This is a genomic window from Paenisporosarcina quisquiliarum, from assembly GCF_027563315.1.
In the GTDB taxonomy this organism is placed as follows: domain Bacteria; phylum Bacillota; class Bacilli; order Bacillales_A; family Planococcaceae; genus Paenisporosarcina; species Paenisporosarcina quisquiliarum.
Genome location: NZ_JAMKBJ010000002.1, coordinates 288,357 through 346,027 on the forward strand (window position 1 = coordinate 288,357; position 57,671 = coordinate 346,027).

The window sequence follows — 57,671 nt, forward strand, 5'->3', positions numbered from 1 at the left end:
ACCTGGTGAGTTTACTTGCAAAACCACCGCTTTGATTGAATCGTCTTCTTTAATCATTTCAAGTTGATCCATAAAAAACTGGTGATCGTAACCGGCCGCTCCAAATAGTGAAGTTGCGCCGCCTGTATCCTGGATCACGCCGTCCACTGTTAATACAGCGATACGTTCAGACAGATCGCCTGCTTCCAATACGCTTTCAGTATATTCACTTTCTGGCACAGCCAGCATGTTTTCAAAATTAGATGTCCAATCATTACTAAAAGCAAATGACGCAATATTAATGATGATAGACAAGCCGAATAATAGTGCAGCAGCACCTAAAGCAATCCAACGTTTTGCATTCAATTCAATAATCCCCCTTTTTCTACTCTTAACGTAATACGAATAAAATGTCGAAATGTTTCAGAACATGCTAAAATAACGACAAGTATCCACGGAAAGGTCGTGACAGTATTGTCCGAACGTACACATATTTTTATTTATTCCAAACATGATGAAAGCTCCCTACAAAAAAAATCAATTCTGACAGAGATGATTTCGAAACAAGGATTCAATACGGTAGATGATGCTGATAGCGCAAATATCATTGTCAGCTTAGGTGGAGATGGTTCTTTCCTTCAAGCCGTCCGCAAAACCGGTTTCCGTCAAGATTGTCTGTATGCAGGAATCTCTACTACTGGGTCGCTGGGTATGTATTGTGATTTTCATTTCCACGACATGGAGACAGTGATTCAGGCAGTTCAACATGCAGAAATTGAAGTACGTCGTTACCCTATTTTACAAGTTATAGTGGATGACAATCCACCTTTTTATTGCTTGAATGAATTTAGTATCCGTTCCAATATTATTAAGACATTTGTTCTTGATGTCGAGATTGATGGACTACATTTCGAAACATTCCGGGGTGACGGCATGATCATTGCAACACCGACTGGTAGCACAGCTTATAATAAGTCTGTAAATGGTGCAGTCGTGGACCCTCTCCTTCCTTGTTTCCAAGTCTCTGAACTTGCATCCGTAAACAGTAACAAATACCGCACACTCGGTTCTTCATTCATTTTAAGCGGTCAACGTCAATTAACATTACGCTTGCAGCAAGATGGCAATGACTACCCTACCATGGGGATGGACAATGAATCATTAAGTATTCAACATGTGGAATCAGTTAAAATTGAATTAAGTGACCGTATCGTTAAGACCGTCAAGCTAAAAAACAATTCATTCTGGGAAAAAGTGAAACGCACGTATCTTTAATTTTTAAAAATGCAATAAAAATGTGAGTGGACGGAAATTGGCGCGACTAGACGGAAACTCACCCTGACTGATCAAAAACTCATGACGAGTGGACAGAAACCTCATATAACTGGACATAACAAAAATTGATGCCAAGAAAAAACAGACGAGATTCCCCATCTCGTCTGTTTTATATTTTAGCCAATTTAATTTTTCTCGCTCGTGCTTCCATTACCTTCGAAACTGTAAAGAGAATCAGCGCAAGCCAGATCAGGGAAAATGACAGTAAATCAATGGCATTGAACGTTTCTCCATAAATAATGACTCCAAGAAACAACATACAAGTCGGTGCAATGTATTGTAAAAATCCGATCATGTATAAAGGAATTTGTTGAGCTCCTTTTGCGAATAGAACTAATGGTACTGCAGTAGCGGCACCTGTCAGAATCAACAACAAATCCGTTTGGAATGAATCATGAAAAAGGACAGCCTGGTCAGTAAAAAATAAATAAAGGTAATAAATAAACGCGAATGGCACTATAAACATAGTTTCGATTGTCAGCCCGCGAACAGCATCTAACGGGATTGTTTTTTTCATCAATCCGTAAATGGCGAAACTGATAGCCAGAGCAAAAGCAAGCCATGGGAAACGCCCATAGGATATGGTCAGGATTAGTACACCAATGGAAGCAATGACAAAGGCAAGTTTTTGCGCTGTCGTCAAACGTTCCTTCAAGAAAATGATCCCCAGTAAAACAGAAATCAATGGATTAATATAGTAACCTAAACTCGTTTCTACAAGATGGTTACTGTTAACGGCCCAAATATATAAAAACCAGTTTCCTGAGATTAATACCGACGCAAGAAACAGGCTCCAAAATGCTTTCTGATTCAGCCACAATGTTTTTAAATCTTCAATCAGCAGTCTGCTGTTTCTCATCATTGCAACGAATAACAATGTAAATATAAATGCCCAAAGGACACGGCTTGTTAAGATTTCATCACTCGGCACATGGTTCAGCCACTTCCAATAGATTGGAAGAACTCCCCAAACAAGATACGCGCCGATCGCCCAGATGACACCTTGACGTTCTTTGTCTAACATCGCTTCACCTCATTAGTTTGACTCTCGAAATATATCTCATTATAGAATCCTTTTGAGGGAAAGTAAACGACAAAAAACTATTCTTATAAACCTTTTACACAAAGGCTATAAGAATAGTTTTTGAAGTACTTATTTAGATAGTTCTTGATTTCTTAGTTCTATACGTCGTATTTTACCAGAAGCAGTTTTAGGCAACTCTTCGATAAATGTTATATCACGAGGATACTTATACGGCGCAGTTAATGTTTTTACATGGTCCTGCAAATCTTTTACCAGCTCTGACGATGCCTGTTCTGAATCTACCAATACGACATATGCTTTGACGATATGACCACGAATTTCATCTGGACTTCCCACAACAGCACATTCTTTAACCATCGGATGCTTAACTAAAGCGTCTTCCACTTCAAACGGTCCAATCGTGTATCCCGAACTGATGATAATATCATCTCCACGACCTTCAAACCAGAAGTACCCGTCCTCATCCTTAGAAGCCTTGTCTCCTGTAATATAATAAGTTCCCCTGAATTGCATTTTTGTGCGCTCAGGATCTTTTAAATAAGATTTAAATAATGCTGGTGTATCGACATGAACTGCAATATCCCCGACTTCTCCAGGTGCACAAACCTCTCCAAATTCATTAATGATGTCAACTTGGTTACCAGGTGTTGGTTTCCCCATTGACCCTGGACGCGCTTCCATGCCTTTCATTGTTCCAACCAATAATGTGTTTTCCGTCTGTCCATAGCCGTCCCGCACTTCTAAACCGAATTCCCGATTGAATGTATCAATGACTTCACGATTTAACGGTTCGCCGGCAGACACTGCACTATGCAGTGAAGATAGATTATACGCAGATAATCCCTCCACTTTCGCCATAATTCTGTATTCGGTTGGTGTACAGCAGAGAACATTTACTTGATATTCCTCAAGTAAAGTTAAATACGTTTTCGGTTCAAATTTTCCATGATAAACAAATCCAGTTGCACCACTGCCGAGAGTTGCGACAAAAGGACTCCAGATCCACTTTTGCCACCCTGGACTTGCTGTTGCCCAAACAACATCGCCTTCGTGAATTCCCAGCCAATTTTCAGCAGATGTACGTAAATGTGCAAATGCCCAACCGTGAGTATGCACAACACCTTTAGGATTCCCTGTCGTCCCACTTGTGTATGACAAAAATGCCATATCTGAGTTTTTAGTGGCAGCTCCCTTAAATTCAGAAGAAGCTTTTTGAAGTTCTTCCGTCAAAGATACCCAGTTTCCGGTTCCTTCTCCAATGACAAATTGAGTCAGTCCATTTAAATTTTCTACTTGTTCAAATTGGCTGATGAAAGGCTCGTATGCCACAATCGCTTTTGCTTCGCTATGTACTAAACGGTAATCAATATCTTTTGCTCTCAGCATTTCGGAACTTGGGATAACAACCAGTCCAGCTTTTAAAGCACCTATATAAGTTACATACGCTTCAATTAATCTTGGTACCATGACCAAAACGACATCACCTTGCGTCAACCCACTATTCGTAAAGACATTGGCAGCTTGATTTGCCAGTTGCATCAATTCTTTGTATGTAATTTCTTTCGTTTCGCCAGTCTCACTTTTCCATATCAAGGCTAAACGATTTTCATCCGTTGCATATTTTTCAAATTCCTGTACCAAGTTATAACTTGAAGGTGCCAATAAGTTTTCACGATTCACTTTAGTTCCCCCTTGTTGAGTGATCCATCCTTCTTCATTATAGCTATATAATACTGATTTTTCAAAAAGAACATTATAATCAGTTAATTTATTATTTACTTATCACCTTTATGTCTTGGGAGTGTTGTTTTCAGACGTCGCTGCTCTTTTCTCAGACGTGAAGCATCATTTTTCAGACGTCACCAGCAATTTTTCAGACGTCACAGCCAGAAACTCAGACTGAGCATGACCTATCCTTTTAAAACAACAAAAAACCGGCAGCTTTCGCTACCGGTTCGAAACTTTAATTATTTTTTGTAACCGCCGTTTAATTGTTGCTCTGCCATTTGCACTAAACGCTTAGTAATTTCTCCGCCAACGGAACCGTTAGCACGCGCTGTAGCATCTGGTCCAAGCTGTACACCGAACTCTTGTGCAATTTCATATTTCATTTGGTCTAAAGCTTGTTTTACACCTGGAACGACTAGTTGATTTGAACTTTGATTTGCCATGTCTGTGTCACCTCCTTGTTGAATATAGAATGTGCCGGATGGACGAATTCATGCATTCACAAGAAGTAGTAATTTATGGGTATTATCATTGTTCAATAACAGCCGAACACATCGTTTAAATTTCTATGGTCTTTATGGCTTTTTAGAGAAGGTCGGAGAATTTATCTTGTTTCTTTTTAGGGAACATGATGATTTCACGTTCACTTACCGCTTCTGCAATCATTTCATCAAATGTTTTAAAGCTTTCATAATACTCCACTTTTTCAAGCTTTGGTTTTGTTTTTGGGCTGGCAGGAGTGAAAATTGTACAACAATCTTCATACGGTCTGATTGAAACATCGTACGTATCGATTTGTTGAGCAATTTCAATAATATCTTGCTTGTCATATGAAATAAGTGGACGTAATACAGGTGTGTTCGTCACTGCATTGATTGCCGTTAAGCTCTCAAGTGTCTGACTTGCCACTTGTCCAAGGCTTTCACCTGTAATAATTGCTAAAGCATTCGTTTCTTCACGCACTAAATCCGTAATCTTTAACATCATTCTCCTAGTCGTTGTCATTGAAACATTGTCTGGGATTTGTTTTTGAATTTCTTGCTGAATCGCAGTAAACGGAATGATATGCAGTTTTACTGACGCACCAAAACGACTTAGTTTATCAGCTAATTCCATTACTTTTTCCTTAGACTGTTCACTTGTAAACGGAGGGCTATGAAAATGAATAGCATCCAGGCGAACTCCACGTTTTAACATTTGGTAACCAGCAACTGGACTATCAATACCACCAGAAAGCATCAGTATGGATTTTCCATTAGATCCAATCGGCAATCCACCTGCACCTGGAATGACTTCCGCCATCATATAAACTGCATCTCTTCGTACTTCTACACGCAGTTCGATATCTGGTTTCTTCATTTGAACCTGAATTTCAGGGAATGTACGCAGCACATTGGAACCAACAAACTGTTGCAGTTCATTTGTTTCCATTTCAAACGGTTTGTAAGAACGTTTTACGGTTACTTTAAACGTTTTATTTGTGCGGTCGATTGATTCCACAATTTTTATGGCTGTTTGTTTGATATCTTCCAGATCATGGCTGCAAGATGCAACAGGACTGAAAGACTGGATGCCAAAAATGCGCGGTAGTCGCTCGATGATTTGATTCATGGTTTCCTGTTCATTAGCTCGAATAAACATACGATCGCGTTCTGTCACAATTTGAATTTTTGGCAAATCAGCAAATGCGTAACGGACATTATCACGTAGTCTTCCCGTAAACGAACTTCTATTTCTTCCCTTTGTAGATAATTCACCATATCTGATTAATATTTCTTTCCATTCCAACATGTTTTAATCTCCTTTAACTTGCTTGATAATTGCAGTGAAATTTTCGATAAAATAATCAATTTGTTCATCGCTATTGCTCGTACCCAGACTAATGCGAATCACGCCTTTTGTGTAACCATCTGGTAAACCGATCGCTTTAATTACATGACTGATTTTTGTTTGTTTTGAAGAACAAGCACTTGATGTCGACACAATGATTCCCCTTGCCTGCAACGCATTCACCAAAACTTCTCCTTTTATATTTCGGACGCTAACGGTTAAGATGTGTGCTGCGCCATCTTCTGGGGATAATATTCGTATATCCTTAAAATTACGAATGAAGTTTCTTAACTTTTCGTTCCATTGAATATATTTTGTTTGCATGGCTTCTTGATTTTCGAATGCAATTCGCATCGCTTTCGCAAAAGCTACAGCTTGAGGAACGGGTACAGTCCCACTTCTTAAGCCAAACTCTTGTCCTCCACCTACAATAATCGGTTCAAACGATACATGACCTGTCCAGGCCACAATCCCCGTTCCTTTTAAACCATTGAATTTATGTCCTGACAGTGTCAGTACATCCGCTCCAATTAAGGGAAAAGTGATAGGATATTTGCCAAAACTTTGTACCGCGTCTACATGAAATATTGCACGGCTGTGTTGATGAATGACTTCTGCAAGTTGTTTAATTGGTTGAATGCTGCCCAACTCGTTATTGATATGCATAACACTAACCAAAATTGTATCTTTTCGCAATCGCTCTTTCACATCATCAATTGATATGACGCCTTTTTCATTTACTGGCAAAATGTCTATTTCAAAGCCTTTATTCGCCAACTGTTTCATTGATTCAAGTACAGAAGGATGTTCAATGCTTGAAGTGATGATATGTCTTCCTCGACCTTGAAGAGTTCTAGCAAGTCCGTTAATGGCGAAATGGTTGGATTCTGTACCACCTGATGTGAAAATGACTTTACTTTCTTCCGTTTTCAGCATGTCGGCAACTTGCTTTCGAGCACGCGAAAGTAGCGAATTCGAATCGACCCCCATTTCATGCAAGGATGCGGGGTTTGCATAGAACGTCTCATTTACCTTTACAAATGTATCCAACACTTCTTTATTTGGTTTAGTCGTTGCACTATGATCGAAATAATACACGGTTGTACTCCTTTTCATTAGAAAACCACCAGCACAAGTTGTGCGGTGGTTTCAATTGCCTTATTATCTAGCTTCAATCACAACACTTGAATTTTAGCTAGAGTGGCACGATAGCTTTTTTATTATTAACGCCAAGCGTCCTCTTTGACAAGTACTTCGATTCGTTTCATCGCACCAGGTTCCACTTCTTCTACAGCAGTAGCTGCCTCTTCAAGAGCCTTGGAATATCGAAGCTGACGGAATGCCGCTTCTGCCTCCAAAAGTCGCTGATTCATTCGTGGATGACTTGCACGATAACGGTTACCATATTGAATAATCCGTTCAATCAACAAAACATTTTCAAGCATTTCTTTCGCTTTAGCATGTACTTCATGGATACATTTATCCGCTTTTGCCAGATAATTATCCACCAATTTCATATTAAGTGGTACTTCCTGCAAGCTTTGCATGACGAGGTAAATATGTTCTTCCGCTTCTTCCAAACGAACATCCATTTCTTCTGGAATCCCAGGCATATTCGCTTTATGTACCATACGATCGGTTTCATGCAACAAACGCTTCAGTTCATCTAAATTTTTACGAGCACGGTTCTCATCAATACGTAGGTTTTTCAAGCTACTAGAGAAACGATCTTGTTCTTCATATAGACTTTCCAAATCCGTAGAAATCAGCGTAAGTTCGTCTTGAAGACTTGAATACGCCAATTGATCCTCGCTTGCACGTTGTTCGAGTAAATCATAACGCTTCTGCAACGTTTCAATTTGTTTCAAACATACAAGAGGAATTTCAGCTTCTTTCTCAGGTAAGCGATAACTTTGTTGAACATAAGCCGCTTCATCACTTGTTTGTCTAGTAATGGTCGTTACTTCAGCCAATCGACGTTCAGTCGGTTGACGATGTTTATCAACATAGCGTTTTGCCATTACTTCTTTTTCTAGCATGTCATAGAAAGCTTCGATTTCATCTTTCATTTGCTCGACACGAATTTTTACATCTTCAATTTCAAGTTGAATAATTGATTCTTTCATTAGAACCAGTTCTTCATCAAGCTTATCCAAATGAGCCGTCATTTCAAGATGCTCTAAATAATAGGATTGCTCTTCCATTTCACGTTGTCCACTACGGAGATCATGAATACTTGAGGGAATCTTATTTTGTACTTCCGTTAATAGCGAAGGAATCTCTTGCAGCAAGTCAAATAAGTGCTGTGCTTCCTGATCAAGTCCAATTACAATTTCACGGGCCTGTAAATAGTTCCCGTTTTCCGTCAGTCGATCGTATTCTTCAAATTGAGGACCGAATTGTTCCAGCTTTTTCTCAAGTGGAACGGCCGCTGCTCCGAAAGAATGTTGATGAGCAAGTAAAGTTTTACGAGCAACGCGATACTGTTCTTTTAAGCTGTCCATTTCCACGCGGTTTTTCTCTTCACTGCCAATCAATTGCTCAAGCTCTTTCAAAATCCGTGACATTTGTTCATCACTTTGCTTAATGCGTTCTGCGATTTCTTGTTCAATCGCTGTGGCACGCTTAAAACGGAATTTATCAATGCTTTCCTCTGCATCAAATAGTAGTGAATCGATTTTCGGCATATGGACATCCATTACTTGCGTCCAACTGTTGCGCCAGCTTTCAAACATTTCTTCTGTCTGCCCATTCATATTCAATTGTTTAACTTTCGTCATTTCTTCCAATATCGGTTTGTTTTGTATTTGATGTTTTTCATGTTCAAGTCTTTCAATTTCACTGTTATGTTTACGACGGATGATAAATCCGACTACGAGTAATGCAATTAGTACGATGATTGCAATGATGATATACTTAGTCATCGTAAGCCCCCTGTTCCAAAATCACGGTCTATGCCAGTTTATATATGTAATACTACCATGAAACAAACGAATATGTTGACGAAAATAGAAGAATTTTGCCGAATTTATGTAAAATGTCCGATTTACACGTAGGAGGTGCTTGTATTAATGAAAAGAGATGCTCATATTCACAGTCCTTTTTGTCCTCACGGAACGACGGATGCTTTTGAATTATATATTGAAAAAGCGATAAAAAATGGCTTTAGCGATATTTCATTTACAGAGCACGCACCTGCTCCTGAAGGGTTTATCGACACGGTTCCTACTAAGGATAGTTTTCTGAATAAGAATTTACTGGAACCTTACTTAGTCAAACTCCAACAATTAAAAAAACAATACACTTCCGATATATCAATTCACATAGGACTGGAATTTGATTATATTGAAGGCTACGAAAAAGAAACTGCCCATTTGCTTAATGAAATTGGTCCTACCTTAGATGATTCTATTTTATCTGTCCATTTCCTGCTTTTTGAAAAAAAATATACTTGTATAGATTTTTCAGTTGAATCGTTTCTACATTTTTCTGAGCAAGTTGGTTCTGTTGAAAATGCCTATGATCTTTATTATAAAACTCTCCAAAAATCAATTTTAGCTGATTTAGGTCCATATAAACCAAAACGCATTGGTCATCCCACGTTAATTCATAAGTTTCAACATGCACATCAAATGAAAGTCGATGACCATGCTTTCATTATGAGCACCCTGCAATTAATGAAAGAACGTCGGTATGAACTTGACGTTAACAGTGCAGGTTTAGCCAAGGAATATTGCCGAGAACCCTATCCCCCAGAGCGCTATATTTTTGCGGCAAAGGAATTAGACATCCCTCTCGTATTTGGTTCCGATGCACACAGGGTCCATGATTTGCATCAATATTACGAGAAAGTTTATACTGATTCTTAAGTTTCTAATTTTAAGAGGTGATTTTGATGTTTGAAAAAGCAGCATATGCTGGAAATACAGAACAACAATACAACATGCTAGGTAAACAGCTGGACGCTTTATTAAGCGGTGAATCCAATGTGATGGCCAACTTGAGTAATGCTTCTGCCTTACTGAACCAATTTTTCGATCGAATCAACTGGGTTGGGTTTTATATGATGGACGGCGGTGAACTGGTTTTAGGACCATTCCAAGGATTGCCTGCGTGTGTCAGAATTCCTGTTGGACGAGGAGTTTGTGGAACAACTGTTGCGAAAAAAGAAACGATGGTTGTACCAGATGTACATGCTTTTCCAGGTCATATCGCTTGTGACGCTGCTTCCCAATCGGAAATCGTTGTGCCAATGATTAAAAATGGTGAAGTCATCGGTGTTCTTGACATTGACAGTCCCGAAAAAGACCGTTTTCATGAAGAAGATCGACAAGGACTTGAACAATTTGTCTCTATATTAATGAAACATATTTAAAAGGACGAGGTGATTTTAATCACCTCGCCCTTTTTATTTTTGAACCGATTGTGCAAAGTGTGTTTCCACTTTTGCAAATGCCTGCTGCAAGTCTCCCATAATATCGTCCGAATGCTCTAGTCCTACAGACAAGCGTAACAATGAATGAGTAATCCCCATTTTTTCACGTTCCATTTCAGGAATGACCGAGTGAGTCATGGTTGCAGGGTGCTGAATCAGCGTTTCTGCGTCACCAAGGCTGACAGCAATTTTAATGAGCTCCAAGGCATTCATTAAATATTGAGCAACTTCTTTTCCCCCGTGGATTGTAAATGAAATTAATCCACTACCGGCTTTCATTTGCTTCTTGGCAATCTCATATTGTGGATGGTCCGGATCAAAAGGATAGTAAATTTTATTTACAATAGGTGAAGACTTTAAAAATGAAACCAGTTTAGCCGCATTTTCCGAATGGCGGTCCATTCTCACATGAAGCGTTTTTAACCCTCTAATAATTAACCACGCATCAAATGGTGAGATTATCCCGCCCACGTCTTTCTGAACTGTCATGCGAAGGTTCATCATATCCTCTGCATCATTGCCTACCAGTAATCCCGCAATTACATCGCCATGACCATTGATATATTTGGTCGCACTGTGCAACACATAGTCCGCTCCGAAATCGATTGGATTCTGTAGATAGGGCGATGAGAAGGTATTATCAACAATCACTTTTAGACCATGTTTTCGTGCAACTTTACAAACTAGTTCCAAATCTACAATTTCCATTGTAGGATTAATCGGTGTTTCTACATATAAACATACCGTTTCTGGACGAATCGCTGCTTCAATTTCCTGTTCAGTCGACATCGCACTGAAACTATGCGATATATTATATTTTTCATCCATCATTTCGAGTAAGCCAAATGTACAGCCGTAAATTCCTCTCGAGCAAAGAACATGATCTCCTGTTTTCGTAACATGAATCAATACTGCACTGACTGCGGCCATCCCCGACCCAAATGCCAATGCGCTTTGACCATTTTCCAATTCCGCCATACGTTCTTCAAGAACGCGTACAGTGGGATTCCCTAAACGTGAATAAATATTTCCCCCTTCTTCTCCTGCGAACCGTTTTTCTCCTTGTTCGGCATTTGAAAAAGCAAAGGTAGATGTTTGATATAAAGGCACGGATAAACTGTCGTGATGAACTGATGAGTCGTATCCTTTATGAACGACTGCCGTTTCTTTTTTTATCTGTTTATTTTTCATGATAGCACCCCTTTTATGTAAACGCTTTCATCCCATTCAATTCTATCTTACTCGATTCGATCTTTTTTGAAAAGGTCAACTTCCCTAGTTATATTCGTCAAATGTCAAGGTAACGTCTTGACATGGGCAAAGCAAATCGATACAATGGAGGATGTGTAAAATAAAAGCAGCAGTTGTATGGTCTTATTCGTTTCATTTTATTCCTCCAATCTTTTGTATTGGATGGGGTATCGTGTAACCCTTGGCTGCGAGGGCGAGGATACATGAAAATAAAATGGCAGTTTGATTGATACATCTGGTCTTATTTTACAACAAAATAAAACCACTTAAAGGAGGAGTCTCTCATGGCTCGTTATACAGGTCCAGCATGGAAACTGTCTCGTCGTCTTGGTTTATCACTAAGCGGCACAGGTAAAGAATTAGAAAAACGCCCTTACGCACCAGGACAACACGGTCCTAACCAACGCAAAAAAATCTCGGAATACGGTTTACAATTACAAGAGAAGCAAAAGCTTCGTCACATGTATGGTGTAAACGAACGTCAATTCCGTACACTATTCGATAAAGCTGCTAAAATGCCTGGTAAATCTGGTGAAAACTTCATGATTCTTCTTGAAACTCGCCTTGATAACGTAGTATACCGTTTAGGTCTTGCACGCACTCGTCGTGGAGCTCGTCAATTAGTTAACCACGGTCACGTAATGGTTGATGGAAAACGCGTTGATATTCCTTCATTCCGTCTAAAAGCAGGTCAAGAGATTTCACTTCGTGAAAAATCTCAAAACCTTGATATCGTTAATGAGTCTATGGAAGTTAACAATTTCGTTCCAGAATACTTATCTTTCGATGCAGACAAAAAAGTTGGTCAATTTGTTCGCCTTCCAGAGCGTAGCGAATTATCAGCTGAAATCAACGAATCATTAATCGTTGAGTTCTACTCTCGTTAATCGAGATACTCTGCAAATAATTGTTTTAAAAGCCTTCAAAACCTTGTTATTACAGGGTTTTGGGGCTTTTTTTTTATAATGAAGGTAGCCGCCATTTATATCTTTCTTAACCCCAACCAGATGATCGAATTCTCATTATGCAGCTGGCTGGATGCTTCTACTCAGCTCTTTTCAAAACTACATTTCTCTCAAATTCGGTACACTTCCCTTATCTACGCTAAAAACATCCGTAACATGGTGCTTACGGATGTTTTTTTCATAGAGTTAATCTATTGGTTTAAGATTTACTTTCTATCTTTATAGGTTCCAGACCAAGACGCTTGTAAAAAATCTCATATATTAATAATAAAATGAAAGGAGGTTGTGTATTTTTGGAAAAGCATAAAGACCCGGATTGTAATTGTCATAGTCGCGATTTCGCTCTTGACTTCAGAAATTGCTCCTATTGGCCATGTTGTTCTTCAAGATGTGGATGTCAATGTGATTATGGCTGCAATTGCTGCAGGAAGCGATGCCGCAGAAAATTGTGTGACGATGATTTCAGTATTCGATTAGCAGGTTTGACGGAAGGCCTAAACTACCGCTTGTATCAACTTCTTTGGTTCAACGTTAAGTTAGAACTAGAGAATGGCCAGTCAGTGTTTGGGGAAATCATATATGTAGGGTCCAATTTTGTTGAATTGCTTCTGCCGTTAGTTGACGGTGAAGCAGTAGATGATCTGGAAGAAGAAAGCGAAGATTTAACTCAAGAAGAATTTGCGACAATAATGGAACACCGTGAACATAGGGAACATATGAAAGGCCGAACACTGATATTTTCCATTGATAGAATAGTAAGTGTTGAAACTACCAATACTAGGACTGAATAAAGAGTTCTAAATAGTACCTATCATTTAAAAATAAGTCAGCTATTATGAAGGGTTCCTTCAGTAAGCTGACTTTTTTTATTTAATTGTTTAAAATAAACAATTTGATTTTATCTATTGAAATGGTTGTCAGTTGTCCATCCACTTCTAGACTAATTGATTCTTTATCTACTTTTTTCAATTGCCCTTTAATTGTTTGTCCTTCCATTTGTATTTGTATATTTTTTTCTTCAAATACAAGCAAATAGATGTTGAGCCTCATTCTGAAAAACAAATGGATTAACTCTGGCGAAGAAGAAACGACATCCCCGAAGTTAAAGGTTAACTCCCTGCGAAAGCAAGAATCGATTTCCCTTAGTTCAGGGTCATCGTAAGGATCTGCAAATCGGCCAAACGGCTTAACGACATCAATTTCGCTGTATGGGTAAATGAATACCGTTTCTTCATTGCGGAGCACAACAAAATCATAGCCTGAAAGGGAGACTTTCCCCTCACAGTGTTCTCCTGATAGAGAGGTAATCTCAACTCGCAGTCCAATTAAGCCGTCAAAAACTTTCTGGTAAGTTTCATCCGGCAGCCTCTCATCACCCAGTGCCAGATCTAAAAGTAATTCATTTGCAGCTCGTATTTTTTCAATCACTTTTTCTAAAGTTTCTTGGGGAAGGCAGCTCGTTGGGGATGGCAATTTTGGGGATGGGTACCGCTCGGGACAGCATTGCTGAGGGATATGGAAATCATTTTCTTTTTCATTTTTTTGATTGTCATCCTCTCTTGGTTTCGTATACTTTTCTTTTCTCATTTTCTCACCCCCTTCCCGAACGTAATTCTATGTAGAAAAAGAGAAGAAATTTTTCTTCTCTTTTGTTCTATCTAATGCTCTAATGGAGGCAAGTGCTCTTGAATGTTATCGTGAATTCTCAATATCCCCCACATGCCTTGCTCTATGTCCCAAAGAATGTTTCCTGAACGGTACATATAATCACCTGGGAATCCCATATAAGCACCAGCGCCGCCGAGCAATTCCAAATTGCGTGCAGCTCCTGCTACGTTAAATCCCGCGAATGATTCCGTACGGGAATTCAAATTTTTCTCTTCAAATCGAAAACGATGTCCATGAAGATGGAACGTATGCGTTCTGCGCCTTTCAGCAGGTGTGACCAAACGGATCGTCACCGGGTCTCCCACGTAACTTTCAAATAAAGGAGTAGCCGGATCACCGAATACCCGTGAACTGAATAAGTCATGCAGCACTGGATGTTTGCGGTAGCGATTGACTAGACGTTCACTTCGATAATTGAACCCTCTGGAACCTTGATCATACGTATCGACTTCGTCTTCATCAACGTCTGGAGGTGGCAAGATCATCCCTGCAAGCGGATCGACTATGAGGTGTTTGTCTTTATCAAGCAGCCTTACACCGTCATGCATGATAGTGACGAATTCCCTTATACTTGGAAGAAACGGATTGCGTAAAACCACATTCGTTCCCGTTTTGACCGGCTTTAGCGTATAGGGATCCAAATGCTCCGTTCCTCTTGGTTCGGCAATAAATGCTCCAAATGCTCCCTGGGATTTATGGTTGCGGATATCCGCCATATCCCACATGCCGCATGCACCCATTGGAGCGTCAACATACCAGCGATATTTCCTGCTTTCACCAGGTCCTACCGTTTGGTCTCCATTGAAACCGACTGTTTCCCCTCCAGATGTTTTCACATCATACTGGATTAATTGAGGGTGTAAGGAGATTCTCAAAGACGGCGGATAGAAAGCCTGTTCCTTTACTTCCGGATAAGGGTAAATGCCATCTTGGAATGGGAACAAATTCAGTTTCAAAAGGCTGGTGAGAGTCACTTCTATTGTATCTCCAACATTTCCGCGAATAACCAGCGGTTCCGGTTTTTTCTTTCCTTCTAAAATGGCATCCATATCTTCCCGCAGTGAAAAAATGATTCCGTGAGGATCGTGATCTCCAAAGCTGTTATAGACAAACGGCACTTGGAAAGCGACGATATCGAAATAGCGGATCGGGCCTTTTTTGACCGGAATTCTAGTGGGATCGGCGGCTTTAGGCGGCTTTTTCCCCGTACATTCAGGAAGTGGCCTTGAACGCTTCAAAGGTTCTGGACGGTCAGATAAAGGAATCAGGTCCGGCACTTTTTCATCGAATGCGCGAATTAACCCCCAAAGCCCATTCCATAGGTCTTCTTCCGTTTCAAATGCCCAGAAATAATCTCCCGCTCGCGGGATATACGTTTCCATCGTAAAAGATTCAGAAATGCCGACGTGCTGCTGCTCTTCCATATTAGAATTCAGATTCTTTCGCTGCTTTAGCCACCTCAACCCATGAACATTGAAACTATGGGATTCTTCCTGCGCTCCTTGGAGCAGTCTAATTCGGATAGAATCCCCTTCGTATGCCCTTAATATCGGGGTTATCGGATCACCGTTTACATATGAACTGAACGTGTAAGCAGGGTCGCAATCTGGTCCTAATCGAAATTGAAGCGGTTCGTTTTTGTAATTCACACCGAACAACCCTGGATCATCGTTGGAACCTGGGAACCCAGGAGGCTGGAGGGGCTTGCCGTCATTATCGAAAAGTAAAGCGAAATCCTGTGCAAATAGCACAAAATCACGATAATCAGGAATCAAGGGATTCCGCGTAGTGATTTGAGTGCCGCGGGCAACCTCTTCCCCTGTTGCTGAATCGAGAAATTCTGTAAATCTCGGATGGACCACGCCAGAACCGAAAACACCATGTTGTTGATGGGCGTTTGCAAACAAGTGATCATGAACGAACCAGGCTTTCAACTCGATATCCGCGTAATATTCATACTGGATGGTTTCACCAGGCAGTACCGAAGAATCGTAGTTCCAACCTACATTTGCCCCATCGTTCACGAGACAATCAAACTTTACAAAGTGAATATGGAAACCGGTTTCGTACGTTCTAGTCACTAGTTGGAATGCATCACCATCAAGTATATGCGGCAAGCGGTTGGTAAAGTTAACGCAGATGCTTGTATGTGCCGTAGTATGGAAAACAAGCGGTTCAGGCTCTTTCTTACCCGAACACACATCTTCCAGGTCTTCATCCAGCACAAAAATCCGGGCTTTCGGGTCATGCCAGCCTTGTTTGTTATAGGTCACGGGCAGTTCAATTACAGAGACATTGAATTCCTTTTTAGTTGCATTATCTGGGCATGGATCGACAAATACAGCCCCTGGCCTTGGATTTTTCACTGCTGCATTGCGTTCCAGTTCTGTTAATCCCCGTCCCCCTTTGATGCCAAGTGGTGGACGCGGTGCTTTGTAACCGACCTTCCCTGGGATAAAATTCGGGAAGCCAGGTTTCAACTTGGTTGGCTTTGGTGGCGCTTTACGGTCAGGCAATGGCTGTAACGCCTTTATTGGGACACCATTTGGGTAGCACTGGCTGCCGTCCTGGAGCGTATCGAAAACCCGGTTCAATCCCCACATCCCGGCTGCGAAATGCGGATACAGATGGCAATGGACAATGGCATCACCAAAGGCACCTTGTAGGCTTCCCAAACCGTAAAGCGGCTCAACTGTGTAATGGGATTGCGGACTGATTGATTGAGAATCGAGCATTTCCGAATTAAGGTCTTGCGGGTCACTCAGCCATTGATGTACATGATAATGAAAAACGTGCGTCTCTTTCACCCCGGCATGGATCAGCCGGATTTTTGCAGGATCCCCCACATATCCCCGTAAAATCGGACTGGATGGATCTCCAAATACCCATGAGTCATGATGGACTTCCTCACCTTCTGTATTTGGGCCCACAACCCCTTCCTCAATGAGCTGTTGCCGCCTGTTGATTGGTTCATACCGGTAATTGGCCCCGTGAAAGGATTCTTCTTCCTGATTGGTCAAATGATTGATTGGCCGGTTTCCCGTTAAATCATCCGCTTCCATTTCATCATGGAATATCCAGGCGTATTCCCGATACGAAGGAAGCAAAGGATGATGCACATCAGCATACACACCGCTATTCATGGTCTTGCCAGTCTCCGGGTTCGTCCACCAGGAAAACCGTGGCTGGATTAATAAAGCCCCAAACAACCCATTAGAATTGGAACCATTTTCACCGCTTGCCGGATTGCCCAGATCCGAAAAGATATACGTCCCTTCTTTAACCGCATGCAATCGATATAGAATGGATTCACCTGGGGCAGCGGTTGTATCTTTATTGAACCCTACATTCGCTCCGTCCGATTGGCACACATCATATTCGGCTTGCTGAAAATGCATGCCTGTATTGAAATTCAATTGATTTTCAAAAAGCAGTTCAATGGTTTCCCCTTCATTTGCCCGAATTACGAGCGGCTGGACAAGGTCCACAGGAGAGAAAGGATTCTTTTTGACCAAGTTTTTTACTTTCTGCTCATTTTCTTTCAGGACATACATCATGCCATTAGGGTTGTGGTCCCCGAACGAGTTCAGAACGATGCGGATTGGTATTGCTAGCACATGATACCTTCTAGTCATGCAGGTTCCTCATCTGAATGTTCTTTTAAATGAGGAATTTTTGCCCCGGTGCCTGTTTCAATGTAGAACACTTCAATGGAATCGATATGAATGTTCCATACCTTTCCTTCTAAAGCAGGCACGGATGTAGTTTGCACATCCAAGATCACGATATCCCCTAATAGTCCTTTGATTTTGCCGATGAACATAAATGGAAAGGCTTCAGTCAATATGAATGCCCGTCGCCCAATATGTTTTTCGAAATATAAAACAAGAGCTTCCTCTCTTGTATCGTTGACTGGTCTGAGTCCTCTTTTTTGGTTAGACATGTATCCTCATCCCTCCTTTACTATGCTAATGGGAACACTTCATCAACTGGAACTTCCGTGGAATAAGATACAACTTGCTCAAATGGAATGCTTATAGGAAAAGGAAAATTATAAAATGGAGCATTCACCATTTTAATGATGACTGGTGACAGCGTCAGATGCCCATGTTGAACGTCAGAAACCGTTCCAGAGAAAATCGGACGGAATACTTGGCCGAGCAAGTTCAGCTGGACGGCCCGGGTTATGACAATTAGGTCCTCCCCAATAAGCTTTTTCAGCTCTTCATATAAATTATCCTCTGTTTGATGATCCATCAAATTGCCCCCTCGTTTACTTATTTCAATCTATTTTCAACCATGACTTGAGAACCTTTTTCCACAGTAGGATCATTCCAATCGTTGAAACATAGCAAATCTCATTTAATGGAATTACGCTTTCTTTTTTCTTAGGCAGCCGAAGAATTAAATCTGCTTTTGTGACTGATGTGATTTTCCCGAAAAAGATGTTGTCAGCTGTTGTGACTTCAATCCAGATTCCTTTCCAAAAGTGAAGGTTTGTCTGAAGAGATTCTTCAAAAAACTGGCGGATTAGGACGTCTTTTTTAGCTACTGTTTCACCGAATTGAAGAACGAGCTTTTGCTGGAGGTTATTATCATAAATAAAATGTTGATGGGTATTGGAGTATGTGGGAAATCCATAAGGGATGGTCGCAGATTGAATCGCAGTGTAGGGAATCCATATTCTTTTTTTCAAATCAGTAAGCATGACAAAATCTCTTCCAATCGTCGCAACTTTTCCCTCTGTCGTCACATGACTTTCCTTTCCAATCATAGAAGAAACGATGACTTGCTGGTTCCTCTTCATTTTAAAAAACTGCTTCAAGACAAGTGGTTTCCTTCTGGATTCGTCTAGGCTCGTTATTTTAAATAGGTTTTTCTGGGCGATATACTCTGTGAGAATTCTTGTCTCTTCTTCGGAAACCGCACTGGTTGGTGAAGAAAACGATAGGTTTTGAATCACATCATCCATTGTATTGCCTGCCGCATCCGCCCCATCAAAATGGTTCTTCATATCCAGACTCCTTCAATCTTCCATTTCTAACATAATTTATGTTTAAACAATAATTTTGAGAATGACAGAAAGACTAGAACATCCAACCTATTCTGCTTCTTGTATCAACTGCCTGAAATGGCTGATAATTTCTTCGTTATTCACTTTTTTGTCTCCCACCGCCATGTCGTGGTTGGATCTGATCTGGTTCTCTGAGTCCACAATATACATCGATGTAGAGTGGGTCAGGAAACCATTCTTATTCTTTTCAAACACAAAGTTGAAGGATTCGGTAAATCTTATGATTTCATCCTCGGAGCCTCTTAAAAACACCCAATTGGGACTCGAGATTCCAAAAGCTTCTTTATACTGAAGAATTCGTTCTTCTGTATCGTAGGCCGGATCCAGAGTGATTGAAACAATCATATATTGATCTTCCGTTATCCCTTCGTTTGCCATCGATTGTTGCAGATTTTGCAAATCAATCATAGTGGTTGGGCAAATATCCGGACAGTTTGTATAGAAAAATGTGATAAGTTTTGGCTTATCATAGGCTGGCACTGCTCTGGTTCCCACTTCTGTCAGTTCCCAATCAGTTACGGTACCCATTTTAGGTAAGCTGATTGATTTGGGCCATAAGAAGTAAATGGCCATAATTCCCCCAATCAATAAAATCTTGACTGCAAAAAATTTCATTAAACTCCTCCTTGGTTTTTCATGAGAAAGAGCTCCATTACACCCTAAATGAATAGCGAACGAGCTGAAATACGAGTACATGAAGGCAGGCAATGTAAAACGCCAAAATATACATATTTTCAGCAATCATTGCTTCCGTTTCGATTGGGATCTTGCAAAGGGCAGGATTTTGCAGGACTGCAGCAAACATCATTCCCATGATTCCACCAATGGCACCATTATAAATTCCATTTAAAGAAGCAGGAGCTTTAACCAGAGCCCCGAACTTCCATCCAATGTAAACTCCTATTATCAAGGGAATCAAATAAAAAATAGGCTGGTCGACAGGAAGAAGCAATCGAGTGTAAAACGCCATGGCAAATGAAGACATCATGGATATGACCATACACATTGTCTTTGTAAATCGATCATCAAACAGGAAATGTTTCTTACTAACTATCCGGTAAACAAAAAAAGCTTCGTATAAGCACCACATTAACAACAATAGAATGAGCCACAAGAATTACATCACGACCTTTTAATAGAAATGACAATGGTGAGTAAACATAATGCAAAAACCCCATGCAAGAACCAATTGAACAGGGTAGGCATTTCTACAACAGTTCCAATCATCGGGGACATCAGCCCAATGAACGCTCCATTGGTCAATCCAGTTACAAATGTTTGGTAATCAAACAGGAGACCAAATAGAGCACCAACCATTAGCCCTACGGTCGTTGATATCAACGTAATCAACGTAAAATGGAAGGGATATTGCTGAAGAAGCAATACACCAGTAAGCAGAGCTGCCATCCCCCCCATTGCTACACTAATGTTCATCCCCAACTGAAACCCGATTAACTTCTTAAATTTTCGTATATAAAAATAAAAACAAAGAGCTATCCAACCATCAACATAAAAGATAATTATTTGTGCAATTTTATCCATAGCCCCACCTCTTCTCAACATATGTTCCAGCAAATATGAACGAACTTTGTCCACTGTAAAATGTTGTATAATTGCCTGCTCTTTGGGATTTCTTTCTGCATAAACTGATAGCAGTTTGAAATAATGCAGAAAGTAGTAAAATGCCTGATAGCTCAGAATATAAATAAGGCTCAAATCACTTTTTCTGTGAAAAATAAAGGAGGCACCACATGACAGTCGGACCAATTAATGCGTTTGATGGTTTTCCTGTATGGTATAAAGACGAAAATGGATTGCGTCTTCAATTGAATGTCGATCCTACAGATCCTTACTCAGGAATTACTCCTGCAGACTTGCCTAATCCAGCTTTGCCTGTGTCTTTCCCAGACAATTATCCAGCGGAAGCTTTTTATTTTCTGGCGGAAGCCGAAATGACTACAGGCACCGGAGAACGAGCAAGGCTTGTATTAGCTTTGGAAGCTGCCTTTGTAAGCGAAGTTCCTAGGGATGGAGACCAAATTGTATTTGGCAGGGTGCGGATTCGCATCTTTGGGTTACAGCCAAATGCCGAATATACCGTAACCCACCCATATGGAACTGACACATTCATCGCTGAACCCGATGGAGAAGGCGCAGGGGAAATTAATTTTACAGAAGATATTGGCGGATTGAATGGCGGGGAATTCGAACTAGCGCTGAACAGCCGAATCCATCCATTTTTAAAATGGGATCCAAATGTTGCACCACTTGCACCAGAAGGATATATTGGCGATCCAAATGTGCCCCATCCCATTACAGGAAGTGCGTTTGTTGATCCATTCGGCCAGCCACAAAACATCTTCCGAATTGAAGGACCAGGAATTGGTATCGGATCCCCTGATCGCTCAACAACTCCTGGACTTGACCCCGATAACTATATTGAAACCAGACTTTTTACGATTCTAGGTAAAATCTCAACAATTTCCGGAGTCGATGTGCCAAGAGTGACCTATACTCAAACCGATAGTTCAGGCGGACTTCTCGATGTCTTTGCCGTTTCAGACGACACCGCACAAAGTATAAGTGTTTCAGGGGACGGTATCGACACCACCCTGCTTCAAGGAATTAACGGACGTTACTTTGCCAGAGTCGCTTTTACAGGTGCACGCCCTCCCGCTTCTATTACCGTTACAAACTTGAGTGATATCCCGAACAGTCTCAAAGAAGCTGTACCGGTGGACTTCATTACTGCTACAGCCACGTTCGACACCAATACCCAAATCCTCACCACTGTTGCATCTTCCAGCGATATTACTGGAGCACCTGCTTTATCCATATCGGATTTTGGGGTAGGCGATATCATCATTCCGGCTAATGGGGTAAGCACGGTAAATCTTACTTTTGCCCCTGCACAAGTGACAATCAATTCAACCGGCGGTGGAAGTAGAAATATTCCGGTGGCAGTGACTGGGTCACCCGATGGCCCAATACCGGTGACAGCGGATGCAGGACCAGACCAAACTGTTATCATCAATTCAAACGTGATTCTAAATGGGACAAATTCGACCGGTTCTATTACCTCATATAGCTGGAATCAACTATCAGGAACTTCAGTGGCATTGAACGGTGCAGACACTGTAGCACCTTCTTTCATTGCACCTGCTTCTCCAGCAACTCTTGTATTTGAATTGACAGTCGATGGTGAAGGTGGGCCTTCTAGCGATACGGTAATGATAACGGTGCTGGAATCTACACCGTCCCCGATAGCCGATGCAGGTCCAGATCAATCCGTTCAGCAAGGTGCTCTCGTTACGCTGACAGGAAGTTCAACAGGAATTGTCTCATCCTATCAATGGCAGCAGATTACAGGGACTCCTGTACAACTGTCCAATTCTGACACTTCTATAGCCACGTTTAGATTCCCAACACAACAGGCAACACTTACTTTCCAACTGACAGTCCAAGGACCCGGAGGCACTTCCTCAGCCACTGTCCAAGTGACATCTGTTCCGGAAAACTTGACCGTTACTCGGGCAGAGTATCGTTCCGGTGATGCAGAATGGCGTATTTCAGGGACTTCAAATGTGCTGCAAGCAGGGGCATCAATCTCTATCTTTATCGGAAGTAGTCTTAACGGCACTCTCTTAGCTCAAGTGCCTGTGGATATATTAGGGGAATGGGAGTATCGGGTTGAAGGCTCCTCTCAGTTGCCAGATCAAACGAGAGCTATTTCCATTCAATCCAGCTCGGGCGGGACACTCCAAAATATTCCACTGAATATTCGTAATTAAAAAGCAATTGGTCAGTGATGCATAAGTACGAACGCATCAAATCAATTGCCATCTTTATTAAGGAAGGAAGGATTAAATTGGATCGCTGTCCAAAATGTAATGGACCCACGAATAATTGTAATTGCACGCGTGGGCCTAGAGGTCCTAGAGGCTATCAAGGTCCGAGTGGTATTAGAGGAGAGCAAGGCCCTCCTGGACCGAAAGGCCAGCAAGGCCCACAAGGATTAAAAGGACCTAAAGGTGATCAAGGTCCTCCAGGTCCCAAGGGTGATCAAGGCATTAGAGGTCCAGAAGGAATACAAGGACCTAAAGGTGATCAAGGCCAACCTGGACCTCCTGGACCATCAGGCATCTTGCAAGCGGCTCATGGTTTCGGCATTTGCAATGTAATGAGCAAAACTTCTGGGGCTGTTAGTTTTATCATGCCTGGACCACTCCAAGATGTAGAGTTGATGCAAGACGGCCTCAAAGTATTGAAATCAGGGATTTATCAAATTAGCTATAAAGTCATATTGGCATCAAATACAATAACTTGTTCGCCATCGTCATTTCACGTAAAGATAAATGACTCTATTACAGTTGTATCATCGTTCACTGAATCCACCACCGCTGCTTCCCTGTCCTCTACCGATCTAGTTTCATTGTTAGAAGGGGATATTGTTAAAATCCAAGCAGATTTACAGGAGCATTTCAGCTACAAATTGGCCACTCTGCAAATTATCCAGGTAGGGTGAAATAAAAAATGCCTATGCACATTAAGGCCCTGGCGATTTGACTATTGAGTTCTACTCTCGTTAATTTAAAAAGAGTCCCTATTGGGCTCTTTTTTTTGTCTATATGATACACTGAGTTAAAAATTATAAGGAGTTTTTGTATGAGACTCATTTCTATATGCCCCAGCAATACAGAGCTACTTGCCTATTTAGGCTTAACAGAGCAGCTAGTCGGACTCGACGATTTTTCGGATTGGCCAGCATCTGTTCAACATTTGCCTCGTTTAGGTCCGGATTTATCAATCGATATCGATGCCCTTGAGGCGTTGGAGCCTGACCTTGTGCTAGCTTCTCTCAGTGTCCCAGGCATGGAAAAGAATGTGAACGAGTTAGTAGCACGTGGTATTCCCCATCTTGTGTTGAATCCTCAAAGTTTAAATGATATTTCAGAGGATTTATTGACTATCGGTCATGCATGTGGGATTTCTGAAAAGGCTAAAATGATTGTCATGGAATATAAAAAGTTTGTTGATGAAATGAAAACACGCGCGAAAACGGTTTCCAATTGTCCCGAATTATATTGGGAGTGGTGGCCGAAACCGATTTTCACACCCGGTCAGGTAAATTGGTTAACTGAAGTCAGTGAAATTTCTGGAGGACGCAATGTATTTCGGGATGTCGAGTTGGCCAGTGTCCAGACAGACTGGGATGATGTCATGCGTCGAAATCCTGATTACATATTCCTGGCATGGGTTGGTGTTCAGCAATCCAAAGTGAACAAAAAAGTAGTTGAAAAACGTCCGGGATATGAGAATCTGTCTGATAATCAGAAAAAACGTATCTATATAATGGAAGAAGAATTGTATTGCCGTCCCTCTCCTCGATTGCTCGAAGGTGCGTTTAAACTTGCTAATATTTTGCATCCAGACATTTATGGTGACTTGGATTTACCTAGTTGGATTACTGACAACAAGTAAAATTGAATACATGCAAAAAGCTGCCACGATGACAAATAAAGTCATCATGGCAGCTTTACTTTTAAGGTGAAAATCATTACCGTCTATGGCGAAGAGTGTTTAGTATGAATTTTAATGTCTGCAAACACTCTTATAGGCAAAAAGAAAAGGCCGTTCTAAAAACGACCTCCCCCTTCAATGTTAAACGAACTTCACCATATGGTATTTCTTCTTCCCTCTGCGAACGATTGAGAAGGAATCATCTAAACGATTTTCCGCTGACACAATGTGATCAACAGCCGTCAATTTCTCTCCATTAATTGAAATTGCCCCATTAGTTACATCTTCACGGGCCTGACGTTTTGATGGTGAGACTCCTGCTTCCACCAATAAGTCCACAATGTTTTTGTCTTCTTTCGGCAATTCAATTGAAGGAACATCTTTAAAAACTTCCTTCATTTCATTGGCAGATAATGCTTTTAAATCTCCACTGAATAAAGCCTGAGTAATTCGAAGGGCATTATCCAAAGCGTCCTGACCATGAATCATACGCGTCATCTCTTCAGCTAGTGCTTTTTGAGCTTTACGTAAATGCGGCTCTTCCGCAACCGTCACTTCAAATGCCTCAATTTCCTCTCGAGTCAAGAAAGTGAAGATTTTCATGTATTTGATGACATCGGCATCGGCAGTATTTAACCAGAACTGGTAGAACTCATATGGCGATGTTTTTTCAGCATCCAACCAAACCGCTCCTGATGCTGACTTCCCAAACTTTGTACCATCTGATTTCGTAACAAGTGGAATCGTCATGCCATAAGCTTTCGACTCTTCACTGTGAGTTTTTCGGATCATTTCAAGTCCAGTTGTGATATTGCCCCATTGATCAGATCCACCTACTTGAATTCGGCAGTTATGTGAATCGTATAAGTGGTTGTAATCGATGGCTTGAATTAACATGTACGAGAATTCAGTAAACGAGATTCCACCTTCTAAGCGGGAAGCAACGGTATCTTTAGCCAACATGTAATTGACCCCAATGTATTTCCCGTAATCACGCAAAAATTCAATCACATTCATCGAGCCAATCCAGTCACGGTTGTTAACTAAGACTGCCCCATTTTCAGAACCAAAATCGAAAATGCGTTCCATTTGAACTTTAAGTCCTTTTACATTTTCGTCAATTTGTTCAGTCGTCTGTAATTGACGTTCTTCACTACGGCCAGATGGATCCCCGATCATACCAGTTGCTCCACCAATTAATAGAATCGGTTGATGGCCATGTAATTGGAAACGACGCAATGTTAATAACGGCACGATATGACCGATATGCATACTATCTGCTGTTGGATCTACTCCACAATATAAAGATATTGATTCTTTATTCAAAAGCTCAACCATACCAGCTTCATCAGTTAACTGGTAGGCAAGGCCTCTCCATTTTAAGTCTTCGATTAATGCGTTTGACATATCCATTCCTCCTTATAAATAAAAAAGTCCCTGCACGATTAATTAAAATCATGCAGGGACGCTAAATACACTTTGCGCGGTACCACCCAGCTTGAAGGAAAAAGTCCTTCCGCTCATCAGACACAGTATCGTTGTGTAGACGTTTAAGCTCCCAGCCTGTAATTCATGTATGCACACTGACCAGCTTGCACCACCCGCTGGCTCTCTAAACAGCTCTTGCATTCATTACTTCGGACTTTTCATCACTCAAAACATTATATTTTTTCATTGTAAACCTTAATTCTAACTTGTCAATAAATATATTAGGATTCATACATTATATGATATAATAGGACAAGATTTTAGGAGGTCGATTCGGTTGAATGATCAAGTAAAAAACTGGTTGAAAAAAATAGACGAAACATGGGATAGATTGACGAATACCACATGGGCTAAAGGTTTGCGCATTACCTCTGGAGTCATCTGGAATCTCGCTTTAATCTTGTTAATCGTCTTATTGGTAGGCGGAGCATTTGCGGGATCGGTTGGCGCTGGATATTTCGCTTCACTAGTCGATCAAGAACCTCTTCGTGAAGAGGCTGAATTGCGGGCATCCATCTTCAGTTATGAAGAGACGTCGGAAGTATATTTTGCAAACAATGTCTACTTAGGAAAATTAAGAACGGATTTACAGCGCCGTGAAACAAAACTTGAAGAAGTATCTCCTTATGTCCTTGATGCAGTGTATGCAACGGAAGATGAATATTTCCAGGTACATGATGGAATTGTTCCAAAAGCTATTTTCCGTGGGCTCTTACAGGATGTCACGAATTCCGATAGCCAAACAGGTGGTTCAACGCTTACACAACAATTAATCAAAAACCAGATTCTCACCAATGAAGTTTCCTATGAACGCAAAGCAAAAGAAATACTTCTAGCTATGCGCCTGGAGAAATTCATGGAAAAAGATGAAATTTTGGAAGCTTATTTAAATATTATCCCTTACGGCCGCAACGCTGCTGGTGCAAATATTGCAGGAATTGAAACCGCTGCAGAAGGAATTTTCAATGTCAAAGCAAAAGATTTAAATTTACCTCAGGCTGCTTTTATCGCAGGGATTCCCCAAGCACCTTACGCTCACACACCCTTTAAATCTCTTGGTGATGGTGGTGGAGTAAAAGATGAAGATGGCCTGAAGCCAGGAATCGATCGAATGCTGACAGTTCTTTACCGAATGAAAGAAACTGGATACATAACGGAACAAGAATATAACGCAGCGATTGCTTACGATATCAAGAAAGATTTCCGTTCCCCGGAGCTTTTGCCACAAGAAAGATACCCTTTCTTAACATTGGAATTAGAACGACAAGCAAAGAAAATCATTGCAGAAATGTTGGCTGAAAAAGACAATATTGACCCAGAACGATTAAAAGATGAAGCTAAGTTAAATGAAAAGTATACGATTTTAGCAGATCGGGCAATTCGCACAAACGGCTATCGTATTTATTCAACCATTGATAAAGAAATGTACGATATGCATCAAAAAGTAAAAGATGAGTTTAAAGATTATGGGCCCACAAGAAGTTTGGAAGTTTATGATTCCGAAACCAAAAAAAATAAATTGAAAGAATTCCCTGTACAAATCGGCAGCATGCTGATGGAAAACAGTACAGGAAGAATAATCAGTTTCATCGGTGGCCGTGATCACAAAATTGAAGAAACAAACCATGCTACATTCGCGGTACGACAAAATGGCTCGACCATGAAACCATTACTTGTTTATGCTCCAGCAATTGAATATGGCCTCATTGGTGCAGGAAGTCCAGTTGTCGATATTATTCCAGATGTTTTAGATGTGAGCACCGGGAAACCATGGCCAGTACGAAACTTTGATCCAGATGAAGAACTGGGCATTATCCCTGCTCGTCAAGCATTAGCAACATCACAAAACTTAGCCGCATCAAGACTATATATGAATATAATTGACCGAAATCCAATCAGTTTCTTAGAGAAACTGAAATTTACGGAATTGCATAAATTTGATTATTCTGCTCCTTCAATGGCTTTAGGTGGAATGACAAACGGTGTGACAATCCAGCAAAATACGAATGCCTATGCTACATTGGCCAATAATGGACAATATGTTGATTCTTATATGATTGAGAAAATTGAAGATGCTGATGGAAATATTGTGTATCAGCATAAATCTGAAACATTCCCTGTTTATTCTCCAGAAACAGCTTATATCGTGACCGATATGTTAAGAGATGTTTTGTCTGATGGAACAGGACGCAGAGCTCAAAGTGTACTGAAATTCAAATCAGATTTCGCAGCAAAAACAGGTACGACAAGTTTTGCTAAAGATGTTTGGTTTATGGGCTATAATCCGAACGTTACTCTAAGTATTTGGATGGGTTATGACAAAGAATTTAATCTACAGACACCTAAAAACAGCCGATACCTTCAACCCGGCACTCGTGCAAACATGATATGGGCCAAATTAATGAACGCATCTTATGATGTGAATCCTGAATTAATTGATCCTGCTGTTGAATTCAAGGCCCCTAAAGGCGTTGTCTCTCGTTCATTCTGTGCTATATCAGGAATGGCACCATCTGAAGAATGCTCACGTTCAGGTCTTGTGACTTCGGACTTGTTCAATTCTAAAACTTACGTTCCAAATAAACCAGATGATAGCTTTGTATCTTCATCTTACGTCATGATCAACGGTAAACGTTACCGTGCCCTTCCAACGACACCTAGCGAATTTATTGTCAGTGGTGGAGTTGGCGTAAATAAAGAATTTATTGACCGCATGCTAGGCAACCTGGGAGGCGATGCAAGTAAGCTGTTCCCTCAAAATTCTAGTTTTGCAAATCGTGTTGTATCTGAAGACACATTCGAAGCAGACGGGGCTTCACCAGGATCGGTCTCTGCATCCATTTCAGGACGCACGCTTACCTGGTCTAATTCACCTTCGAATGATGTCGTTGGATATCGAGTGTTCAGAAGCTCCGGCGGTGGTAATGAGTTACTTTCTTCTGTTAAAGAAGCGAGTGGTAATTCTTATCAAGTGAACAGTCCAGGTACGTACTTCGTGGTCGCTGTGGATATTACAGGACAACAATCATCAGCTTCCAATATGGCTGTTGTGGAAGCTCCTAAACCGGAGCCAACTCCAGAACCTAAACCGGCTCCAACACCAGAGCCGAAGCCAGGAACTGAACCGAAGCCGAAACCTGACCCAAAACCTGAACCTAAACCAGAACCTAAGCCTGAACCTAAACCAGAGCCACCTCCAGTAGAACCAGAACCACCAGGAGATGGTGAAGGGGAATAAAAAATAAAGCAGTGAAACTTATCCAGACCGATAAGTTTCACTGCTTTTTTGGTGGTTTAAATCAAGTTGAAAGGACAGCTACGGTTACAGCTGTCCTTAAATATTTGCTCTATTGTCGGTTTTCCTTTTATTGACCGGTCTATTCGCGGTGAATAAGACATGTATATACTTTCCCAAAAAAACAAAAGCTTGCACTTTTTCGTGCAAGCTTTTGTCTTTTCGATTCTATTAATCTTCCATTGTAGATAAATCACCAGTCGGTAAATCAAGTTCCCATGCTTTTAGTACACGTCTCATGATTTTCCCGCTGCGCGTTTTCGGAAGCTTATCTTTAAATTCAATTTCGCGAGGTGCCGCATGTGCAGCCAACCCTTTTTTCACGAATTGTTGGATTTCAGCAATCAATTCGTCAGAAGGCTCAACACCTTCTTTTAAAGCAACGAATGCTTTGATGATTTCTCCCCGAACTGGATCAGGTTTCCCAATTACACCAGCTTCGACAATGGATGGGTGTTCGAGTAACTTACTTTCCACTTCAAACGGTCCTACGCGTTCGCCAGAAGTCATGATGACATCATCAATCCGTCCTTGGAACCAGAAGTATCCGTCCTCGTCCATGTAAGCTGAATCCCCTGACACATACCATTCGTCATTCAAGAAATACGATTGATATTTTTCAGGATTATTCCAGATTTGACGCATCATCGACGGCCAACCTTTTTTCAATGCCAAGTTCCCCATTTGGTATGGAGGTAACTCCACACCACGATCGTCGACGATTGCTGCCTTGATACCAGGAAGTGGTTTACCCATCGAGCCTGGACGAATTGGCAAGCATGCGTAGTTACAAATCATTTGGGCACCTGTTTCTGTCATCCACCAAGTATCATGAATGCGGTGGCGGAATACTTCTGCCCCCCATCTGATTACTTCAGGATTCAGTGGTTCACCGACAGATAATACATGACGCAGTGAAGATAAATCATGTGCCTTCACTAAAGCATCCCCCGCTCCCATTAACATACGGAAAGCAGTTGGGGCACTGTACCAAACTGTGACACCGAAGTCTTCAATTGCTTGATACCATGCATCGGGAGAAAAACGTCCTCCTAAAACAACCATTGTTGTTCCAGTTAACCATGGACCAAAGATTCCGTAAGAAGTCCCAGTTACCCAACCTGGATCTGCTGTACACCAGTATATATCTTGTTCTTTTAAATCCAGCACCCATTTTGCAGTCTGATAATGCTGAACCATGGCTTCCTGTACATGCAAAACGCCTTTAGGTTTACCAGTAGAACCAGACGTATAATGAAGGACCAATCCATCCTCTTTATCCAGCCACTCCACTTGGAAATAAGGAGAAGCGGTTTTCATATGTTTCATGAAATCTACTATTTTATTATCTTCTTCCACATTTTCGCCGACTAATAGGATTGTCTCCAAGTGAGGTAATTTATCAACCGGAATACGATTTAGCAATTCTGGGGTTGTCACAATCGCTTTTGCTTCACTGTCTGCTAGTCGATCGTAGACTGCACCTTCCATGAATGCTTCAAATAAGGGTCCTACTATGACGCCCATTTTAAGAGCACCAATTAAAGCGAAATACAATTCAGGTGAACGCGGCATGAAAATAAATAAACGGTCACCTTTTTCAAGATTTGTATGGGCTTTCAATACATTTGCTGCTTTGTTTGTACTTTTTTTCATTTCATTAAACGTATAAGATTCTTTACGAGTTGCATCTTTATAATAAAGTGCAATTTTGTTTTTTCTGTCCGAATTTGCATGACGGTCAATAGCTTCGTGCGCCACATTCATGCGACCTGTCTCATGCCAACTAAACGCCTTTTCTGCGTCTTTCCAATCGAAATTGGCTGCAGTTTCGTCGTAGTTTTGGAGTAAATAATCTCCTTGAACGACCGGAAGTGCCTCAAGTTTCATTTCTACCACCCTCTCAATTACGATACAAATACTAGTTTACATTAAATTGAAAGTAAATGGCGAATAATTTTACTTTTTTGACTATGACTCTGTGAATAATTTTGAAAACGTTTTCCTTACGTTTTTTTCATGTATAATGGAACTACGTAATTCTTTTCAGGTGGTGTACACATGGAACATAAAAAAACCTATAATGCCATGGAATTAAAAACAAAACATGGCCATTTAATTATCGAAGGTCCCATTTCATCAGCAGATATTGCCCGTTACGACTTTCATGAAGATTTGGTGGCATTCCGACCTCCTGCGCAGCAACATAAGGCAGTCATTGAAATTGCCAAATTGCCAGAAGGAAGAATTCTGATCGCACGTGATAACATGACCATTGTGGGCTATGTAACTTTCTTATATCCTGACCCATTGGAACGCTGGTCAAAAGGACAAATGAACAACCTGATTGAACTGGGTGCCATTGAAGTTATTCCAAAATTCCGAGGAACCGGTGTTGGAAAGAGCTTACTTCGTGTCTCAATGATGGATGATGCAATGGAAGATTATATCACCATTACGACAGAATATTATTGGCATTGGGATTTAAAAGGTACGGGCCTGAATGTTTGGGAGTACCGAAAAGTGATGGAAAAAATGATGAATGCAGGTGGATTGGAATACTTTGCAACCGATGATCCAGAAATCAGCTCTCATCCGGCTAACTGTCTGATGGCCAAAATTGGTTCACGTATTGATAATGAATCGATCCAACGCTTTGATCAGCTGCGATTTATGAATCGCTTTATGTATTAAATCTGCAAAGGAGTTTTTGACCTATGATTGTGGAACAAATGATGACAACTAATGTCGTGACTTTACAAGCTTCACATACGATTAAGGATGCGATTAATCTCCTTCGTGAAAAGAAAATCAGACATTTGCCGATTACGGATCATGATGGACATGTTGTAGGAATCGTATCAGACCGGGATATTAAAGAAGCCACTCCTTCCAATTTATTAGAAGGCCAGCATCAGGATGTATATGCGACTACGCTTGAGGAGATTATGACGAAAAACCCGGTCATCGGTCACCCGCTTGATTTCGTAGAAGAAGTTGCCACTACTTTTTATGATCAGCAGATCGGGTGTCTGCCCATTGTTAGTGGAGGCAAATTAGTAGGAATCGTTACCGAAACAGATTTATTATATAAATATATTGAATTGACAGGTGCACACCAACCGGGTTCTCAAATTGAAGTCCGTGTACCGAATAAGCCAGGCATACTTTTTGAAGTATCCAAAGTTTTTCATGATCATCATTCAAATGTCTTAAGTGTTCTTGTGTATCCAGATAAACAGAATGACGACAACAAAATCTTAGTATTCCGTGTGAAGACGATGAACCCTCTCGGGATTATTGAAGATATACGTAAAGAAGGTTTCGATGTGCTATGGCCGAACATGCCGGGAATGACAAACTAAAAAAACATGCGGTATACATATATTCGGATGATCAATTAGGTTACAAGTTTTCTGAGAAACATCCGTTCAATCAGAAGCGACTGACATTGACCACCGATTTATTGCAAAAAATGAATGCGCTTACAGAAGAAGATATCGTTGCACCACGTATTGCCACGGATGAGGAATTACTACTTGCACATGACGGACGGTATATTGATATTGTCAAAAAAGCGAGTCAAGGACTTGTCACCCCTGCTGAAACCGAAAGCTTTGGAATCGGCACGGATGATACACCCATTTTCCCTAATATGCACGAAGCCAGTGCACGATTAGTTGGTGGGACTTTAACCGCCGTGGATTATGTTATGGAGAATAAAGCTTCCCATGCACTAAATCTTGGTGGAGGACTTCATCATGGCTTCCATGGACGTGCATCAGGCTTTTGTGTCTACAATGACAGTTCAGTGGCAATCAAATACATACAGCAAAAGTATAAAGCACGTGTTCTCTATATTGATACGGATGCACACCACGGGGACGGCGTTCAATGGAGCTTTTATGACGATCCTGATGTTTGCACCATTTCCATTCACGAAACGGGAAGGTATTTATTCCCGGGAACTGGTAATGTTACGGAAAGAGGAACAGGTCAAGGCTACGGAACTTCATTCAATTTACCAATCGATGCATTCACCGAAGATGAATCTTTCTTGGAGCTATATATGACGGCTTTCCGCGAAATCGCTGCTTACTTCAAACCTGACGTGATCATCAGTCAGAATGGAGCGGATGCACATTACTTTGATCCGCTGACTCATCTTTATGGAACAATGAAAATCTATCATGAGATTCCTAAACTTGCCCATCAACTAGCTCACGAATTTTGTGATGGCAAATGGATTGCCGTCGGTGGTGGAGGTTATGATATTTGGAGAGTTGTACCGAGAGCTTGGTCATTATTGTGGATGGAAATGAATGATATTCCACTTCCAGAAGGTAATCTACCAAAAGATTGGCTTGAAAAATGGCAACCGGAATCACCAGTTCCTTTAATTCCAACTTGGTTGGATCCAGAGAACTTATATGAACCGATTCCGCGTAAAGAAGAGATAACCGAAAAGAATAAGCAAGTGCTGAATAAAGCACTGTATCCGATTCGGCAGCATTAAAAAAGGAGTGGACTACATTAACTGTAGTTCACTCCTTTTTCTATTTCACTGAATCTCTTTCTTCAATTCGGTGTGGCAAAATCACTGTTTTCTCATCAATTTGTTCTTTGTTCATATATTTTGTCAGCAAACGCATGGAAACCGCTCCAATGTCGTAAAGAGGTAACACCATACTCGTTAACTCTGGACGTACCATTCTTGCTAATTTAGAGTTTTCAAAACTGATGACTTCTACGTCCTCAGGAACATGAAATCCGGAATCTTGGGCTCCATGAATCAACCCAATAGCCAATTCATCATTTCCAGCAAAGAAAGCTGTTGGGGCATCTTGCAAGCTCTTCAATTTACTAAATGCCTCATAACCAGCATCATACGTAGCTTCACTTTCCACAACTAAATCTTCATTCATTTGAAGACCTGCATCCCCCAAAGCTTTTTCATAACCCGTAAATTTAAATGCACGATTGATTGTAGAGGATAATGAGCCTGATACGTAGGCAATACGTTTATGACTATTTTGAAGCAATCGATTAACCGCTTCATAGGCCGCCTGGTGATAATCGATGTTAACAGAAGGCATTTTCCCAGAAGGATCAATTGTCCCTGCCAAAACGATTGGTACAGGCGATCTCTCCATCATGTTTAATAATTCCGTTGATACATGTTCACTCATAAACACAATTCCATCAACTTGTTTGCCAAACATCGTTTCAAGGAGTTGTAGTTCTTTATCTTCACGTTGATCGGAATTGGATAGAATAATATTATAGCGATACATGGTCGCAATATCTTCTATTCCACGTGCAAGTTCTGCGTAAAAAATATTTGAAATATCTGGTATAATAACGCCAACTGTTGTCGTCTTTTTGCTAGCCAGTCCTCTGGCAACAGCATTTGGGCGATACTCCAAACGCTCAATAACATCCAGCACTTTTTTTCGAGTTGCCGGTTTAACATTCGGATTGCCATTAACGACACGTGAAACCGTTGCCATCGATACATTGGCTTCACGTGCGACGTCATAAATTGTAATTGTCATGTGCTACACTCCTTGCTCGGTCCCTATCTCATACCATCATATAATAGTTTTCTGGCGTTTTCCATCCTTACGCTAAGCGAAATAAAAATACCGGTTCAGTAATTGAACCGGCATGAGTCTTAAACTTGGATTTCGTATTGTTTCATAAACTTTTGAAGTGAGTCGTAAAACTCATCAAATTGTTGCAAGTTCATTTGTTGAGCTGCATCTGACAAAGCAACTGCTGGATCCGGATGTACTTCTGCCATAACACCATCCGCCCCAATAGCAATAGCTGCCTTCGCTGTCGGTAATAATAAATCGCGACGTCCTGTTGAATGGGTTACATCCACAAATACAGGTAAGTGTGTTTCTTGTTTTAAGATTGGAACCGCTGAAATATCAAGTGTATTACGTGTCGCTTTTTCGTATGTTCGAATTCCTCGTTCACATAAAATAATTTGGTCATTTCCTTGCGAAATAATATACTCGGCAGCATTGATGAATTCATCAATCGTTGCAGCCATTCCACGCTTCAATAACACCGGTTTATTAATAGAACCTGCTGCTTTTAACAACTCGAAATTTTGCATGTTACGCGCACCGATTTGAACAACATCAATGTAATCCAATGCTTCTTCTAAATGGTGTGGAGTTACAATTTCAGAAACAACAGCAAGATTGTATTGCTGTGAGACGCGTTTAAGAATTTTCAATCCTTCAAGCCCAAGACCTTGGAAATCATAAGGTGACGTACGCGGTTTGTAAGCTCCGCCTCGAATCATTCTCAAACCTTTTTGCTGGATGGCATCTGCTACTGCCGCAACTTGATCAAATGATTCTACTGCACACGGTCCAAAGACAAATGATGGTTTACCTTCCCCGATACGTTCACCATTGACAACTACGATGGTATCTTCCGCTTTCTTTTTACGCGAAACTAGAAGAGCTTTACGATGATCGTCTTCCTGAAGTTCCAAAGCAGTTTTAAATAATTCTTTAAAAATGTGATCCACAGTTGATTGAGGAAGTGGACCCGCATTATTTTCTTTTATTAAGTTCAACATATGACGTTCGCGAAGAGGATCATATCGGTTGACACCTTGCTTTTCTTTTACTTTTCCTATTTCTTGTACGACTGCGGCACGCTCGTTGATTAAACGAAGTATTTCTAAATTCAGTTCATCTACATTCGTGCGCAAGCTATCTAATTCTTGATGGCTCATACCTTTGATCTCCTCTCTTACCCATACGAAATTCACGAAATTAAAACGGAAGATGTATGATGCTTTTTTTGATAATAGAACCATTATAGTATGTGCATTTCTAAAAGTCACGTAAAATATCTTTAACGCTTCAACGCGCGAAAGTTTAGCAACTAATTATAATGCCATTTTTGACAAAAGAAAGCCCACATATCAACGATGTGGGCTTTTGATTTTATACGTTTTTCTTTTCTTCTACTGCTTCTTTCAAAGCCTGTGCAGTTGATGTTTCGTTCGAGCTTTCACCAGTAACCTCTTCCACTGTATTAGTTACAGTTTCCATGAAGTCAATTGGCTCTTCGCCTTCTGATGAAACAGTGCCATCATCCATCAAAGTTGGCGTTTTTGATTTAATAGACTTGACCTTATCAACCAATGGACCTGATTTTTCTTTTAATTGTGTTGATAATTGAGATGTCTTTTCTTTAGCAGTTGATGATAAATCTGCCGTTTTTTCTCGTAACTGAGAAGCTTGAGTAGTTACATCTCCACGAAGCTCAGCACCAGATTTAGGTGCAAGGAATAAAGCAGTCGCTGCTCCGATAATTCCTCCAACCAATGCTCCGATTAAGAAATCTTTAGAGTTCATTTCATCACTTGCATAAATAGGATCGCGGTATTGTCCATTTCCATTTGAATACTCATAAGATTGAGGAAGGTATGCTTCCGTCTGATTTGATTTGTTTGTGTAGAATTCGTGGTTATACTTCGCTTCGTTATAGTTTGGTTTATATTGTGTCATGTTAGTTCCTCCTTATTTTTGGGTATTGCTATATGATTTAACAGGTTCGTCTTGATAAATCGTGTAACCTGCTCTAGCTTCTTCGATTGCTTTTCTTTCTTTCCATTTGTCGCGGATGCCTAGAGCAACATTACTCCATTGCACTACTTGAGCGATTTTATCTTCATTACGTTCTACTTCAGTCGTAATCGATGAAGTAATACGTCGTACTGATGTATTCAAGCCATTTACTGACTCCCCTACATTTTTCACTGCATCGACCACACTGTTTAGTTTTTCAGATTTATATTGAATATCTGAAGCCAAAGCATTTGTCTTATGCAATAATTGTGTTGTTTCACTTGTAACACCTTGTAGTTGACCTTCTAATCCGGCCATTGTTCCTGAAACTTCGTTAAGCGTCTTCTTCAACGATGTCAATGTCATCGCTAAACTTACGCAAAGAACGAGAAAACCTATAGCTGCAACCAACGCTGCTATGTATAATATTATTTCCATTCGTATTCCTCCTCTAGATTGTTCATACTACCTATCTTCCCACACATAGCAGTAAATAAACGTCTATGTTATTTTTATTCCACAAAAACATTTTATTTCCTGCACAAAAATAAAAACTCTAATCAAATATGATCAGAGTTTTTATAAACTTATATTTTTTGTTCAAAAGCAGCCTGGAATTTCTGTACATCTCCGGCACCCATGAATAAGTAAACAGCATTTTGGTGTTTCAGTAAAACATCAATTTCTTCGGTTTTAAGGACAACACACTTATCAATCAAATCACATAAATCATCAATGGTTAAGTCACCAGCATTTTCACGTGCAGAACCAAAAATATCACATAAGTAGACATAATCGGCCGTTTCTAAGCTCTCTGCAAATTCCTTAAGGAAAGTGCGAGTGCGCGAAAACGTGTGAGGTTGGAAAATCGCAATGACTTCACGATCTGGATATTTTTGGCGTGCTGACTGGATGGTAACTTTGATTTCAGTCGGATGATGTGCATAGTCATCAATTAAAATCCGATCACCTTTTCTGCTTTCAGAAAAACGTCGTTTCACACCACCGAAAGTATGCAACTGTTGTTGAATAATCTCTGCAGGGATTCCTTCATAATTACATAAAGAAATGACTGCCAGTGCATTCAATACAGCATGATCACCGAAAGAAGGAATTTCGAACGTTCGGTAAAATTCGTTTCGAACGAAAACATCGAAAGTTGAACCAGAAGTCGTTTTGATCACATTACGTGCTTCAAAGTCATTTTCTGAGCCGAAGCCATAAAATACGACCGGAACATTGGCGTGTAGTTTTTGAAGATGTTCATCATCCCCACATGCAATAATCGCTTTATTCACCTGGAGTGCCATCGATTGGAAGGCCTCAACTACATCTTCAATACCACCAAAGTAATCCGGGTGGTCAAAATCAATGTTTGTCATAATCATATAATCTGGATGATACGCTAAAAAGTGACGTCGGTATTCACATGCTTCAAATGCAAAGTATTGCGCTTGCGATTCACCATGACCAGTTCCATCTCCAATTAAATATGAAGTTGGTGCAAAGCCACTTAATACATGTGACATTAAACCCGTTGTAGAGGTTTTACCATGTGATCCTGTAATTCCTACAGAGATGTACTGCCCCATTAAGTTCCCTAAAAACTTGTGGTAACGGATGACATCGATTCCTAATTCGTTTGCGCGAATCAGTTCTTCATGATTATCTTTATATGCATTCCCTGCGATTACGGTCATGCCTTTTTCAATATTATCTGCGTTGAATGGCAAGATTTTGATGCCACGTTTACGAAGTGGATCTTCTGTGAAGAAATGTTTCTCTATATCAGAGCCTTGAACCTGGTTCCCTGCATCGTGCAAAATTTGTGCAAGTGAACTCATGCCAGACCCTTTAATTCCTGTAAAATGAAACACTGTCATTTGTATAAACCTCCTGGGAAAGGTGCCCGTACTTTTTATCAATCTTCCTTACCCCATTATATCATCATTTAATCTTGCCTAGAAATGAACGATTTTTCCCACAATTATAAGGAGTGGGTAGGGTATTGTCATTCCTATTGTCAATCATTGAAGAGTAACTGTAAATCATTTTCTGTAATAAACACTTCTCTTGCTTTACTTCCTCTTGATTCCGAAACATAACCATGCTGTTCCATTAAGTCTACGAGTCTCGCTGCACGGTTATATCCTATATGAAACTTGCGTTGCAGCAAAGAAGTAGATGCAGAACCTTGCTCCAAAATAAATCGGCAAGCTTCTTCAAATAACTCATCCTGGTCTTCGGCCACTTCAAGTCGACGTACCAATTCCTCTTGTTCGAATAAATAGGATGGCTCTCCCTGACTACGTGCATGATCAATAATTTCTTCCATCTCTTCATCTGTTACATAGGTTCCTTGAATACGGATTGGTGCAGACATACCGTTGCCAAGGTAAAGCATATCTCCTCGACCGAGTAATCTCTCAGCCCCTTGGACATCCAGAATCGTACGAGAATCGATTTGAGAAGAAACTGAAAATGCGATTCGTGTTGGGATATTTGCCTTAATCAGTCCTGTGATAACATCTACAGAAGGTCGTTGAGTAGCGACTACTAAATGAATACCGCAAGCCCGTGCTTTTTGGGCAATTCGACAAATGGATTCTTCCACTTCCGTTGGTGCCATCATCATTAAATCGGCCAACTCATCAATAACAATCAGCAAGTAAGGCATCTTTTGTGCAAATTGTCTTTTCTCTTCTGCCATTGCATTATAACGTGTGATATCCCGGACACCTGTATGTGCAAACAACTGATATCGACGTTCCATCTCTTCTACTGCCCATTTTAGAGCAGCGGTTGCAGCCTTAACATCAGTAATTACCGGACTGACGAGATGAGGGATATGATTGAAGGGTGCGAGTTCTACCATCTTAGGATCAATTAGGAGTAAATTCAATTCTTTTGGCGTGGCTTTGTATAACAAACTAATCAATAAAGAATTAATACATACTGACTTACCAGATCCTGTTGCACCGGCAATCAACCCATGTGGCATTTTACGCAAATCAATGGTAATTGGTGTTCCAGTCAAATCCAATCCTAAAGCAGCTTCAAGCGGTGAGTCAGAGTCCGTGAAGTTTGAACTTCCTACAACCTCTGATAAACGCACAGGTCTGGAAGTTTGGTTCGGAATTTCGATTCCAATCGAACTCTTTCCTGGAATAGGTGCTTGAATCCGTATATCTTTTGCTGCCAGTGCTAATTTAAGATCGTCTGCCAGATTGCGGATTTTGCTGACTTTTGTGCCTTGACCAACTGTCATTTCAAATTGAGTAACAGCAGGACCTTGAACCATATTGACAATTTCTGCTTTCACTTGGAAATAAGACAATGATTCGATTAACCTTGCAGCTTGCATGCTCATCCAGTCGTCGTCTTGTGTTTTTTGTTCAGGAGGAACTAAATATCGCTCTTTCGGAAAAATATAGCCAGGCTGAAGGTCTTCAGCAACTAATACTTCATCTTGCTGTGGATTAAAATCATTCGTCTTTTCTACCGTTTCCTCCACTTGTATTGGCTCAATTGCTTTACTTCGTAACTCTTCTTTTGGCATACTCACAGGTTTTATACTTGATAGTGCTTTAGCTTGTTGATACTTCGCCTTATCAGAATTAAGCATCATCACATTAAAAGGCAATGATTTCTTTTTCTTTTCTGTAGAAGTGATATTGGATAACTGCTCTGAACTATTATCAGTTGAATCAACTACCGGTAAAGCACTTATTACGGTAGTTTCCTCATCCACTACATTTTCAATCGTTGGTTGTTGCTCAATAATTACTGATTCGATTTGCTTTTCAGAAATAGGCTCAGTTGTAGTTAACTCTATTGGTTCATTTTCTGAAATCTGATCAACCGGCGTTTGTTCAACGACTTGATTCGCATCCTTTTTAGCCAGCAACTCATCAATTGGAGATATTTTTGTCTGGTTAGCTATTTCTAAAACTGGCGCTTTTTCAATAGCCAATTGTTGATTGCCTATAATCGGCTCAGTTTGTTTGTTACTAGATTCAGATGGTTTTATACTTACTGCTTCTCTTGCAACGATTGTAGTCGCCGCTGATTCTTTACGTACTTCATCCACATTTTTTTTAGCTAATAAATCATCAATCGGAGATATTTTTGGTCGATTAAACCCATGGATGGGCGAAGGTACTTCGGTCGGTACGAACGGTTTCGATTGCACAGGTACCTTCGTTATTCTTGGCTTCGCTTCTTGTAAGCTCTCTCTCGGCGTCGGTTTTATTGTGTGTTCAATGCTTGGTTTTGCCGCATGATGCACAATGGTATTCTGCCGATGATTTTGCCATTGCTTATGCATATACAAAGGTCGGTACTCTTCTTCTTTTTCGTCTACTTCTGATTCTTCATCTTCTGGACGCTCTCGTTCTTCGTCGCTGATCAGCGGGAAACGGAAAGGTGTTTTGGACTCTCTATATGTAGGCTGCTCGAGTTCTTCGATAAAATCTTCTTTTTCTATTGTTTCTTCTGAAAATACTTTTTTAAATGCTTTGGTCAACCAATTCAATACAAACCCTCTTTTCGTGTCAATGCTTCCATTTTAGCAGGTTTGTTGGTCAAATCAAACGGCTTAAAAAAACTCTGCGCATCAAAATCCTTGAGTACACAGAGTTTTACCTAGTTTATGCTTGAAAAGCTGCTCCTATTTCAGCAGAGTCTTCTAATACTAAAATCCCTTTTTCGGTTGGGGGATCTGGTAATGCCAATTCTTTTGCTGAACAAATCATTCCACTTGAAGCAACACCACGTAGTTCTGCATCACGAATGACCAAACCACTTGGCATAACAGCGCCAACCTTAGCCACCACTACTTTTTGACCGGCTTCAACATTTGGAGCTCCGCATACAATTTGCAACGTTTCTTCGCCTACTTCAACTTGGCAAACGTTCAGTTTATCTGCATTAGGGTGTTTTTCTTTTGAGGATACATAACCAACAACAAATTTAGGTGTAAAGTCGACCTCTAATTTTACATCCACTTCATTATCATTCAATATTTGCTGTAATGATTCCACGATTTCTTGTGTCACTTCAACTGAACCTTGATCAGTTAATTGAAGATGCTTACTTGCACCGAATACATTCAAAGCTCCAACTTCGCCAGTCTTTGAATCTTTTATCAACGTAATATCGCCTTTAGTTTCTGTTGTCACTTCTTCAAAAGCATTTGTTACCAATTGAACTAAAAGTACGTCTCCTACACCTTTTGTATTGTAAAATATGTTCATTTGTCTTTGTTCTCCTTTTGTATACGATTTTTGGCCATTATAAAAATCGGTTCTAATTCACCATCTTCGTAAATGAAAGATAAAGAGGTGATTGGCACTTTCCCTACTGTAAAGAAATGCATGGTTAACTGGGCAAGGACATCATAGCCAGCCTCATTTCGAATATCTCCGATGATTAACACATCCTGATGAGGCACAGATAAGGTCATATCACCATCAATTTTTGATTGCATCTCTTTCAAAAATTGTTCATTCAATATTCGACTCGCGTCATAGCCATCGTTCGCATTCACGAAATAAAAAATATTGCCAGCTACATGGTCTTCTTTCATGGTTGTTGACAGCTTTCTCACTTGGAAACGCGCAGCTTCCTTCATCTCTGAATCTGTAATATTTAACTGGCTCAACATATGTTCATCGAGTAATCGATACGTGTTTCCGAGGTCCAGCGCATAATAGATTCGAGTTTCCGCTGTATGTTCCGTCACCACAAACGAATGACCTTCATTCGATTTCAATGGGAATGAAGTTGAGCGGATAACCGGATAAATATGCTCGGCTGATTTTGATAAGCCTTTTTGTTCCTGTTCCATCGCATCAAAAGTCTGGCTAATCGTATAGACAACTTCACGGATAGCCTGATCCTTTTTTATTTCATACTTAGCCAATATTTCAGGCAGTGAAATTTCCATCCCTTTATTCAACTCGGTATGATTTAGACGCAACCGATCCGTTTTTTTATCATGCTGCCACGTGAAAGAAGGGTTTGGTAACTCCTGTTTTAATCGTGTGATTAATTGTTCTGGTTTCAAAAATTCCACATCCTTTACAAAAGGAAGCGGTTCCTCCGATGGGGCGGAACCGCTCACTTTACATTGGAACATCCTATAGAAGTTCTGTTAGGAATTGTTCAATTTCTTCTTTTGTTTTACGATCTTTGCTAACAAAACGACCTGCTTCCAGTCCATTTTTAAAGACTAAGAAGCTTGGAATTCCATATATATCATGTTCCGCACACAAATCAATAAATTGATCACGGTTAACAGATATAAAAGTAAAGAATTCAAATTTCTCTTCCACTTCCGGCATGAACGGATCAATAAAATGACAATCCGGACACCAGGCTGCCGTAAACAAAAACACTACGTCTTCCGTCACTTTAAGCGCTTGGAATTCTTCAACAGATTGTAAATCTCTCATTCGAATTCCTCCTTTAGTCATCAATTTTTACAGAACGAACGATTTTCATCATTTGCTCCATATTTTTCGAAATGTTAGCTTTATCGGAAATGGTCGTTAATTTCACGCCACCGATACTTGCCATAATTTCAAATTGTTCCTCACCTGATGGTAAAACAGCAATGAAACCAAAGCGACCATTTTGCTCAAATGTTTCTTGAGCTAGAATGACATCTTTTTTCTCTGCTTGTAGTAAATCATAAAATAACTGGCTATCTTGTTGTTCATTTGGGTTTACAAACAACACGTAAGATTCGTCGTTATCCTTCATGACGATGTTCGTTTCGTCCGAATCTTCCTCTATAGAAAAGCCTCCTGGAACAAATAACTCAACGTTTTCAATTTGTTCGTTCGGCTCAACTGATTCATTTTGAAAAGCTTCTTTTGCAGCTTTTATTCCTTCTCCCATTTGTTCTTCGGGGGAGGCAGAACAAGCAACTAAAGATACTAATAAGAAAGGTGCGATTGCAATCCGCATCCATTTTCGTCTCATGTTTTTCCCTCCAATCCATGAAAGCACTATGTTCTATTTTAATATGGTTCCCATATCGTTGCAACTTAAGTCGTTTTTTGCGTTTGATTGGCCTTAAAGTATTGTCCAATCAATAGTTTGACGATGTGTTCAAACATATCTCCCCGATTGACAATTCCATTTGTGAATACACCCACAGCACCGTCTTTATGACGTATGCCTACTTGTTTCGTATACTCATCCATGACAGGACCAAGTTCTTCCCCTTTTCGAATCGCTGCAGCCACTTCTTCCGGCAATGGGATTTGTGCACCACCAGCGATAAATTGCTGACCTTTTTTCGTATGTAGTATTCCCCAATTACATACAAATAATTGGCCATTTAATTCTTTAACGCCTCCTTCAAGCCCGAACGACATGTCTGCTTGCGATTCTGTTAATGCATGCAATGCCCTGTTCTTTGCACCGAGTAAGGTTTCTTCATCTCCAATAGGTTGGTCCGAAACATTTGAGGGTACAGAAAGTGCGTGGAACTCGTAAGTTTCCAGGTATGTAGCGCATACCTTTTCAACTGCTTGCACTTTTGCCTTATTTTTTGTTCCAATGGCAATTTTCATAATTACCTCCTTGTTTTCACACAAAAAAAGCACCTTTTCAGGCACTTTTTGCTCAATTTAAATTTTCTATACGTTTTGACGGATTGTTTCGAGTGTTGTTTTGTCAGCCGAACGGACTAATTTCACAATCAATTCTTTTGCCGCAGCATAGTCATCCGTGTGAATGATGGAACCCGACGTATGGATATATCGTGAACAAATTCCTACAACTGCACTCGGTACGCCTTCATTTGACATGTGTACGCGTCCAGCATCCGTTCCACCTTGAGAAATGAAATATTGGTATGGGATTTTATGAGTTTCAGCAGTATCCAGTACAAATTCGCGCATTCCTCGATGTGTAATCATGGATTTGTCAAAGATACGAAGTAAAGTACCTTTCCCAAGTTGACCGAATTCTGTTTTTGAACCTGACATATCATTTGCAGGACTTGCATCTAGTGCGAAGAATAAGTCAGGTTTAATTAAGCTGGCAGCCGTTTGTGCACCTCTTAGACCCACTTCTTCCATAACATTAGCACCAGAATACAACGTATTTGGTAATTTTTCATCTTTCAGTTCTTTTAATAATTCGATAGCAAGTCCACAGCCATAACGGTTATCCCAAGCTTTGGCTAATATTTTTTTATTATTTGCCATCGGCGTAAACGCACAGACCGGCACAATTTGTTGACCAGGTTTGATCCCGATTTTTTTGGCATCTTCCAAATCATCTGCACCAATATCAATGAGCATGTTTTTAATATCCATTGGTTTGTTGCGTACAGCATCGCTTAGTAAGTGTGGAGGAATCGATCCGATCACTCCGACAACAGGTCCATTATCTGTGATAATTTCGACGCGCTGTGCAAGTAAAACCTGGCTCCACCATCCACCTAGCGGCTGGAATCGCAGCATGCCGTTTTCTGTAATTTGCGTCACCATGAAGCCGACTTCATCCATATGTCCAGCGACCATGATACGAGGGCCTTGGTCATCCCCTTTTTTCACTCCAAAAATACCACCTAAATGGTCTTGTACAATTTCATCAGAGTATTTTTCAAGTTCGCTTCTCATAAACTTTCTCATAGCGTGTTCATTGCCCGGTGCGCCTGGAAGTTCCGTTAACGTTTTAAATAATTGTAGTGTTTCTGAGTTCAATGTCTTATCCCCCTAAGTACATACAGTCATTCATATTGTAGTTGATTTATCAGAACATTTCCATCTTTTTTCCTTCGACCTTCGAATTATTTTTATGTATGGCTTATACTCTGTCTGTGGGACTCAATTATGATACACTGAAAAAAATGGTTATATTAGGAGGTTTTTTAATGAGAACAAGAGATTTACTTCTTGGTTTTTCCACGGGTATTGCAGCAGGGTTCTTAATTCGCGAAGCTGCCCATCGAATTGACCCAACAAAACCGGCCGAACTCGTTTTGCATGGCATCAAACAATCGTTTAAAGCTGAAGGACCCATTGATGGTTCGTGGATTTATATGAAAACTGAACCTTTCAAACGTCAAGCAATCTCAACAGATGTTTACAGAGGTGGCATTTCACGAGTGCGTGAAGGTGAAATCGAGCAATTTGAGTTCTTTGCTGATGCACGAACAGGTACTGTCGTTGAATTAATCAAAATATAAGACAAAAGCGATCCCGTTTTTCTGATAAGGCGTTCTGTTTTGAATCAATTTTTTAAAAATATCACGTCAAAACGCTTAAGTTTTGAGCTTCTTTTAGATAATTAAATATCAACTCATTTAGCTCCGCTTTTAGCGGGGCTTTTTTAATAAAAGTTGATGAGTGGCATTTTTTTCAGAAGGTTTTAAAGTATTCATAGAGAATGTAGGTATAAATTCTAAATTGAGGAAAGGTGGTTAATTTAATGCCCACTGTATATCATTCGAATACATTTATTCCAGAATTAGTTCAGGCCGGCAAGCTGTTAGCTAAAACATATGATTTTGAAAATTCCTGTTCAGATGAAGCTGGAAGATTACTATCAATTCTCACTGGACAAATTACACAAGGAAAAATTCTTGAGATTGGAACTGGTTATGGTGTAGGGAGCTCTTGGATACTTTCATCTATTGCTCCAAAAGTAAAATTTATTACGGTGGATAATTCAAAGGAAAAAATCGATGCTACTGCCAATCATATTAGCCATAACCAAGCGGAATTTATTTGTGGGGATTGGAAAGAGGTTATTACAAAAGGGCCTTTTCAATTTATTTTTGCCGATGCAGCTGCTGCAAAAACGATTGAAGGAGAATTATTATTTAATATTTTAAATATCGGTGGAATTTTATTTATGGATGATTTTACCCCTGAAGAGCACTTCCCTGAAGAATGGAAAGGGAAACCCGATAAAGTCAGAGAATATTGGTTAAATCATAGTGGATTGAAAGCAACAGAAATTTACTTAACATCAACTTCCTCCGCAATAATAGCAACAAGGATTAAATAAGAATAATACATTTATACTATGGTGGTTTAGCTGAAGAATGTATTTTACGCTGAACATTTTGTATGGCGTTTTCTATTTACTCAAATACGTATGAATTCCAAAGTGTAATTAACATATCATTTAGAGCTATATTAATTTCGTTACAATTATAATTGTAACTCGTTTAATTGACCTTCAATTTGGTGGTTCAAAAAGTCAATAAAAGTATAATAAACGTCGATACAACATTAAAAAATAAGCATCCAATTGATATGTTAATTGGATGCTTATTTATGGTTCTAGTTTCAATTTAGTGATTTAAAACTGAACGGCATAGTTTTCCAGAGGGATCGCTTTTTTATTTGGCTCGGTTAAACTCATTGAAGTAAAAGGATTAATTGTTCGTCCGTTCTAATTTTCCGATGATTTCTTTCCCTGTTTCATCCCACTTAATTAAACGGTAATAGGCGTCATGATAGAAGATGAATGAATGACCGTTAGCCAATGCCTCTGCCATGATTTTTTCTTTGGCAAAAACAGAAGTCATCGGGTAATCATCAAAAGCGAGAACCCACAGTGGATTTTGATGTGCATGAGTTGGCATGATATCCGCCATATGGATAATTGTTTCGCCATTTTGTTCAAGCTTGATGATGCAATGCCCATCACTGTGACCTCCTGTATGAATCATTCGGACACCAGGAAGAACCTCCAGTTCGCCTTCAAATGTTTCAACCTGGCTCTGGATAGCTTCCCAATTTTCTTTCCAATATGTATTTCTTGAGCGAATGTTGGGATTGCGCACTTCGTTCCACTCAATTGCAGATAAATGAATCTTCGCATTTGGGAATGTAGAAACAAGTTGATCGTTTTCTCTTTTTGTCAGACCAGAAGCATGATCTGCGTGCATATGTGTCATAAGAACATAATCAATATCTTCTGTTAATAGTCCTAAAGAAGCCAATGAATCCTCGAGTTGAGACTGAGCTTTTACCCCATTATTACGTAATTGTCTCTCGTCCATTTTATTGAAACCTACTCCGGTATCAATCAATAAGTTTTTCCCATCTACTTGAATCAGAATAGGGTCGGTACTCATACCAATTTGGTTTGAATCGTTTGCTGGATATTTTTTTGACCAGAGCATTTTTGGGACCACACCAAACATAGAACCCCCGTCCAAATTTGTGAAGCCTCCGTTTAACCATGATAACGTCATTTTGTGAAATATGTATTGATCCATTTGGAACCCTCCTTTGTACTGTTTTCAGTGTATCAAAAAATGCCACGACAATCTCTTGATTGCGTGGCGAGCATGTTTGATCTTTAATCAGCCTTTTTCGTCAAAAATTGAGATTCAAGGCGATAGATTGGTTGTCCTTTAGCAGAGAACTTTTCTTCGTATTCCGTCATGATATTATCTTCTGGCATGTTTGCATGTAAATCCAGAGAAACATATTTTAATAACATGCCATAAGCGGACATGCTCATTAACGAGAATTCAAAAAGTCCACGGTTGTCTGTTTTGAAATGTACTTCCCCATTATCAACCAAAATTGATTCGTATAACTTCAAGAAGTTCCCGTGCGATAATCTTCTTTTCTCATGTCTCGTTTTTGGCCAAGGATCCGAGAAGTTTAAATAAACACGACTGACATCATTCTTTTCAAAGAATTTCGCCAAATGTGCCCCATTCACTTTTAATAATTTCAAGTTTGGTAATGTACCTGCTTCCAGCGCATTTTCAAGAGCTGAAACGATGACACTATCGTATAACTCGATCCCCATATAATTAATATCAGGATTGGCTTTCGCCATTCCTGTTACAAATTGTCCTTTTCCTGTACCTACTTCAATATGCAAAGGTTTGTCATTTTGAAAGAGTTCTCCCCATTTGCCTTTATAGTCTTCCGGATTTGGAATCACTATATGTGGGTGTGCAGCAATAAAATCTTCTGCCCATGGTTTATTGCGTAATCTCATAATCTATTCCTACTTTCATACGTGCTTTTCGACTATACATTATCATCCAAGATTCCACTATCGTCAAGCTCATGTCAATTTTGTCATTCTCCATCGCTTAGGTAGTACGGAAAATTCGTCTGCAAAATGAGGAGACGTTTTTCCCGCATACTCCCCATCAGTGTGTCGATACATAGTATTATTAGTGGTTAAAGAGAAAGATGTAGCTGACATTTGGTGGACTTCTTTAAACGATGTATGCTTCCCGAAAAATACCGAAACAAAAACGAGCAAAAGTTTAATTCGTGATAAATGGTGGACAACGGTTAATTCAATTTGACCATCAGCTGGATTGGACTGCGGTGAGATTTTCATGCCACCTCCAAAATAAGGCTGGTTACTTACAGTGGCAAACCACACCTTCTCAAGCTTTTTGCTGTGATTCGGCATATTTACTGTTAAGTCAAAGTGTTTAAATGTAACCAATGTCTTGATTAAAAAGAAAGTATAAGCGAGTTTGCCGAGATTGAATTTATTCAATATTTTTTTGACGGGTGATTTGTTCACTTGGTAGGCAATGTAAGCGTCAAAACCGATTCCTGCATTGTTGACAAAATAGTACTTTTTATCCTGATCATTCATTAAACCAATATCCATTTCAATAGCCACCCTTTGCGACTGCACATACTTGTTTACTTCGTGTGCGTTTCGAAAGGATAAAAATCCTCGTCCAAAATCGTTGCCAGAACCAGCTCCAACTACTCCAACAATACAATTTGAACAATCGAGTGTCCCTTCTATCACTTCGTGGGCAGTGCCATCTCCTCCAAATGCAATAATAAACTGGGACTCTCCCGTTTCAGCGCATTTTCTAGCCAAAGCAGTCGCATGTTTTGGACTGGTTGTCATGTGGAAATCATATATGAAATTTAATTTATGTTTGAATTTTTCCCAGCGTTTCAACGACTTTCCGTTTCCGGCTGTGGGATTTACAATGATTGTTATTTTCATCCGTTTAGTCCTTTAAGGTAATGGTATGGATTGCTTGATAAGAAGGAATGACTCCGGGATTAATTGAGAATAAGGAAAACTCTTTTACAGTGAACTTATTTGATGCAATATGCATGTCTTTTGAAAAATGTTCTTGTTGACCTCTCGACTTTTTGGCTAAAGTGATATGCGGAACAAACTTTTTGGTATCCACAGGTAATGAAAGATCCAGGCATTTTTCTAGGACTGCACTTTGCAATTCGATTAATTTCGGTTGTTCCTCGATTGCTGCATAGATAACACGTGGCGTAGCAGGATTTCCAAATGTTGAAACGCCGGAAAGAGTAACAATCATAGTTTTCAGGGAGTCAATATCGTCCAACGCTTGCATCAATGATTTAAGCTTTCCGCCTTCCACTGCCCCTAAATAAACTAACGTGATATGCAAATCCTCTGCAGGGGGTAATTTTTTGTGTGATTGTTCCAACTGCCAACGATCTCGTGAATGAACGAGTTGTCGGGACAGCTCAATTGGTAGTTTTACCCCGATAAAATAATGTTGCATCCCCTATACACCACCCTTTTTATACAATTCAGTTTACAGGAATAAAGATAAAAAAAATACCCCTCCACCGTAGTGGAGAGGGAATGTATTAAGCATGCACCGCTTGCTCAATTTTCGCTTCAAATGCAGTCTGTAATTTTTTTGTCCACTCGCCAGGTAAGCCCGTTCCGATTGGCATGCCATCTATAACGACAATCGGCATGATTTCGGAAGTTGTCGAAGACATAAAGAATTCATCATTCGCATAAACAGTTGATAGAGACATAGGTTGTTCCACTACCGGTAAACCGATTTCTTCACAGCATGCCAGAATGACGCGACGTGTGATGCCATTTAGGATTAAGTTTGTTGCAGGATGTGTATAAAGAACGCCGTCTTTAATGCCGTACATATTTGAAGAAGAGCCTTCAGTAATCGTATCTCCTCTATGTAAAATCGCTTCAAAACATCCACTTTCATGTGCTTCTTGTTTTGCCATGATATTACCAAGTAAGTTTAGACTCTTAATATCACAACGCAACCAGCGGACATCTTCAATCGTTTTGGCAGCAACGCCGTTTGCCATTTGGGACACAGGACGATCAACTTCCTTCGTGTAAGCCGTTAATACTGGTTCAACTGCTTCAATCGGAAATTGGTGTTGCCTTGGACTTGAACCACGTGTAATTTGCACATATACCTGTCCTGTCGTCACTTCGTTTGCTTCAATTAAATCATACATCATTTTATGAAATACATCTTTTGTATATGGAATGACTAATTTAATTTTTTCGGCACTTTCGTATAAGCGATTAATATGTTCCTTCGCTGTAAACATACTGCCATTATATACTCGGATGACTTCGTAAATACCGTCACCAAATTGGTAGCCTCGGTCTTCTTTTGATAATTGAATTTCTTCGTCCTTAACTAATCGATCATTCCACTGTACCCAATTCATGTAAATCCTTCTTTCTAAGATTGATTTGAAGCAAGTTCACAGATTGCATCCGCATAAATTGCGACCGCTTTTATTAAATTTGGTATATCTACAAATTCATCTACTTGATGAGCAACATCTTTCTCACCCGGGAAGAGCATACCAAAAGCTACACCTTTTTTAAGTACACGGGCGTAAGTACCTCCACCAATAGACAGCAATGTTGCCTTTTCACCTGTTTGACGTTCGTATACACGTGACAAACTTTGAATCAGTTCATCCGATTCTTCAATATAATGAGGTTCTGAATTGGATGTGAGATCGACTGCTATCGCTTTTTCACTTAACATCGCCTGGCACTGAGTCAATTGTTTCTCAAAATCATAAGACACAGAGTACCTTAAGCTAACGTCCACAGTTCCGCCTTTTGCAGGATTAAAAGAGAGAATTCCTGCATTTAATGTTGTATCACCTGACATCTCGTCATTGTAGTTCAACCCAAATGCGTGCCCTCTTGAATCGTTCATGAATGAAGTTGCAACGAATTCAACAAATGTCTTTGAACCCGAAGTTATCACAATATCTTTCAGGAATTCTGCCAAATACACACCGGCATTGATGCCATCATTCGGTTCCATGGCATGCGCTGATTTTCCTTCAAGCGTAAGGTGAATGGCTTGGTCTTTTATTTGTACGGAACCTTGTAACTGATGTTGCTGTGCGAACTGCTTAAATTCATGTTCAATTGTATCTCGATCAGCAAGTAAAACAGCTGTTGCTAAATCAGGGACCATATTGGTACGTGTTCCTGCTTGGAATGATTCCAACTGCTCTTCCTGTTCCAAATTGGCTGTAGTAAATCGTAAAGTTGAAATGCCTTTTTCAGCGTTGATAATCGGGAAATCAGCATCAGGTGCAAAACCAATATGCGGCATTTCTTCTTTTTCAAAATAGCGCTCTACACAACGGAAACCACTTTCTTCATCTGTGCCAATTATTAATCGCACTCGTTTATTCAGTGGAACTCCAGCATCTTTCACCATTTTCATGGCCATCCAGGCTGCCATCGTAGGACCTTTATCGTCAATCGCACCTCTACCATATAAACGGTCGTTTTCGATATGACCTTCAAACGGAGGATAAGTCCAACCTTTACCTGCTGGCACCACATCGACATGTCCTAAAATGCCAAGAAGTTCTTCCCCTTCTCCCATTTCTATGTGGCCAGCCATTTGGTCGACGTTTTTCACCTCCATACCCGCTTCTTTCCCTTTTTGAAGCAACCACTCCAAAGCTTTTAGTGGCTCTGGACCAAATGGATGTTCAGCTGTCGATTGAGTTTCATCCAGCACACTTGGAATTTGTATAAGTTGTTGTAATTCTGCTAAAAGTTCATCCTGTCTTTTCTTTGCTTCTTCCATCCAATTAATCACGTCTAAATTCCTCCTGCCACTTTCTTAAAGCTATTCTACACCTTTCATCAGAAAATCATAGGGGGCATTTTCATTTTCTTATATAACGAACAATTATTCATTTAAATCAAAATTCGTTCGCTTTTTATTCAAACTCTATGTAAAGTCTATGTAAAATTAAGCGGAAATGCTAGATTTCAATTTTGTTTTCATTTATAATTGAATTGTCAGACAACAGTAGTCTGATGAACAAATCGAAAAGGGGCTGTCTACGGCACTCTATTCCATTTAAAGAGTCCTACGAGACTCATAATATCGTCCGCTAGTCTTTTGCCAAGAGAACATAAGATGAAGGAGTGGTTCAACATTGAAACCAACTACTGATCGGATGCTCAATCGTATTAAAGATGTGTACATGTTTATCCGAGATCACGGGATTGTAACGACACAAGATTTAGTCGATGAATTCGGCATCACTCCTCGCACCGTTCAAAGAGATTTGAACGTGTTAGCCTTTAATGACTTGGTCAGCAGTCCGAGTCGGGGCAGTTGGACAACGACGAACAAACGCGTAAAAATGACATCTTAGAAAACTTAATCATGGTAAAAAAAGAATGACCGAGAAATTCTCGGTCATTCTTTCTGTTGTAATGCCTCTAGTTCAGCTTCTGTTAATGGACGGTAGTCTCCAAGCTCGAGTGTTTCATCTAATTGAAGAGAACCCATACGCATCCGTTTTAAATACGTCACTTTCTTTCCAACCGATTCAAACATCCGTTTCACTTGATGAAACTTGCCCTCCATAATCGTCAACTCGATTTCAGATACTTCACCACTTGATAAAATAGTCAAATCACCAGGTTTTGTGAAATACCCATCATCGAGCGTGACACCTTCTTTAAATTTCTTCACATCTTCTTCCGTTACCCGACCATCAATAATGGCGAAATATAATTTCGGCACATGTTTTTTGGGGGATAATAACTGATGAGACAGATGGCCGTCATTCGTAAGAATCAGCAGACCTTCTGTGTCCTTATCCAGACGCCCCACCGGAAATGGTTTGAAATGTTGCGCCACTGGATCAAGCAAATCAATGACGGTTTCATCTTTTTTATCTTCCGTGGCAGAAATGACCCCAGGTGGTTTGTTCATCATCAAATAGATAAACTCTGTATAAATAACTTCTTCCCCATAAACAACGATCGCATCTTTTTCCGTATCCACATGCATGGAAACATCTTTCGCAACAGCACCGTTTACTTCAACTGCTTTTGATTTAAGCAAAAGTTTAACTTCTTTTCTGGAACCATAGCCCATATTTGAAAGCAATTTATCCAATCTCATAAATGAACCACCTTAAAAACCAAATTTCTTCGTATATTTCGTCAAACGTTCGCCGAATAGTTTTTGAGCTATCCCTAGACGAAGTGCTAATGCGCCGTAGACCAGACCACCAATTGTACCGACAATCAATATAATCAGCATTGCACCAAACTTCGATTCTGCTGGCATTACTTGTATTAATAACAGTCGGGCAACTATAGCTGCAATAAGCATCGCCACATTCAATCCAGTAATGAGTGCAATTCTTCTCACTAATAGAACGGAGCGGTAGTTTTGCGTAATCACAAGTACGGCAAAGTTCATGAAAATAGCCACACTGTATCCAATTATGGTCGCTGCTATGGCCCCATTAGTTTCCCATAATCCAATTAACGGAATGTTTAATGCCAATTTAATTAGTAATCCCACGAGCAAGTTAAGAATAATCCACTTCTGCTGATTTATTCCTTGCAAGATAGCAGCCGTTACAGGAAACAGACTGAACAAAATGGCAACGGGCAAGTAATGAGCCAGAATATCTGAACCTATTGCACTCTGTTTATAGAATAAATGATAGAGTTCAGTAGCTAAAACCGTCATTCCTACTACTGCGGGTAGTGTAAGGAAATAGAGGATTTGGAATGTCTGATCAAGCGTTCGTGACAATTGCTTGTGCTCATTAGTCGTGAAGTATTTAGTTACCAAAGGTATCAATGCCATGGAGAATCCAGTCGCAAGCATGACCGGAATCATTACTAATTTATGTGCAGTGAGATTCAGAATACCTAAATAATCGGTTTTCAGTGAATGTCCTGCATCACTCATTGCACGATTGAATGTTAATAAATCCACAAATTGGAACAGTGGATTAGCAATTCCTAAAAAGACTACTGGAATTGCATAAACCAAAATTTCTTTATACATATCTTTTAAGTTTACATCGTAAGATTCAGTCGAACTTGCTAGTAAATGATCATATTCTGGTTTCTTTTTCCGCCAATAATAATAAAGCACAACGATGCCACCAAGTGCACCGACAAATGCTGATAAAACGGCAACTTGAATGGCTACTTTAGGTGTCCCACCAAAGACATTCAAGACTAGGAATGCGCCACCGAGTAAAAAGATAATCCGAACAATTTGTTCGATTAATTGCGAAGATGCAGTTGGCATCATGAAACTGTACCCTTGGAAAAAACCTCGCAGCAAGCTCATAAATGGCACAACAATCAATGCGAAACTTACCCATTGAATGGCTTCCGTCACGTCGCTAACAGAATAGATTTCTTCATCTTCAGCAATGGTTACTCTTGCAAGAGGCTCTGCAAAGAAATACAAGAATAGGAATGATAGAACTCCTGTCACCAACATTGCCATTAATCCTGACTTCAGTAACCGTCTTCCAGTTTCATAATCCCCTAAAGAATTGTATTTCGAGACAAACTTTGAGAAAGCTAATGGAGCCCCTGAAATTGCTACTGCTAACATCAAATTATATGGAATATAAGCATATTGGTACAGACCAATATTATCTTCTCCAACCATCGAGTAAAACGGGATGATATAAATTACCCCTAGTATTTTCGAAAGGAATAGACCAATTGTAAGAATGGCTGTTCCTTTATATAATGTATTTGACATGTTTAACTTCCTGACTTCTAAATTTTTAACCTACAGGATATTTTACCCCTCGAACATGAAAACCACAAATGGTTTATAATAAAGAAAAAAGAAGAAAGTGTGTTTATCCATGTATGATGTAATTATTGTCGGAGGCGGTCCCTCTGGATTAATGGCAGCTATTGCTGCTGGAGAAATTGGCAAGAAAGTATTGCTTCTTGAAAAAGGAACAAAACTCGGAAAAAAATTAGCGATATCGGGTGGCGGACGTTGTAACGTTACGAACCGATTATCCCAGGAAGAAATTGTGAAACACATTCCCGGCAATGGCCGGTTCTTGTATAGTCCTTTCTCGGTTTTCAATAATGAAGACATCATTACATTCTTTGAAGGTCTTGGTGTTGAGCTGAAAGAAGAAGATCATGGGCGCATGTTCCCTGTTTCCAACCGCGCGCAGGATGTGGTGGATACTTTGGTGCGTCAGCTTGAAAAGTTACGTGTTGAGGTACTTTTCGAAAGACCGGTTGCGAAACTTCTGATGAACGATGATAAAGTTCTTGGCGTCCGGTTGAAAAGTGGACAAGAAATCTTAAGTAAAGCTGTTGTCCTTGCTGTTGGCGGTAAAGCTGTGCCGCAAACAGGTTCTACTGGTGACGGTTACCCATGGGCACAACGCGCTGGACATACAGTAACTACTTTGTATCCGACTGAAGTGCCGTTGTTGTCAGATGAAAAATTTATTCGCTCGAAAGAGTTACAAGGACTTGCACTTCGTGATGTAGCTGTCTCTGTTTTGAATAAAAAAGGAAAAGTTTTAATTACTCATAAAATGGACATGTTATTTACTCATTTCGGCTTAAGTGGTCCAGCCATTTTACGTTGCAGTCAATATGTGGTAAAAGAACGCATGAAAAACGGTGAATCTCCAGTTGATATGGTCATCGATTCCCTGCCTCAAGAAAATGGTGAGTCGACTTTCCAGATGCTCGTTAAATTAATGAAGGAAGACGCCAAAAAGTCAGTGAAGAATGTGTGGAAAGGCGTCGCACCTGAACGCTGGTTGCTCTTTTTATTAAATCGTGCAGGTATCGAGCCGAATGAAATTGGTGCCAACCTATCCAATGAAAAAGTCAGGGCTCTAGCCGGGCTTTTGAAATCATTCACAATGAAAGTTAATGGCACTCAACCAATTGAAAAAGCTTTCGTTACAGGCGGTGGCGTTTCGGTGAAAGAAATTGAACCGAAAACTATGGCTTCCAAGAAAAAACCTGGTTTGTACTTCTGCGGAGAGATTTTAGATATTCATGGCTATACTGGCGGGTATAACATTACCTCTGCACTCGTTACCGGGAAAATCGCTGGCATGAGCGCTGCACAATACGCAAAAACGATTCCATATGTACCGGTTGAATATAAATAATTTTTTGTGAAAAATAGTCACTTAAATCAAAAATGGGGCGGCGTGATTTAATCACTCCGCTCCATTTTTTAGTTTCGCCTCTGTGTCGGAACCATTCATGTTAACTAGAACTTTAATGATTGTTGAAAATTTCACGGTTGTTTCTGAGACAGTGACGCGTTTGAAAAAAAGAAGCATGGAATTAACCACACTTCTTTTTCTTATTTCCCTATAAACTGTTGAGTCCAATAGT

Annotated in this window: 56 protein-coding genes and 1 other annotated feature (2 of these 57 cut by a window edge); of the genes, 17 read left to right on the forward strand and 39 right to left on the reverse strand. The window is 40.2% G+C overall.

What is annotated here, in order from left to right; genetic code table 11:
• Positions 1 to 345, reverse strand: partial view of a signal peptide peptidase SppA gene (gene sppA, locus M9R32_RS03645; RefSeq protein ID WP_269925391.1) — the 5' portion only. The gene continues 669 nt to the left of window position 1, outside the view; only the first 345 of its 1,014 coding nucleotides appear in the window; it begins with the start codon at positions 343 to 345; the stop codon falls past the left edge of the window.
• Positions 346 to 453: 108 nt separating this feature from the next.
• Here sppA and M9R32_RS03650 point away from each other — a divergent pair, with 108 nt between their 5' ends.
• Entirely contained in the window at positions 454 to 1,254 is an 801-nt protein-coding gene (locus tag M9R32_RS03650) for an NAD kinase (RefSeq protein WP_269925392.1), read from the forward strand.
• Between the two features lie 169 nt (positions 1,255 to 1,423).
• On the opposite strand, the gene rarD is transcribed toward M9R32_RS03650, so the two are convergent.
• From rarD to ezrA, 6 genes are all read right to left on the reverse strand, one after another.
• Positions 1,424 to 2,338, reverse strand: coding sequence for an EamA family transporter RarD (gene rarD, locus M9R32_RS03655; RefSeq protein ID WP_269925393.1), 915 nt, complete (start codon positions 2,336 to 2,338; stop codon positions 1,424 to 1,426).
• Positions 2,339 to 2,467: 129 nt separating this feature from the next.
• Positions 2,468 to 4,039, reverse strand: coding sequence for an acyl-CoA synthetase MbcS (gene mbcS, locus M9R32_RS03660; RefSeq protein WP_269925394.1), 1,572 nt, complete (start codon positions 4,037 to 4,039; stop codon positions 2,468 to 2,470).
• A gap of 287 nt (positions 4,040 to 4,326) precedes the next feature.
• Entirely contained in the window at positions 4,327 to 4,530 is a 204-nt protein-coding gene (locus M9R32_RS03665) for an alpha/beta-type small acid-soluble spore protein (protein ID WP_269925395.1), read from the reverse strand.
• Between the two features lie 142 nt (positions 4,531 to 4,672).
• A complete protein-coding gene (gene thiI / locus M9R32_RS03670) occupies positions 4,673 to 5,875 on the reverse strand; it encodes a tRNA uracil 4-sulfurtransferase ThiI (RefSeq protein ID WP_269925485.1) in 1,203 nt (400 codons plus the stop codon).
• Positions 5,876 to 5,881: 6 nt separating this feature from the next.
• Positions 5,882 to 7,015 (reverse strand): cysteine desulfurase family protein, encoded by a 1,134-nt coding sequence (locus M9R32_RS03675; protein ID WP_269925486.1) that lies wholly within the window; start codon positions 7,013 to 7,015, stop codon positions 5,882 to 5,884.
• A 125-nt stretch (positions 7,016 to 7,140) separates the two neighbouring features.
• Positions 7,141 to 8,841, reverse strand: a complete 1,701-nt coding sequence (gene ezrA / locus M9R32_RS03680) for a septation ring formation regulator EzrA (RefSeq protein ID WP_269925396.1) — start codon at positions 8,839 to 8,841, stop codon at positions 7,141 to 7,143.
• Positions 8,842 to 8,988: 147 nt separating this feature from the next.
• Between ezrA and hisJ the strand changes: the two genes are divergently transcribed.
• Together hisJ and M9R32_RS03690 are read left to right on the forward strand one after the other, a co-directional pair.
• Complete coding sequence (gene hisJ, locus M9R32_RS03685; protein ID WP_269925397.1) at positions 8,989 to 9,786, forward strand: histidinol-phosphatase HisJ; 798 nt, start codon at positions 8,989 to 8,991, stop codon at positions 9,784 to 9,786.
• Between the two features lie 26 nt (positions 9,787 to 9,812).
• A complete protein-coding gene (locus M9R32_RS03690) occupies positions 9,813 to 10,292 on the forward strand; it encodes a GAF domain-containing protein (protein WP_269925398.1) in 480 nt (159 codons plus the stop codon).
• Between the two features lie 33 nt (positions 10,293 to 10,325).
• On the opposite strand, the gene megL is transcribed toward M9R32_RS03690, so the two are convergent.
• Complete coding sequence (gene megL, locus M9R32_RS03695; protein ID WP_269925399.1) at positions 10,326 to 11,543, reverse strand: methionine gamma-lyase; 1,218 nt, start codon at positions 11,541 to 11,543, stop codon at positions 10,326 to 10,328.
• A 344-nt stretch (positions 11,544 to 11,887) separates the two neighbouring features.
• On the opposite strand from megL, the gene rpsD reads away from it, so the two are divergent.
• The 3 genes from rpsD to M9R32_RS03710 all read left to right on the forward strand — a co-directional run bounded on the left by rpsD (position 11,888) and on the right by M9R32_RS03710 (position 13,359).
• Entirely contained in the window at positions 11,888 to 12,490 is a 603-nt protein-coding gene (gene rpsD / locus M9R32_RS03700; RefSeq protein ID WP_016426616.1) for a 30S ribosomal protein S4, read from the forward strand.
• 363 nt (positions 12,491 to 12,853) lie between these two features.
• The gene (locus tag M9R32_RS03705) at positions 12,854 to 13,045 is read left to right on the forward strand and encodes a hypothetical protein (RefSeq protein ID WP_269925400.1); all 192 of its coding nucleotides are present in this window, start codon (positions 12,854 to 12,856) and stop codon (positions 13,043 to 13,045) included.
• Between the two features lie 5 nt (positions 13,046 to 13,050).
• Positions 13,051 to 13,359 (forward strand): hypothetical protein, encoded by a 309-nt coding sequence (locus M9R32_RS03710; RefSeq protein ID WP_269925401.1) that lies wholly within the window; start codon positions 13,051 to 13,053, stop codon positions 13,357 to 13,359.
• Positions 13,360 to 13,438: 79 nt separating this feature from the next.
• On the opposite strand, the gene M9R32_RS03715 is transcribed toward M9R32_RS03710, so the two are convergent.
• From M9R32_RS03715 to M9R32_RS03750, 8 genes are all read right to left on the reverse strand, one after another.
• Positions 13,439 to 14,155, reverse strand: coding sequence for a hypothetical protein (locus M9R32_RS03715; protein WP_269925402.1), 717 nt, complete (start codon positions 14,153 to 14,155; stop codon positions 13,439 to 13,441).
• A 71-nt stretch (positions 14,156 to 14,226) separates the two neighbouring features.
• Positions 14,227 to 17,871 carry a multicopper oxidase domain-containing protein gene (locus M9R32_RS03720; protein WP_269925403.1) on the reverse strand — a complete coding sequence of 1,215 codons (3,645 nt, stop codon included), beginning with the start codon at positions 17,869 to 17,871 and terminating at the stop codon, positions 14,227 to 14,229.
• Entirely contained in the window at positions 17,868 to 18,179 is a 312-nt protein-coding gene (locus tag M9R32_RS03725; protein ID WP_269925404.1) for a hypothetical protein, read from the reverse strand. The genes M9R32_RS03720 and M9R32_RS03725 overlap by 4 nt, the downstream gene beginning before the upstream one ends.
• Before the next feature lie 20 nt (positions 18,180 to 18,199).
• On the reverse strand, positions 18,200 to 18,493 hold the full coding sequence (locus M9R32_RS03730; protein WP_269925405.1) for a hypothetical protein: 294 nt from the start codon (positions 18,491 to 18,493) through the stop codon (positions 18,200 to 18,202).
• Between the two features lie 25 nt (positions 18,494 to 18,518).
• The gene (locus M9R32_RS03735) at positions 18,519 to 19,250 is read right to left on the reverse strand and encodes a hypothetical protein (RefSeq protein WP_269925406.1); all 732 of its coding nucleotides are present in this window, start codon (positions 19,248 to 19,250) and stop codon (positions 18,519 to 18,521) included.
• Between the two features lie 87 nt (positions 19,251 to 19,337).
• A complete protein-coding gene (locus tag M9R32_RS03740) occupies positions 19,338 to 19,925 on the reverse strand; it encodes an SCO family protein (RefSeq protein ID WP_269925407.1) in 588 nt (195 codons plus the stop codon).
• Positions 19,926 to 19,962: 37 nt separating this feature from the next.
• Positions 19,963 to 20,310, reverse strand: a complete 348-nt coding sequence (locus tag M9R32_RS03745; RefSeq protein ID WP_269925408.1) for a hypothetical protein — start codon at positions 20,308 to 20,310, stop codon at positions 19,963 to 19,965.
• A gap of 122 nt (positions 20,311 to 20,432) precedes the next feature.
• Positions 20,433 to 20,852: a hypothetical protein gene (locus tag M9R32_RS03750; protein WP_269925409.1), complete on the reverse strand. Its 420-nt coding sequence runs from the start codon at positions 20,850 to 20,852 to the stop codon at positions 20,433 to 20,435.
• Positions 20,853 to 21,061: 209 nt separating this feature from the next.
• Between M9R32_RS03750 and M9R32_RS03755 the strand changes: the two genes are divergently transcribed.
• The 3 genes from M9R32_RS03755 to M9R32_RS03765 all read left to right on the forward strand — a co-directional run bounded on the left by M9R32_RS03755 (position 21,062) and on the right by M9R32_RS03765 (position 24,791).
• Entirely contained in the window at positions 21,062 to 23,101 is a 2,040-nt protein-coding gene (locus M9R32_RS03755) for a PKD domain-containing protein (RefSeq protein ID WP_269925410.1), read from the forward strand.
• Between the two features lie 77 nt (positions 23,102 to 23,178).
• Positions 23,179 to 23,835, forward strand: coding sequence for a collagen-like domain-containing protein (locus M9R32_RS03760; RefSeq protein WP_269925411.1), 657 nt, complete (start codon positions 23,179 to 23,181; stop codon positions 23,833 to 23,835).
• A gap of 140 nt (positions 23,836 to 23,975) precedes the next feature.
• Complete coding sequence (locus tag M9R32_RS03765) at positions 23,976 to 24,791, forward strand: cobalamin-binding protein (RefSeq protein WP_269925412.1); 816 nt, start codon at positions 23,976 to 23,978, stop codon at positions 24,789 to 24,791.
• A gap of 180 nt (positions 24,792 to 24,971) precedes the next feature.
• On the opposite strand, the gene tyrS is transcribed toward M9R32_RS03765, so the two are convergent.
• On the reverse strand, positions 24,972 to 26,237 hold the full coding sequence (gene tyrS, locus M9R32_RS03770) for a tyrosine--tRNA ligase (RefSeq protein WP_269925413.1): 1,266 nt from the start codon (positions 26,235 to 26,237) through the stop codon (positions 24,972 to 24,974).
• 51 nt (positions 26,238 to 26,288) lie between these two features.
• Positions 26,289 to 26,489, reverse strand: a binding site (T-box leader).
• A gap of 106 nt (positions 26,490 to 26,595) precedes the next feature.
• Here tyrS and M9R32_RS03775 point away from each other — a divergent pair.
• Positions 26,596 to 29,556 carry a transglycosylase domain-containing protein gene (locus M9R32_RS03775; RefSeq protein WP_269925414.1) on the forward strand — a complete coding sequence of 987 codons (2,961 nt, stop codon included), beginning with the start codon at positions 26,596 to 26,598 and terminating at the stop codon, positions 29,554 to 29,556.
• A 228-nt stretch (positions 29,557 to 29,784) separates the two neighbouring features.
• On the opposite strand, the gene acsA is transcribed toward M9R32_RS03775, so the two are convergent.
• Complete coding sequence (gene acsA / locus M9R32_RS03780) at positions 29,785 to 31,503, reverse strand: acetate--CoA ligase (protein WP_269925415.1); 1,719 nt, start codon at positions 31,501 to 31,503, stop codon at positions 29,785 to 29,787.
• A gap of 171 nt (positions 31,504 to 31,674) precedes the next feature.
• On the opposite strand from acsA, the gene M9R32_RS03785 reads away from it, so the two are divergent.
• The 3 genes from M9R32_RS03785 to M9R32_RS03795 are packed head-to-tail and all read left to right on the forward strand — an operon-like array spanning position 31,675 to position 34,129.
• Positions 31,675 to 32,307, forward strand: coding sequence for a GNAT family N-acetyltransferase (locus M9R32_RS03785; RefSeq protein ID WP_269925416.1), 633 nt, complete (start codon positions 31,675 to 31,677; stop codon positions 32,305 to 32,307).
• Between the two features lie 23 nt (positions 32,308 to 32,330).
• Positions 32,331 to 32,978: an acetoin utilization AcuB family protein gene (locus M9R32_RS03790; protein WP_269925417.1), complete on the forward strand. Its 648-nt coding sequence runs from the start codon at positions 32,331 to 32,333 to the stop codon at positions 32,976 to 32,978.
• Positions 32,948 to 34,129, forward strand: a complete 1,182-nt coding sequence (locus tag M9R32_RS03795) for an acetoin utilization protein AcuC (RefSeq protein ID WP_269925418.1) — start codon at positions 32,948 to 32,950, stop codon at positions 34,127 to 34,129. The genes M9R32_RS03790 and M9R32_RS03795 overlap by 31 nt, the downstream gene beginning before the upstream one ends.
• A gap of 40 nt (positions 34,130 to 34,169) precedes the next feature.
• On the opposite strand, the gene ccpA is transcribed toward M9R32_RS03795, so the two are convergent.
• From ccpA to M9R32_RS03855, 12 genes are all read right to left on the reverse strand, one after another.
• Positions 34,170 to 35,168 carry a catabolite control protein A gene (ccpA, locus tag M9R32_RS03800; protein ID WP_269925419.1) on the reverse strand — a complete coding sequence of 333 codons (999 nt, stop codon included), beginning with the start codon at positions 35,166 to 35,168 and terminating at the stop codon, positions 34,170 to 34,172.
• A gap of 119 nt (positions 35,169 to 35,287) precedes the next feature.
• Complete coding sequence (locus tag M9R32_RS03805) at positions 35,288 to 36,373, reverse strand: bifunctional 3-deoxy-7-phosphoheptulonate synthase/chorismate mutase (protein ID WP_269925420.1); 1,086 nt, start codon at positions 36,371 to 36,373, stop codon at positions 35,288 to 35,290.
• A gap of 214 nt (positions 36,374 to 36,587) precedes the next feature.
• Positions 36,588 to 37,154, reverse strand: coding sequence for a YtxH domain-containing protein (locus M9R32_RS03810; RefSeq protein ID WP_269925421.1), 567 nt, complete (start codon positions 37,152 to 37,154; stop codon positions 36,588 to 36,590).
• 12 nt (positions 37,155 to 37,166) lie between these two features.
• Positions 37,167 to 37,652, reverse strand: a complete 486-nt coding sequence (locus M9R32_RS03815) for a DUF948 domain-containing protein (protein WP_269925422.1) — start codon at positions 37,650 to 37,652, stop codon at positions 37,167 to 37,169.
• Between the two features lie 149 nt (positions 37,653 to 37,801).
• Positions 37,802 to 39,097, reverse strand: a complete 1,296-nt coding sequence (gene murC / locus M9R32_RS03820; protein WP_269925423.1) for a UDP-N-acetylmuramate--L-alanine ligase — start codon at positions 39,095 to 39,097, stop codon at positions 37,802 to 37,804.
• A 140-nt stretch (positions 39,098 to 39,237) separates the two neighbouring features.
• Complete coding sequence (locus tag M9R32_RS03825) at positions 39,238 to 41,748, reverse strand: DNA translocase FtsK (RefSeq protein ID WP_269925424.1); 2,511 nt, start codon at positions 41,746 to 41,748, stop codon at positions 39,238 to 39,240.
• 115 nt (positions 41,749 to 41,863) lie between these two features.
• Positions 41,864 to 42,469 carry a YtpR family tRNA-binding protein gene (gene ytpR / locus M9R32_RS03830; protein ID WP_269925425.1) on the reverse strand — a complete coding sequence of 202 codons (606 nt, stop codon included), beginning with the start codon at positions 42,467 to 42,469 and terminating at the stop codon, positions 41,864 to 41,866.
• Positions 42,466 to 43,281, reverse strand: a complete 816-nt coding sequence (locus tag M9R32_RS03835; RefSeq protein WP_269925426.1) for a DUF1444 domain-containing protein — start codon at positions 43,279 to 43,281, stop codon at positions 42,466 to 42,468. The genes ytpR and M9R32_RS03835 overlap by 4 nt, the downstream gene beginning before the upstream one ends.
• A gap of 73 nt (positions 43,282 to 43,354) precedes the next feature.
• Complete coding sequence (locus tag M9R32_RS03840; protein ID WP_269925427.1) at positions 43,355 to 43,669, reverse strand: thioredoxin family protein; 315 nt, start codon at positions 43,667 to 43,669, stop codon at positions 43,355 to 43,357.
• A gap of 13 nt (positions 43,670 to 43,682) precedes the next feature.
• A complete protein-coding gene (locus M9R32_RS03845; RefSeq protein ID WP_269925428.1) occupies positions 43,683 to 44,201 on the reverse strand; it encodes a hypothetical protein in 519 nt (172 codons plus the stop codon).
• Positions 44,202 to 44,266: 65 nt separating this feature from the next.
• A complete protein-coding gene (locus tag M9R32_RS03850) occupies positions 44,267 to 44,797 on the reverse strand; it encodes a DUF84 family protein (protein ID WP_269925429.1) in 531 nt (176 codons plus the stop codon).
• 66 nt (positions 44,798 to 44,863) lie between these two features.
• Positions 44,864 to 45,937 (reverse strand): M42 family metallopeptidase, encoded by a 1,074-nt coding sequence (locus tag M9R32_RS03855; RefSeq protein ID WP_269925430.1) that lies wholly within the window; start codon positions 45,935 to 45,937, stop codon positions 44,864 to 44,866.
• 170 nt (positions 45,938 to 46,107) lie between these two features.
• Between M9R32_RS03855 and M9R32_RS03860 the strand changes: the two genes are divergently transcribed.
• Positions 46,108 to 46,422 (forward strand): hypothetical protein, encoded by a 315-nt coding sequence (locus M9R32_RS03860; RefSeq protein WP_269925431.1) that lies wholly within the window; start codon positions 46,108 to 46,110, stop codon positions 46,420 to 46,422.
• A 242-nt stretch (positions 46,423 to 46,664) separates the two neighbouring features.
• A complete protein-coding gene (locus M9R32_RS03865) occupies positions 46,665 to 47,246 on the forward strand; it encodes an O-methyltransferase (RefSeq protein WP_269925432.1) in 582 nt (193 codons plus the stop codon).
• 373 nt (positions 47,247 to 47,619) lie between these two features.
• On the opposite strand, the gene M9R32_RS03870 is transcribed toward M9R32_RS03865, so the two are convergent.
• The 6 genes from M9R32_RS03870 to pepV form a co-directional block, all read right to left on the reverse strand.
• Complete coding sequence (locus tag M9R32_RS03870) at positions 47,620 to 48,468, reverse strand: YtnP family quorum-quenching lactonase (protein ID WP_269925433.1); 849 nt, start codon at positions 48,466 to 48,468, stop codon at positions 47,620 to 47,622.
• Positions 48,469 to 48,551: 83 nt separating this feature from the next.
• A complete protein-coding gene (gene trmB / locus M9R32_RS03875) occupies positions 48,552 to 49,208 on the reverse strand; it encodes a tRNA (guanosine(46)-N7)-methyltransferase TrmB (RefSeq protein ID WP_269925434.1) in 657 nt (218 codons plus the stop codon).
• A 69-nt stretch (positions 49,209 to 49,277) separates the two neighbouring features.
• A complete protein-coding gene (locus tag M9R32_RS03880; RefSeq protein ID WP_269925435.1) occupies positions 49,278 to 50,198 on the reverse strand; it encodes a diacylglycerol/lipid kinase family protein in 921 nt (306 codons plus the stop codon).
• A 4-nt stretch (positions 50,199 to 50,202) separates the two neighbouring features.
• Entirely contained in the window at positions 50,203 to 50,742 is a 540-nt protein-coding gene (gene thpR / locus M9R32_RS03885) for an RNA 2',3'-cyclic phosphodiesterase (RefSeq protein ID WP_269925436.1), read from the reverse strand.
• Between the two features lie 88 nt (positions 50,743 to 50,830).
• Positions 50,831 to 51,682 (reverse strand): D-amino-acid transaminase, encoded by an 852-nt coding sequence (gene dat, locus M9R32_RS03890; RefSeq protein ID WP_269925437.1) that lies wholly within the window; start codon positions 51,680 to 51,682, stop codon positions 50,831 to 50,833.
• A gap of 14 nt (positions 51,683 to 51,696) precedes the next feature.
• Complete coding sequence (pepV, locus tag M9R32_RS03895) at positions 51,697 to 53,091, reverse strand: dipeptidase PepV (RefSeq protein WP_269925487.1); 1,395 nt, start codon at positions 53,089 to 53,091, stop codon at positions 51,697 to 51,699.
• Positions 53,092 to 53,440: 349 nt separating this feature from the next.
• On the opposite strand from pepV, the gene M9R32_RS03900 reads away from it, so the two are divergent.
• Positions 53,441 to 53,662 carry a DeoR family transcriptional regulator gene (locus M9R32_RS03900; RefSeq protein ID WP_269925438.1) on the forward strand — a complete coding sequence of 74 codons (222 nt, stop codon included), beginning with the start codon at positions 53,441 to 53,443 and terminating at the stop codon, positions 53,660 to 53,662.
• A gap of 44 nt (positions 53,663 to 53,706) precedes the next feature.
• Here the strand turns inward: M9R32_RS03900 and M9R32_RS03905 are convergent, their stop codons facing one another.
• The gene (locus tag M9R32_RS03905; RefSeq protein WP_269925439.1) at positions 53,707 to 54,420 is read right to left on the reverse strand and encodes a pseudouridine synthase; all 714 of its coding nucleotides are present in this window, start codon (positions 54,418 to 54,420) and stop codon (positions 53,707 to 53,709) included.
• A gap of 12 nt (positions 54,421 to 54,432) precedes the next feature.
• A complete protein-coding gene (locus M9R32_RS03910; RefSeq protein ID WP_269925440.1) occupies positions 54,433 to 56,040 on the reverse strand; it encodes a putative polysaccharide biosynthesis protein in 1,608 nt (535 codons plus the stop codon).
• 109 nt (positions 56,041 to 56,149) lie between these two features.
• Here M9R32_RS03910 and M9R32_RS03915 point away from each other — a divergent pair, with 109 nt between their 5' ends.
• A complete protein-coding gene (locus M9R32_RS03915; RefSeq protein WP_269925441.1) occupies positions 56,150 to 57,439 on the forward strand; it encodes a BaiN/RdsA family NAD(P)/FAD-dependent oxidoreductase in 1,290 nt (429 codons plus the stop codon).
• Positions 57,440 to 57,639: 200 nt separating this feature from the next.
• On the opposite strand, the gene M9R32_RS03920 is transcribed toward M9R32_RS03915, so the two are convergent.
• A protein-coding gene (locus tag M9R32_RS03920; protein WP_269925442.1) for a CAP domain-containing protein crosses the window boundary here: on the reverse strand, positions 57,640 to 57,671 show its 3' portion. Its footprint extends 613 nt past the window's final position; the window shows 32 of its 645 coding nt (coding positions 614–645); its start codon lies beyond the right edge, outside the window; the stop codon is at positions 57,640 to 57,642.

Excerpts from the sequence above, each read along its gene's own strand:
- rarD (WP_269925393.1), bottom strand. The coding sequence starts at position 2,338 with ATGTTAGACAAAGAACGTCAAGGTGTCATCTGGGCGATCGGCGCGTAT.
- M9R32_RS03665 (WP_269925395.1), bottom strand. The coding sequence starts at position 4,530 with ATGGCAAATCAAAGTTCAAATCAACTAGTCGTTCCAGGTGTAAAACAA.
- ezrA (WP_269925396.1), bottom strand. The coding sequence starts at position 8,841 with ATGACTAAGTATATCATCATTGCAATCATCGTACTAATTGCATTACTC.
- hisJ (WP_269925397.1), top strand. The coding sequence starts at position 8,989 with ATGAAAAGAGATGCTCATATTCACAGTCCTTTTTGTCCTCACGGAACG.
- M9R32_RS03690 (WP_269925398.1), top strand. The coding sequence starts at position 9,813 with ATGTTTGAAAAAGCAGCATATGCTGGAAATACAGAACAACAATACAAC.
- megL (WP_269925399.1), bottom strand. The coding sequence starts at position 11,543 with ATGAAAAATAAACAGATAAAAAAAGAAACGGCAGTCGTTCATAAAGGA.
- rpsD (WP_016426616.1), top strand. The coding sequence starts at position 11,888 with ATGGCTCGTTATACAGGTCCAGCATGGAAACTGTCTCGTCGTCTTGGT.
- M9R32_RS03715 (WP_269925402.1), bottom strand. The coding sequence starts at position 14,155 with ATGAGAAAAGAAAAGTATACGAAACCAAGAGAGGATGACAATCAAAAA.
- M9R32_RS03720 (WP_269925403.1), bottom strand. The coding sequence starts at position 17,871 with ATGACTAGAAGGTATCATGTGCTAGCAATACCAATCCGCATCGTTCTG.
- M9R32_RS03725 (WP_269925404.1), bottom strand. The coding sequence starts at position 18,179 with ATGTCTAACCAAAAAAGAGGACTCAGACCAGTCAACGATACAAGAGAG.
- M9R32_RS03730 (WP_269925405.1), bottom strand. The coding sequence starts at position 18,493 with ATGGATCATCAAACAGAGGATAATTTATATGAAGAGCTGAAAAAGCTT.
- M9R32_RS03735 (WP_269925406.1), bottom strand. The coding sequence starts at position 19,250 with ATGAAGAACCATTTTGATGGGGCGGATGCGGCAGGCAATACAATGGAT.
- M9R32_RS03740 (WP_269925407.1), bottom strand. The coding sequence starts at position 19,925 with ATGAAATTTTTTGCAGTCAAGATTTTATTGATTGGGGGAATTATGGCC.
- M9R32_RS03745 (WP_269925408.1), bottom strand. The coding sequence starts at position 20,310 with ATGGTCATATCCATGATGTCTTCATTTGCCATGGCGTTTTACACTCGA.
- M9R32_RS03750 (WP_269925409.1), bottom strand. The coding sequence starts at position 20,852 with ATGGATAAAATTGCACAAATAATTATCTTTTATGTTGATGGTTGGATA.
- M9R32_RS03755 (WP_269925410.1), top strand. The coding sequence starts at position 21,062 with ATGACAGTCGGACCAATTAATGCGTTTGATGGTTTTCCTGTATGGTAT.
- M9R32_RS03765 (WP_269925412.1), top strand. The coding sequence starts at position 23,976 with ATGAGACTCATTTCTATATGCCCCAGCAATACAGAGCTACTTGCCTAT.
- tyrS (WP_269925413.1), bottom strand. The coding sequence starts at position 26,237 with ATGTCAAACGCATTAATCGAAGACTTAAAATGGAGAGGCCTTGCCTAC.
- acsA (WP_269925415.1), bottom strand. The coding sequence starts at position 31,503 with ATGAAACTTGAGGCACTTCCGGTCGTTCAAGGAGATTATTTACTCCAA.
- M9R32_RS03785 (WP_269925416.1), top strand. The coding sequence starts at position 31,675 with ATGGAACATAAAAAAACCTATAATGCCATGGAATTAAAAACAAAACAT.
- M9R32_RS03790 (WP_269925417.1), top strand. The coding sequence starts at position 32,331 with ATGATTGTGGAACAAATGATGACAACTAATGTCGTGACTTTACAAGCT.
- M9R32_RS03795 (WP_269925418.1), top strand. The coding sequence starts at position 32,948 with ATGGCCGAACATGCCGGGAATGACAAACTAAAAAAACATGCGGTATAC.
- ccpA (WP_269925419.1), bottom strand. The coding sequence starts at position 35,168 with ATGACAATTACAATTTATGACGTCGCACGTGAAGCCAATGTATCGATG.
- M9R32_RS03805 (WP_269925420.1), bottom strand. The coding sequence starts at position 36,373 with ATGAGCCATCAAGAATTAGATAGCTTGCGCACGAATGTAGATGAACTG.
- M9R32_RS03810 (WP_269925421.1), bottom strand. The coding sequence starts at position 37,154 with ATGACACAATATAAACCAAACTATAACGAAGCGAAGTATAACCACGAA.
- M9R32_RS03815 (WP_269925422.1), bottom strand. The coding sequence starts at position 37,652 with ATGGAAATAATATTATACATAGCAGCGTTGGTTGCAGCTATAGGTTTT.
- murC (WP_269925423.1), bottom strand. The coding sequence starts at position 39,097 with ATGACAGTGTTTCATTTTACAGGAATTAAAGGGTCTGGCATGAGTTCA.
- ytpR (WP_269925425.1), bottom strand. The coding sequence starts at position 42,469 with ATGAACATATTTTACAATACAAAAGGTGTAGGAGACGTACTTTTAGTT.
- M9R32_RS03840 (WP_269925427.1), bottom strand. The coding sequence starts at position 43,669 with ATGAGAGATTTACAATCTGTTGAAGAATTCCAAGCGCTTAAAGTGACG.
- M9R32_RS03845 (WP_269925428.1), bottom strand. The coding sequence starts at position 44,201 with ATGAGACGAAAATGGATGCGGATTGCAATCGCACCTTTCTTATTAGTA.
- M9R32_RS03850 (WP_269925429.1), bottom strand. The coding sequence starts at position 44,797 with ATGAAAATTGCCATTGGAACAAAAAATAAGGCAAAAGTGCAAGCAGTT.
- M9R32_RS03860 (WP_269925431.1), top strand. The coding sequence starts at position 46,108 with ATGAGAACAAGAGATTTACTTCTTGGTTTTTCCACGGGTATTGCAGCA.
- M9R32_RS03865 (WP_269925432.1), top strand. The coding sequence starts at position 46,665 with ATGCCCACTGTATATCATTCGAATACATTTATTCCAGAATTAGTTCAG.
- M9R32_RS03870 (WP_269925433.1), bottom strand. The coding sequence starts at position 48,468 with ATGGATCAATACATATTTCACAAAATGACGTTATCATGGTTAAACGGA.
- trmB (WP_269925434.1), bottom strand. The coding sequence starts at position 49,208 with ATGAGATTACGCAATAAACCATGGGCAGAAGATTTTATTGCTGCACAC.
- M9R32_RS03880 (WP_269925435.1), bottom strand. The coding sequence starts at position 50,198 with ATGAAAATAACAATCATTGTAAATCCCACAGCCGGAAACGGAAAGTCG.
- thpR (WP_269925436.1), bottom strand. The coding sequence starts at position 50,742 with ATGCAACATTATTTTATCGGGGTAAAACTACCAATTGAGCTGTCCCGA.
- dat (WP_269925437.1), bottom strand. The coding sequence starts at position 51,682 with ATGAATTGGGTACAGTGGAATGATCGATTAGTTAAGGACGAAGAAATT.
- M9R32_RS03905 (WP_269925439.1), bottom strand. The coding sequence starts at position 54,420 with ATGAGATTGGATAAATTGCTTTCAAATATGGGCTATGGTTCCAGAAAA.
- M9R32_RS03910 (WP_269925440.1), bottom strand. The coding sequence starts at position 56,040 with ATGTCAAATACATTATATAAAGGAACAGCCATTCTTACAATTGGTCTA.
- M9R32_RS03915 (WP_269925441.1), top strand. The coding sequence starts at position 56,150 with ATGTATGATGTAATTATTGTCGGAGGCGGTCCCTCTGGATTAATGGCA.